Here is a 56,503-nt window from a genome sequence, read left to right on the forward strand (position 1 = left end):
GGGGTATCCCCCGAGCCACCCCCCGGCGATCCGGTCACCCCGCCGCCCCGCGCCCTCCGCATCGGCCGCCCCCGGCCGCGCCGCGGTTCGCTCGTGGGGGGTGCCGTGCCCGGCGCGGCCGGCATCGAGGGTGCGGCGCCCATACCGGTGGAGGCGCCGGACCGGGGGTGCATCACTGCGGGGCCGATTTTCCCCGCACACGCAGCAGCGCCGCCGGGGGAGCGGCGGCGCTGCTGGTCAGCAGATGCGCGTACGGGTTACGGCAGAGCGTGGACGTGCGGCCCCACCGCGTTCGACCAGGCGTTGCCCGACTGGGCGTCCCAGTTGGTCGACCAGGTCATCGCGCCGCGCAGACCCGGGTAGGTCTTCGAGGGCTTGAACGAACCGCAGTTCGTGCCGCGGGCCAGGCAGTCCAGGGCGTTGTTCACGATGGTGGGTGAGACGTAGCCGCTGCCGGCGCCGCTCGTGGAGGCGGGGACGCCGAGTCCGACCTGGGCCGGTGAGAGGCCGCCCTCCAGCTGGATGCAGGCGAGCGCGGTGAGGAAGTCCACCGAACCCTGGGAGTAGACCTTGCCGTCGCAGCCGAGCATCGAACCGCTGTTGTAGTACTGCATGTTGACGACGGTCAGGATGTCCTTGATGTTGAGCGCCGTCTTGAAGTACTCACCCGAGGTCGACTGCATGTCGATGGTCTGCGGGGCCATCGTGATGACGAGGCCGGAGCCCGCCTTCGACGAGAGGGACCTGAGCGCCTGCGTCATGTACGTGGAGTTGAGGCCGTTCTCCAGGTCGATGTCGACGCCGTTGAAGCCGTACGTCTGCATCATCGAGTAGACGGAGTTGGCGAAGTTCGTGGCGGAGGTCGAGTCGTTGATCGAGACGGTGCCGTTCTGGCCGCCGATCGAGATGATCACGGACTTGCCGGCCGCCTGCTTGGCCTTGATGTCGGCCTTGAACTGGTCGACGGTGTAGCCGCCGAGCCCGGCCGAGTCGAGGTTGAAGGTGACACCGCCCGGCGTGCCGGTCGCGTCGGCGAAGGAGACCGCGATGATGTCGTAGTTGGCAGGCACGTCGCTGAGCTTCTGCACGGTCGCGCCGTTGTTGAAGTTCTGCCAGTAGCCGGTCACCGCGTGCTTGGGGACCGAGGTGCCCGGGTTGGGGTTGCCGCCCGTGGCCGCCGTACGCCCGCTGACCGTCGCGGACTTGGCGGACTCACCGGCCGCGTTGGTGGCGGTCACCGCGAACTGGTACGCCGTGTCGGCGGACAGCCCCGTGATCGTCGCCGAGGTCCCGGTGGACGTGGTGATCTTGGTGCCGTCCCGGTAGACGGCATAGCCGGTCGCGCCGGACACCGCGTTCCAGGACAGGGCGATGGAGGAGGAGGTGGTGGCGCCGACGGCGAGACCGGCGGGCGCGGCGGGGATCGTCGGCGCGGGGTCGGTGCCGCCGCCGCCGTCGGGGCCGGTGACGGAGATGTCGTCGGCGAAGTAGGCGGCCTGCCCGTACCAGCCGTGGAGGTAGAGGGTCACCGAGGTGGTGCTCGGGCCGGTGGTGAAGCTGGTGGACAGCTTGGTCCAGCTGCTGGAGTCGGGGGTCCAGGTGGACACGTCGGTCGTCCCGGTGCCGGTCACGCCGATGTACGCGTATCCGCCCTGCACCCAGCCGCTGAGCGCGTACGTGGAGTTCGGTTTCACGGCCACGGTCTGGGTGCACTGGGCGTTGTCCTGGCCGGCAGGGGTCGCCTTCAGGGCGGCGGCGCCGCCGTGCACGGGGGAGGAGACGGTGGCGCCGCTGCCGCCGGAACAGGTCCAGTTGGCGAGCCCGGACTCGAAGCCGGCGTTCTTCGCGACGTTGACGTCGGCCGCCTGGGCCGTGCCGACGAGACCGGTGAGGGTGAGTGCGCCGGCCGCGACGACGGCCATGGCGGTGCCGAGGAGCGGGCGGGTGCGGCCTGTTCTGCGCCGGGCGCCGGGGGAACGTTCCACTTGCTGCCTCCGTGGGGGAGATCGGGAATGCCAGGGGGTGGTGCCGGGGATGCCTGGAGTGGTGCGTGGGATGCCGGGGGTGCGACACGGGCATGGTGCGGGGGTGCAAGGGGGTGCGACGAAGAACGGTGGCCACCGCTGGGCGATAAACTGGTCCAGACCAATCAAGTTGTCAAGACCTCTGGCAGCGACAGCCGGGATCGGCGGGTGCGGCGAGCGCCGCGCGTGCGGGGGAAAAGTGCGGTCAACGGCCCCATTCGCGCCGGACGAAGTGGAGCCGAGGGGTGTGCCGGTGACGCTTTCCGGCGATGTTCCGGGTCCCGGCCCGCAACGGGTGGGCGAGTCGGGCGGGACCGCCGGACGGTGACGGAGCGCTGCCCTCGAAATCCGCCGCCGCACCGCCGGGATCCTTTCTGACGTGCGTGAACGGAATGCCGACGGCGGGAATGGGAACAGGTTTCGGTAACCGTGCGCAGTGGTACAGAAGTTAACCAGTCTCGGTTTCGTCCGATTTAGCACCAGGGTGTCGCCCACAGGTCACAAGCGCGCCGCCCGTACCTCGGAGTACTGGCATCCGAAAGGTGTTCTCTGGCTGGTAAGTCGTGGATAAAGTGCTGAGGCAGAAGCGCGGAGCAGGAGCGATTGCGGCCGGTGTCATGACGACAGCGGCCGGAGCCGAACGGGGAACCAGCGTGCCGACCGCAATAACAGTGACCAGTGCTGATCTGGTGCTGCCGCCGACCGACCAACAGACGCCGACGGCCGCCCTGTTGCAGGCTCCGGAAGACCAGACGCTGGATCAGGCGATCGGTGACATGCATGTGCTGCTGGAGCAGCACGGGTACGTCGTGGCCGTCTACTCGGCCGGCCTGCCGGTCGCCCATGAGCGCCGGATGCACTCCGTCAGATCGGTCCTGGAGAGCGACCGGATCGCCCTGCTCAAGGTGGATCTGCCACCGCTGGGCATCGCCGTACTGGTCCGGCAGCTGCGCCAGTTGTCGATCTGTGACTTCAGCCCGGGGGTGGTGGCGTCCGCCGCCCGGCTGCTTCCCCACTACATCCACGCGGGTGCTTTGCTGAACTCCGTCACCAAACTCGACCGGGTTCCGGTCAGCCTGAAGACGCACGCCAAGTCCTGGGTTCCGGGATCCCAGTTCGCCGTGCTGGCCGCCCCGAATCCGCAGCTCATCAAGGTCGGATCGGCGGTCAAACCTCTGGAAGGTCCCGAATTCGCGACAGATCTGCTCCTCGCCAAAGGGCAGTTGCAGTCGGAATGGGTGCAACAGACCTTGGCTCCCGCATGGAAGGTCCAGGCCATTCATGAGACCGCCCTTCCTTCCGATTCCTCCCTCTGGTGGGGGACCGGGAAACTGGTGGAATTCGCCGCCTACCTTCCTGACATCTCGGTCCTGTACCAACTCGTGTCCTCGGTAAGGCGGGAGATCTGCCACTGGTGCGGAATGGAGCTCATCGGGGACCGTTGCGGATTCTGTACGTCACCACTTCCCGCTCCGGAGAACCGAACGCACTCCAACGGTGTCCTCAGCCAGGGGGCACCCGGGCCACCGGGGTCCTGACGCCCCCGGCTTCCTCCACCGCTCGTGACCGCTCTCCCCGCTCCCCGGAACCCGCTCACCGGTCCCCGCCGTCCGCACCCGATCCGCGTGAAGGGGCCCGGGGGACGGTCTACGCGCAGATACGGACACGGGCCCCGCATCCACCGAGCCACCGCACCGCACATCCTTCTGTCCGCTGCCCCACGCATCCGATACGAACGAGGTTGTCCGGCCCATGAACTCCCGCCAGCGCCGCGGCGTGATACTCCTGCTCCTGTCGGTCCTGTGCGCCTTCGGCGCGTTCGCCGGGGTGCTCTCGGTGATCAGCGACGTCAACTCGAAGGTCGGCCCCGAGGTCGCCGCCTATCAGCTGAAGTCCGACGTGGCCCCTTATACGTCGCTGTCCGCAGGGCAGTTCAAAAAGATCACGATGCCGAAGCGGTGGCTGTCCACCAACGCGGTGACCGACCTCTCCGAGGTCAACGGCAAGATCGCCGTCACCCAGCTGCGCAAGGGCTCGCTGCTCCAGTCCGACATGATGCAGAGGCGCCCGGAACTCCAGCCGGGCGAGCAGGAGATCGCCATCATGATCGACGCCGCGACCGGCGTCGCGGGCAAGATCACCCCCGGCGCGACGGTCAACATCTACGCCACCTTCGCCGGTGAGCAGGACGGCGCGCCGTCCCAGTCGAAGGTCATCGTCTCCAACGCCAAGGTCCTGGACGTCGGCAAGCTGACCGCCCTGGAGCCGGGCCGGGACGCCAAGTCGAACCTGGGCACCGAGGCCGTCCCGATCACGTTCGCGCTGAACACGCTCGACACCCAGCGCATCGCCTACGCCGAGTCGTTCGCGGAGCACGTACGCCTCGCGCTCCTCGCCTCCGGCAGCGACAGCACCATCCGTCCGGGCGACCGCACCTACACGCTCGACAAGGACAAGTGAGGATCGAATGACCACGAGGATCCTCCCGGCCGTCGGTGACCCCGACGCGGCCAGGTCCGTCACCACCCTGCTCAGCCAGCTACCCGACGCGGAGCCCGGCGCCCCCGTCGCCGACTCGACGCAGCTGATCGACACCCTCGCCCGGCTCGCCGGCGAGTCGATCGACGAGCTGCCCGAGGTCGTGGTGGTCCATGAGCGGATCGGCCCGGTGCCGGCTCTGGAACTGATCCGGGAGGTCTCGCTGCGGTTCCCCGCCATCGGGGTCGTGCTGATCACCGCGGATGCCAGCCCCGGACTCTTCGCCGCGGCCATGGAGTCCGGCGCCCGTGGGCTGGTCACCCTGCCGCTGAGCTACGAGGAGCTGGTCAACCGGGTCCAGTCCGCCGCCCAGTGGTCGGTCGGCGTACGCCGGCACCTGGGTTCCGGCGGCGATGTCTTCACCGGCCCCGGCGGCACGGTCGTCACCGTCAGCGGCGCCAAGGGCGGGGTGGGCGTCACCGTCACGGCGGTCCAGCTCGCCCTGGCGGCCCAGGCGTCCGGCCGTACCGTCGCGCTCGTCGACATGGACCTCCAGGCCGGCGACATCGCCTCGTACCTCGATGTGCAGTTCCGGCGCTCCATCGTCGACCTGGCGGCCATCGCCGACATCTCCCCCCGCGTCCTGTCCGACGCCGTGTTCAGCCACAGCACCGGCCTCGCCCTGCTGCTGGCGCCCGGCGACGGCGAGCGCGGCGAGGAGGTCAGCGACCGGTCGGCCCGGCAGATCGTCAGCGCCCTGCGTTCGCGGTACGAGGTCGTGGTCATCGACTGCGGCAGCCAGCTGCAGGGCGCGAACGCGGCGGCCATCGAGATGGCGGACACCGCGCTGCTGGTCACCACCCCGGACGTGATCGCCGTACGCGGCGCGAAGCGCATCGTACGGATGTGGGACCGGCTGCAGATCCGCAAGGCGGAGGAGACGGTCACCCTCGTCAACCGCTTCATCCGGAACACCGAGATCCAGCCGCCGCTGATCGAGAAGATCACCGGCACCCGGATGGCGAGCACGGCGGTCCCCGCCAACTTCAAGGAGCTCCAGGGCGCCGTCGACTCCGGACGGATGCATGAACTCGACCCGAAGAGCACGGTGAAGCAGGCACTTTGGGGCCTGGCGGGGGAACTCGGGATCGTGAAGGTCCCCGAAAGCACGGACAGGCGCGGCAAGTTCAAGAACGACCGCGGCTCGATCGGACGCCCGCGCCGGTGGCGCGACGGCGACACCGGAGGTCGCGGGACGACCGAGGAGGCACGTTGAGCCATGACGATCACCGAGATGAACGGCCCCGTCGTACGGGAGATACCGAAGATCCGGGACGGGTGTTACGGGGAGCCTGCCCGCCGGGGTGAAGGGCGGTGGCGCGACCGCGACCGCGGCCAGACCGCGATCGAGTTCCTGGGCGTCACCCCACTGATCATCCTGCTGATGATCGCGCTCTGGCAGTGCGCGCTGATCGGCTACACGTTCTCCCTGGCGGGGAACGCGGCGGACGAGGGGGCCCACAAGGGCGCCATCACGGAGTTCCGCCGGGACACGGCCTGCCGGAGCGCGGCGCTCGAGGACCTGCCGCGCGCCTGGCGGACGTCGGCCAGGCCGGAGTGCACGGCCGACGACTCGTCCGGCCTGTACCGGGCCGAGGTCAAGCTGAAGGTGCCGATCCTGGTGCCCGGCATTCTCAACTGGCATTTCCCGGTGACCGGCACGGCCGCCTCGCCGCTGGAGGGCTGAGCGATGAACACGTGCACAGACACACCCGCCCGGACGGGGTCCGCCGCCCGCCGCGACCGCGGCCAGGTGGCCATCGAGTACCTGGGCTTCCTTCCGCTGCTCCTTCTGGTGGCTCTCCTCGCCATCCAGCTGGGCCTGGCCGCGTACGCCGCCAACCAGGCCGGTACCGGCGCCCGGGCGGGCGCCCGGATGGCCAGCAAGTCGTCGCCCGGCGACTGCGCGCGGGCGGGCAAGGACGCGATGAGCGGCTGGACAGCCGGCCGTGCGGATCTCACCGAGACCGGCTCCTTCTCCGAGGTGACCTGCACCGCCAGCATCGAGGTGCCCTCCGTCGTCCCGGGCATCGACAACTTCGGACACGCCGTCCGGAGCGCCACGATGCGCCGCGAATGACAATGCGGCGCCCCGCGTCGCGGCACCACCGGCTGCTCAACACGTGAGTCAGAACGAGGAGTTACGGACATGAGTCTGCGGGCACGCATCACCGCCCCCGAGAAGCACAGCGGGGCACGGGAGGACGGCCACATGGTCGCCACGTACCGCGCCAAGCTCCTCGAAGAGATCGACCTCGCGGAGATGTCCTCGCTGGCCGCCGCCGACCGGCGGGCCCGGCTGGAGCGCGTGCTCAGCCACATCATCAGCCGGGAGGGCCCGGTCCTCTCGACCGTCGAACGCACCCAGCTGATCCGCCGGGTCGTCGACGAGGCTCTCGGACTCGGCATCCTGGAACCGCTCCTCGAAGACGCGTCCATCACCGAGATCATGGTCAACGGGCCGGACCAGATCTTCGTGGAGCGCAGCGGCAAGGTCGAGCAGCTGCCGATGCGGTTCGGTTCGCACGAACAGCTGATGCAGACCATCGAGCGCATCGTCTCCACCGTCAACCGCCGGGTCGACGAGTCGAACCCGATGGTCGACGCACGTCTGCCCAGCGGTGAGCGTGTCAACGTGATCATCCCGCCGCTCTCGCTGACCGGCGCGACACTCACCATCCGACGGTTCCCGAGGGCGTTCACACTCCAGGAAATGATCAACATCGGCTCGCTCGACGAGCAGATGCTGATCCTGCTCTCCGGGCTGGTCCAGGCGAAACTCAACGTCATCGTCTCCGGCGCCACCGGCACGGGGAAGACGACGCTGCTCAACGCGCTCTCCGGACTCATCCCGGACAACGAGCGCATCGTCACGATCGAGGACTCCGCGGAACTCCAGCTCCAGCAGAGCCATGTGATCCGGCTGGAGTCCCGCCCCGCGAACGTCGAGGGGAAGGGCCAGATCACCATCCGCGACCTGGTCCGCAACTCCCTGCGTATGCGCCCCGACCGGATCGTCGTCGGTGAGGTCCGTGGCGGCGAGTCGCTCGACATGCTCCAGGCGATGTCCACCGGTCACGACGGCTCGCTCGCCACCGTCCACGCCAACAGCGCCGAGGACGCGCTCATGCGTCTGCAGACCCTCGCCTCGATGTCCGAGATCAAGATCCCGTTCGAGGCGCTGCACGACCAGATCAACAGCGCCGTCGACGTCATCGTCCAGCTCACCCGGCACGCCGACGGATCCCGCAAGGTCACCGAGATCGCCGTCCTCGACTCGCACGGCCGCGATCCCTACCGCATCGTGACCGTCGCCCGGTTCAACGGCCGGCCGATGGCCGCCGACGGACGGATCTACGGCGAGTTCCAGTACCTCCCGATACCGCGCAAGATCGCGGACCGTCTCTACATGGCCAGCCAGCCCATCCCGCAGGCCTTCGGAGTCGCCGCGTCCGCCGAACAGCTCGCCACCCGAGAGGCCAATTAGGTACCTGTGCCATGACAAATCTTCCTCTTCTCACAATCGGTGTCACGCTGCTCTGCGGCGTGACCGGCGTCATGGGTCTGCACGCCTACACGGGTGGGAAGGCAGACCGGGACGCCCTGGTGGACCGGCTGTCGCACACCGGCCAGATCCCCGAGGCCGGGCGTCTGCGCCGCTTCCGTGGCGTCGACCGCAGGCTGCGCAGGACCCGTCTGGGACGGAGGCTCGAACTGAAGCTGGCCGCGACCGGCCTCGACATCACCCCGGGCGAGTTCTTCGTCTACGCACTGGCCGCGATGGCCGCGCTGTGGATGATCGCCTCGTCGATCCTGGCCAGCTTCTTCGGCCCGGTCGCCGCACTCGTCGGGCTCTGGGGCACCAACGCCTTCCTGAACTGGCAGCGGACCAAGCGCACCGAGCGCTTCATCAACCAGCTCCCCGAGCTCGCCCGCATCCTCGCCAACGCCACCCAGGCCGGCCTCGCGCTCCGCACGTCGATCGGCATGGCGGCGGACGAGATGGAGGACCCGGCCGGCGAGGAACTGGCCCGGGTCGCCCGCCGCCTCGCCGTCGGTGAGTCCCTCGACGACGCGCTGAGCGAGCTCACCGACCGGCTGCCCTCGCGCGAGCTCGTCGTCCTCGTGACCACGCTCGTCCTGTCCAACCGGGCCGGCGGTACGGTCGTCAGCTCGTTGCGCAACCTCACCGAGACGCTGGAGGAGCGCAAGGAGACGCGGCGCGAGGTCAAGACCCAGCTGTCCCAGGTGACGGTCACCGCCTACGCCGTCCCCGTCTTCGGCCTGGGCGCCATGCTCCTGATGAACGCGGTGATGCCCGGCGCGCTCGACCGCATGACCGGCGCCCTCATCGGCCAGATCGCGGTGATCGTCGCCATCGTCCTGTACGCGATCGGATTCATCGTGATCCGCCGCCTGTCCAGGATCGACGTCTGATGGGAGGGGCACGCATGGACCTGCTCCTCGCAGGCGTCGTCGGACTCGCGGTGTTCGGAGCCATCGCCGGTATCCGCATGTACCGGGCCGACGCCAAACTCCCCGGCGACCTCGCGATCGCCCTGGAGGTCGGCGCGACCCGCACCAACGCGATGGGTTCCGGCATCGACCGGATGGGCATGCGCTGGGCCCCCATGGTGCTGCGGATGATGGGCCCCAAGGCGGTCAACAAGAAGCGCCGCCAGATCGACATGGCGGGCAACCCCGGCGGTCTGACCATCGACCGCTACGCCGCCCGCCGGTTCGTCTACGGCGCCCTCGGCGCGTTCGGCGCCCTGACCATGCTGATGCGCGGCCAGCTCTTCCTCGCCGTGCTGCTGATCGCCTTCGGCGTCTTCTGGGTGGAGGTCGGCATCTGGGCCGCGGTCCGGGTCCGCAGGGACCACATCGACCGGACCCTCCCCGACTTCCTCGACGTCCTCGCCGTCGTCGTCTCCGCGGGCCTCGGCTTCCGCCAGGCGCTGGGACGCGTCGCGGAGAAGTACGAGGGCCCGTGGGCCGACGAACTCCGCATCACGCTGCGCCAGATGGACATGGGCGTCAGCCGCCGCGAGGCGTTCGACCAGCTGCGCAGGCGCAACGACTCGGAGCAGGTGGCGATGTTCGTCACCACGCTCCAGCAGGGCGAGGAGCTCGGCGCGCCGATCGTCGAGACGCTGATCCAGATCGCCAACGACATGCGGCGTACGGATGCCCAGAACGCCCGCAGGAAGGCGGCCAGGGCCGTCCCCAAGGCGACCTTCGCGGTCACGTCCTTCCTGCTCCCCGGAACGCTCGTGCTGTTGACGGTCGGCTTCGTCTACGGAGCCAACGTCGACTTCAGCTTCCTCTCGGGCGGATGACGTGAACGACGCGAACGGTAGGCACGACGACCAGAGGGAGGTGACAGGCTCATGTCGTTCCAGCTCGGCAGTATCCAGGTCGGACTGAACGCGGAGGTACGTCAGGCGATCGCCGATCCCGGCGCGCGCCCGGCGTTCGCGATCCAGCTCAACGCGCTCCAGGCGATGTGCAGACAGGTCTTCGGCTTCCGGCTCGCGATGATCGCCGTCGCCACACCGTTCGCGATCGGCCACACCGCGGCGGGGCCGGCCACCTGGCTGATCGGCTCGGCGATCCTCGTCACCTTCATGGGCTCCTACGTCCTCTTCCGCGACTGGGAACGCTTCGGCCCCGTCCTGCTCCGCCACCCCTGGCTGCTCGGCATCGACGCGCTGTTCGGCGCCCTGCTGCTGATCACCGCCACCCCCGAGTCCACCCTCGCGTACGTCACCGTCTGCACCCCGCTGCTGGCCGGACTCGTCTACGGCTGGCGGGGCGCGGCGGTCTTCGCGGCGCTCCAGACAGTGATCGTCTTCGCGGTGTACGGAACGGACGCGAAGCTGAACGCCGCCGACGCGACGGTGTTCCTCCTCCCCGGCTTCTGTGTCATCGCCGGCGCGGTCGGCGTCACCCTGCGCAATCTGCTGCTCCGCTTCGGCACGGCCAGCCAGGCGCTGACCGAGACCAGGGCCCGGCTCGCGGTGAACGAGGCGGTGGAGGGCGAGCGCACCCGGCTCGCCCGGGAGATGCACGACTCGGTGGCCAAGACCCTGCACGGTCTGGCACTGGCCGCCGAGGGGCTGGCCGCCTCCTCCGACCGGATGGACCCGCTCACCGTCAAGCACCAGGCCGAACTGGTCGCCCGCTCCGCCCGTCGCGCGGCGGCGGAGTCACGGGAACTCCTCTCCGACCTGCGCCGCGAGTCCGGACTCGACGGCGGAGTGGACGTCGTCGGCGAACTCCGCTCCCGCGCGGACGACTTCACCCGGCGCCACGCACTCACCGCCACCTTCCGGATGCTCAACGAAGCGCCCGTCCCGCATGTGCCGCAGGTGGTCGCCCGCCAGCTGCTCACGGTCGCTTCCGAGGCGATGGAGAACGCCCACCGCCACGCCCACCCCAGCTATCTCATCGTGCTCGCCGGCGTGAAGGGCGACGTCCTGCGCGTCAGCGTGTACGACGACGGGCGCGGCCTGCCCCCGGGCACGACGCTCGACGATCTCAGGCGCGCCGGCCATTTCGGTCTCGTCGGCATGGTCGAGCGCGCCGCGTCCATCGGCGCCCGTATCCGGATCGGCAGGGGCAAGGCGGCCAAGGGCACCGAAGTACGCCTGGAACTCCCGGTGGCGGCGCTCGTCACCGGTCCGGAAACACAGCCAGTGAACTGACCCGCTCCACCCCACCCTCACCCCCACAGATCCTGAGAGGAGGTCGCAGAATGCCGGACGACGTCTCCCGTGCGTCGGGCCAGAACTGGGCGGCCCGGAACCACACCTCCCAGCACACGTCCTCGCACCCCACCCCGCTCAACTCGGAGCTCAGCTCCTCCGGGTTCCCCGTCCCCCAGCAGCCCGCGGCATCCGAGGTCGCTCCTCCCTTCCCAGCGGCCCCGCCCATGGGCGCCCCCGGCCCCCTGCGGGTCGTCGTCGCCGATGACAATCCCGTGGTCCGGGCCGGACTGGACGTCCTGCTCTCCGGCCGCGCGGACATCGAAGTGGTGGCGCAGGCCGCGGACGGCCGCCAGGCCTACGACATGGCCGTACTGCACCGCCCGGACGTCGTCCTGCTCGACGTCCGCATGCCGGGCGTCGACGGCATCTCCGCCCTGCCTCATCTGGTGCGGGTGGCCCCGGTCATGATGCTGACCTACAGCCGCGAGAGCGAGATCGTCCACGAGGCCCTGCGCCTGGGCGCGGGTGGCTATCTGGTGCACGGCGAGTTCACGGCGGACCAACTGGTGCAGGCGGTACGGGACACCAAGAGCGGCCGGGCCCACTTCACCGCGACCGCCGCCAACGCGCTCCTGGCCCATATGCGGCAGGGCCCCGGACCGCAGGGCGGGCAGCTGCCGGAGGGGCTGGGTACCGCGCTGACCACGGGTGTTGCGTACCAGGGCGCCGGACCCGACGGGCATCCGGTGACTCCGCCGCAGCAGGGCGGTGCGCCTGCACATGTCCCGAGGGCCGGAATGGTTCCACCTGCACCGCAACCGGCCGGATCCTCACAGGGTCTTTCGCAACTGCAATCGGCTGTGGGACAGTCTTCACTGACCGGGATGCCGGGAACGGCGCCCAACAGGCAGCAGTACGGGCTGAGTTCGCGGGAGGTGGAGGTCATGGAGCTGATCGCGTCCGGCATGAGCAATCAGCAGATCGCCGCCACCTGCTTCATCAGCGAGAAGACGGTCAAGAACCACATCAACCGCATCTTCACCAAGTTGCACAGCGCCAGCCGCAGCGAGGCGATCGCCCGCTGGCTCGGCACGGCCCCGGCGGGCGGCCCCGGCGGGCGGGGGAGTGGTGGCCGTGGCTGAGACATGGATCCGGACATCGGACAGCGGTACGGAGCGCGGGGCCCAACTCCCCCTTTGGGCCCGGGAATGGGCCCTGGGACCCTCTGGCGGACAGGGTGCGCGGCCGTATGTTTCTCATGTCGCCAGCGGCACCGGCCAGGAGGAAGCCGGTACCACGGGTGGCACCAGAGAAACGTGCGAGTCGGCCGGCTACCGGTCGGCCGAACCCGGAGGGGAACACCATGTCGAACATCACCCTGAAGACCGCCGTCCGCGTCAACGGCTGGGCCAACACCGCGGTCAGCGCGATCCAGAAGCGTTACGAGGCCAAGGACCGCGGACAGACGGCGTTCGAGTACCTGGGCATCATCCTGGTGGTCGTGGCGATCATCGGCGCGATCGTGGCCACGGGTATCGGTGGTGCGATCTCGACGCGCATCACCGGCCTGGTGAACTCCATCACCTCGGGCTGATGATTGGTCGTCGACGCCGCGACTCAGGGCAGGCCTTCCCCATCTACGTAGTGATGGTGGCGGGCCTGCTCTTTCTCGCTGTGGCGTTCTTTGCTGTCGGCAAGGCCTCGGCCTTGCGTAATGGTGCTCAGGGTGCTGCGGATGCCGCCGCGCTGGCTGCCGCCCAGCAAGCTCGTGAGGATTTCGAGGCCCCGTTCCTGGCCTCGCTCCCCGAGAGCATGTTGGACCTGTTCCTTAAGGCTCACGCCGTCAATGGGTGCTCCGCGGCTTACCAACTGGCCGAGGCGAATCAGGCGGACGTCACCTCCTGCCTGCCGATACCCGGCGGTGATCGAGACCGGATCAAGGTTGGGGTGAAGGGCCGCAAAACGGTGGACTCGTCGGTGATCCCCGGATCGAAGAGCAAGATTGCGACAGCTCATGCAACTGCCGTGATCGAGTTCCGTTGTTCCTGGAAGTCCGTGGACCTCAACGACGACAGTGTCCAGGACGTGTACTTCTTCACGTGCAAGAACGGCGGGATGCTCGAAATCAGGCCGAGCAGCCCCCCTCCCTGGTCCCAGGTGAGCAAGATTCTCTTCGACGTGCACCTGATCGACGACTGACTGACAGCGAACGACGAGTAAAGGAATCAGAACCCATGAGCATTCGGCGCACCACCAAACCCCGAAGGGTTGTGGCAGCTGTCTCGCTGGCAGCGGCACTGGCCCTGGCCGTCACCGGGTGCGGTGCTGACGACGGCGGTGGAGAGACGAAGGACCCGGGTTCTGAGTCGTCCTCAACGCCTTCCAAGTCCTCCGACGGAGACAAGGGGGCAAAACAGGAAGACACCGCCGCTGGGGACAATGTGGACCCGAATGTGAAGCTGGCCGAGGCGAGGGGACAGAACGGCGTCACGCTCATCATCAATCAGGTGAAGCGTGACTCGGGTGGCTTTGTCACCGTGCAAGGTGAGATCAAGAATGGGAGCGATACGAACCAGCCCAGCGGGGGCTGGGCCGGTTCGGAGGCAGGAATTGTCCCGCAGAACCCCAACTCGGTTGCTGGGGCAGCGCTGATCGACAAGGTCGGTAAAAAGCGCTACTACGTTCTCAGGGATACCGAGAACCGCTGCCTGTGCACGACAGGAATTCTGCCGCTTCAGCCCGGCAAGTCGACAGCTGTGTTCATGCAGTTCCCCGCGCCGCCCAGCACGACGACCGAGGTCGACTTCATGCTGCCGACCTTCGCCACCACCTCGCTGAAGATCTCCGGGTGATGGCAGACATGACCCACACCCGAATCCGCCGCAGGCCACCGCGCCTCGCGGGCCACGTCATCGCGGCCACTTTGCTGATGGCAAGCGTCACGGTCCTGGGGGCATCGCAGGCTGTCGCCGACGACGGTCCCAGCGTGCCGCCCGGCACCGAGGCGTCGTCGGTGCCGCCCGTCAAGGTGGACCCCAACGACCCCGACCTCAAGATGGCCGAGGGTGCCACGCTCGCGCCGGCCAAAGTCCTCGACATCATCCAGGTCGTCGAGGACCAGGGCGGCGAGGAGCGCCGCGAGGACAGCAACGCCAGCATCAAGTTCGCCCTCCAGGCCGAGGTCCTCTTCGGCAAGGACAGCGCGAAGCTGAGCTCGGCGGCCAAGTCCCGTATCGCGGCGGTCGCAGCCGAGATCAAGAAGCAGAACGCCACGAAGGTGCGCGTATTCGGCTTCACCGACAACCTCGGGTCGTCCGCACACGGCGACGTCCTGTCCAAGCAGCGCGCGGATGCGGTGCATGGAGTCCTGGTCGAATCGCTCGGATCGACGATCACCTTCGAGATCCGTGGTTACGGCGAGCAGTACCCGATCGCCGACAACGGCACGGAAGAGGGCCGGAAGAAGAACCGGCGCGTGGAGGTCTCCTTCCCGCGCGGCAACGCTTCCTGACCGGACTCGCGGACACAGGTGTCCGTTGACAGCGAAGTTAGTCCGGCAGGAGGCTCTGACCTGCACGGACCAACTTCGCTGTCAACGTCAACGCGGGGCGCGCGGTGCCTATGCACCAGTCAGGTGTCTCACGGTCGTATCCGAGTCCTGGCGTGGGGTTCATGCCGCGCGTGTAGATCCGTTCGAACTTGATGCTGTTCTACTTGTTCTCGCCGGGCTTTCCGACGTGTTCGCCGTCGCCTGGGGTGTCGTCGCCGGGCTTGGCCTGGTCTTGGCCGGGGCTGGCAGGGGCTGTGGCGCCAGGTTCGGTGTGGTTGCCGTCGTCTCCGGATTTGCCGGTGGTGCCGGACTGGTTGAGCTGGAAGGCGAAGAGTAGGGCTGCCACGGCGAGGGTGGCGGTGATCCATATGGTGATGCGTCGCATGTCGGTCTCCTACTGGTCGGATGGGTCGCTGGTGGAGTGCGTGGCTACCAGGCGAACTCTTCGGTGTGGACGTTGTCGCGATGGGCGCCTGCGCCGCGGGCGGCTTTGCGTACGGCGGTGATCCAGGCGGGCGGGCCGCAGACGTAGATGTCGCAGTGCGCGATATCGGGGACGAGGTTCTTGAGGACTTGGGCGTCGTCACCGAGGTGGGCCGGTCCTGCGGCCTGCCAGGAGGTGTCGGCGCGGCGCGGTCCCGGCAGGAAGATCAGCTCGACGCCGCGGTCGGCGGCAATCGCCCGCAGCTCGTCGGCGAACACGGCGTGCTGATCCTCGGTGTAGCGGTAGATGAGGGTGGCCTCGCCGGGCGCGTAGCCGGCGTCTTCGAGCAGGGCACGCATGGGGGTAATACCGATGCCGGCGGCGATGAGGATCATGCGGGGCTGGGTGCGCTGTCGGGCGGTGAGGGTGCCATAGGGACCTTCGATCAGGGCGCGGGTGCCGGGGGTGAGCCGGGCAGCGCGTGCGCTGCCGTCGCCGGCGGCCTTGATGGTGATGCGCAGCTGGTCAGCCGTCGGGGCAGCAGAAAGGGTGTAGGGGTTGCCGCGGGACCAGCCGGGGCCGTCCAGGAAGCGCCAGATGAAGAACTGGCCGGAGGCGGTCTTCATCTTGTCCAGACGATGGCCCTTGAGCGTGATCGACACCGTCCCGGGTGCCTCAGTGATCACGGAGTCCACACGCAGGCGGTGGCGGAGGGAGCGCCAGGCGGGCAGGGCGATGCGGTACAGCAGGGTGACGGCGAACGCGAAGCCGTACAGGCACCACCAGTAAATGCGGGTCCAGGTCTCGTGGAAGTCGGCGCCGTCGGCGAACGTGTGCGGGAACGTCGCGGCGATCCCGGCGTAGGAGTACAGGTGCAGCAGGTGCCAGGACTCGTAGCGCAGCTTGCGGCGGGCAGCGCGGATCGAAGTGACCACCACCATGATCAGCAGGATGGTGCCGACGGTGGCGAACAGCATCCACGAGTCGGTGATGAACACCCGGATCAGTGCATCCAGCATCGCGTCGGGTTCGCGCACCGCCCGTTCGACGGCGAACAGGACGACGTGAGCGATCATCAGCCAGAACGAAGCGAAGCCGATCCAGCGATGGCGACGGGTGAGCAGGTCGTGACCCCAGGAGCGCTCAACCCAGGGGATCCGCGCCAGGAGAACGACCTGGAGGATCATCAGATCGGAGGCCAGCAGGCCGGTGAGCAGGCCGAGTGAGCCCATGGCCCGGTCTGGGGTGGTGAGGCTGAGCGGGCCGCCCTGGTTCATCACCCACAGGGCGACGACGGCCACCACGGACAGGATTGCCAGGGCGCCCAGCGGATCGCCCAGGGTGAAGCCCCGTCGGCGACGTGTCGCGGGCGGCTTGCGATGCCCGCGAGGTGGAGCGGTGGAGAGCGTCATCACAGAAGTCCTTCGGCGTGGAGCACTGTCAGCCGCGGTGCGGCGGGTGTGGTGTTCACCCTGACCGCGCTCTTTGTGGCAGCTCTAAGAAGGCCGCCCCTGCCAGGTGACTCCTGTGCCGGAAGATAGGGGGTGACCTGCGGCGATGGCGGATAGGAGCAGGGATTTCCGCGAACCCGGGCCGCGTGGTTCTTAGGCTTCTTTGTGCTTTGCAGCCGATCCTTGACCTTGGCAGGCCCTGGTGACCGGGGCAGTGGCGAAGGACCGAGGTACAGCAGATGGCAGGAGCAGGCCGCAACCCCGAGGTGCTGGTCGTGGACGACGACCCGGGCGTACGCCAGGCCCTCGATCTGGGGTTGGGCCTGGAGGGCTTCACCGTCCGTCTCGCCGAGGACGGCGAGAGCGCACTGGACCAGGTCGAGTTGCGACCGCCGTCAGTGGTCGTGCTGGACGTCACCATGCCGGGCCTGTCCGGAGTCGACGTGGTGCGCCGGCTACGGGCCGATGGCCGGACGCTGCCGGTGTGCATGCTCTCCGCGCGCGACGAGGTCGACGACCGGGTCGCCGGGCTCGCGGCGGGCGCGGACGACTACGTCGTCAAGCCGTTCTCCATCGCCGAGCTCGCCGCCCGCCTGCACGCCATGGTCCGTCTGCACGCATCGACCGCTGAGCGGCCACTGGTCATCGGCGACGTCACCATCGAACCCGCCCGCCGTACCGCCTCCCGCACCGGGCGGGACCTCCAGCTGACCGCCCGCGAGTTCGACCTGCTGCTCGCGCTCGCGCACCGGCCCGGACAGGTCCTCTCCCGCGCCCAGCTGCTGGAGCAGGTGTGGGGCTACACCTGGGACGTCGACACCAACGTGGTCGACGTCTTCATCGGCTACCTGCGCAAGAAACTCGAGGCCGACGGCAGCCCCCGCATCCTGCAGACGGTGCGCGGAATCGGCTTCACGCTGCGGGCCGGATCGTGAAGCTCGCCCCGCGCAGCCTGCGCTCCCGGATCACCGCGGCGCTCGCGCTCCTGGTCACCGTGGTGGTCGCGCTCGCCGGCCTGGTCATCGTCGCCCGGATCGACCACCGCGAACGCAGCGACGTCGACCGGCAGCTCGCCGCACGGGCCGAGAAGGTCCAGCAGGACGCCGACAAGCTCCTCGACCAAGGCGACCACCAAGAAGGTGACCACGGCCAGGACGACTACGGGGGACTGCTGACCGGCAGCCAGAGCCTGGTGCGCCTGATCTCGAACGGACAGGTCGTTGCTGAGCGCGGAGAGAGCCCACCCTTCCCGCTGCCCGTGCCTGAGCGGGACGGCTACGCCACGATCCAGGGCGACGGACAAACCTGGCGCTCCCTGACCCAGCCCCTGAACAACACCGGGGACAGGGTCGAAGTCCTCCAAGACATCGACGACCTCCAACGCCGCCGCGGTGACAACATCGCCATCGTCGCCGCAATCACCCTCATCGCCGCCGTCGTCACCGCCGTCGGCACCTGGCTGATCACCCGGTTCCTGTTCCACCCTCTGCAACGGCTGCGCACCGGAGCCCTGGCCGTCAGCGCCGACGTCACCGGGCCCGCCCTTCCCGCCGTCGACCGGCCCCAGGAAGTAGCCGACCTCTCCCACGCCCTGAACACCATGCTCGACCAACTCCGCACCAGCATGGAAGCCACCCGCCGCTTCACCGCCGACGCCGGACACGAACTACGCACCCCCCTCACCACGCTCGGCATGACCCTGGAGACCCTCCAACGCAACCCAGACCTCCCCGAACCGCAACGCACCCGGGCCCTGGAAGCGATGCAGGCCGAGCACCAGCGCCTCACCAGGCTCCTCACCGGCCTCCAGGCCCTCGCCCGCGGCGACGCCCACGCCCTGCCGGAGCGCACCGCCGTCGACCTGTCCGCCCTGGTGACCGAAGCCGCCCACCACGCCACCCGCCGACACACCAGCGTCACCTACCGCATGGCGCCCGCTTCCCCGGTGACGATTCAGGGCTGGCCAACCGGACTACGACTCGCCATCGACAACCTCCTCGACAACGCCGCTCTTCACGGCCGGCCTGACGGTGTCGTCGACATTCAGCTTTCCCGCCACAGTGGCCTGGCCCGGATCACCGTCAGCGACGACGGCCCCGGCATCCCACCCGACCAGCGCCACACCATGAAAGAGCGCTTCGCCCGCGGCTCACGTACCCACGCACCGGGCTCCGGGCTCGGCCTAGCCCTCGTCGAGCAACAGGCCCGCCTCCATTACGGCTCCCTCCACCTGGGGCAGAGCCGCAGCGGCGGACTCCAGGCGGTCATCAGCATCCCCGCCGGACCAGGCCCTGGAACCGGCCAGCACGACTAGGTTCCCTGTCACACAAGCCGAAACGGCTGAGTTCGCTGTCAAACGCCTCGATTGGATGGCAAAGGACAACAGGGCCTGTAGGGTCTCAAAATTCGCTGCATAATCTCAGCGAATTCTGCACGGCGGCGGCATTTGTGCCGCCGCCGTGAGACTCGCAGGTCGGAGCGTCATCTATCCGGGTGGCCAGACCCGTGATCGATCCCGCCTGCGTTCGCTGCGCTGGCACCTTGGCTGCACAGGAAGTGGAGTGCGTCGCCGACGTGGACGGCCGACTGCGGATGGTTCGGGTGCCCGTCGCTCAGTTCGGTGTTGTGCACCAGCCCCTCGAAGCCGTTCTCCTTCTCTTCGATGCGTACGAACACGCCGAACGGTACGAGCTTGGTGACGCGGCCGATGACGGTCTGGCCGATCTGCCCGGCGAGCAGTGGCATCGGGTCTTCGTGCAGGGCCTTGAGTGACAGTGACACCCGTTCGCGGATCGGGTCGACGTCGAGAATTTCGGCGCTGATCTCCTGGCCGACGGCAACGACCTCGGAGGGATGGTTGAAGGGGCGCCATGACAGCTCGGGGATATTGATCACCGCTTCGAAGCCGCCGATGTCCACGAAAGTGACCAAGAAATCGGCGATCAGGGTCACCCGGCCGGTGATGCAGCCAGCCGGGCTCGGGGAGCGAGCCCGGCGCGGATCGTGTCGATGTTGTCGGGGGTGAGGCGGTGCCATCGCCCGGAGTTGTAGGCGGACTGCTCTTCCAGGACCCTGGCGTTGGTCCCCGCCATCGACCAGCGCAACTGACCCCAGAATTCGTCGTCGGCCGGCCTCTGGGGACCTTCGCCCTCGGCTTCGAAGTCGTACGGCGAGGCGTCGATCCGCTCTGGGAACAACCCGAGCGCGCGGGTCCGGGCCACTGCGGTTTCGCAGGGCCGACTGCTGCCGATGTACATGTACTGGTCCCAGCCCACGTGCACGGCGAAGGTGTCCTCCACTTCCAGCCGACACCAGGCGCCACCGTCGCGCAGCATGACCCGTACAAGATCCATCGCGGTGCCGACCGACACCTCCGCACCATCGTGGAAACCGTCCGGCCCGGTCGGGAAGACACCGTCCAGCCCGAAGCCGTCCATCGGTGGCTCCAGCCCGAAGTTCACGAATGGCACCGGGAGATGCGGCTCGCGCACCGCCAGGCGCTCGATGCCGGTGTCCGCGGCGAACGCCTCGATTGCTTGAAGGTAGGCACCCTCGACCTGGCCGTGGTCGCTGACCGTGTTCTCGGCGCCGGTGTAGTGGCCGTGTTCATCACGGTCGGCGGGGTCGTACTTGGTGACGCGATAGACGTAGGGCAGCACACCCCCATCTTCGAGCATGGTTCGGACGCGGCAACGCGCAGTGCCACTACGCATCGAGGGGGCAAGCCCTCAGTCCGCGCATTCCGAGCCGATGTTGTTCCACATGAAGTCGCTTCTCCAGTCCGTCCTGCCGGCAGCCCAGCCGAGCAAGGCGGTCAGGATCTTCTCCTGGGAGATGGTCCGCGTCTGATAGTGCTCGGCCGCTACGCCGTCCCGGAACTCGAGTTGGTACGTGTTGTCGTCGCACAGCAGCACCTGGATGTACCAGCTGTCCTCGATGTCCTTCCCCATGTTCTCCAGGATCAGATGCGCGTTCCCACGATGGAGGTTCGCCAGCATCCTGCCTATTGCTGGCTTCGAGGGCGTCTTCGTCACTCGCCCAGCCGCATTGGTTGCAATCAGCATGGCGTGATCCTCCACCACGGCTCTGACAGCGCCTCGGTGAGCGGACAGAGCACCGCCTGGGACCATTGGCTGGTGACCACATGGATGCGCTGCTACTGGGACGAGGAAGACACCTGGTTCTACTTCGAGGTCGATGCCGAAGGCTGGGTGATCCGCCAGGTCGAGCTCGAAGGACCTGACCTGACGCCGATTGCGGCTGCCTCCCTCGAAGAATGGCAGCGAGCCCATGACGCAGGCCGCCTCGACGAGTACGACAGCAGATTCGGGATCACTGCCGAACTGCCCGTCTCCGAGTGGGAGGGTCACGATCCGCTGCCGCTCACCTCCAAGGAATTCGAAGAGGTCTGGAGGACCGCCCGCCAGCACGTCGCCGCCCGTCCGTCATGAGCGCCAAGGCGGTCGTGAGGAAATGCCACCCGCCCTGGGACGAGAGCCCCTGGCCACTGCGACAACTCGAGAAACAGCTGGTCAGCGCGACGCGCTATGACGTGCGCCGCGAGACCCTACAGATGTAGGGTCCGCTGCTAGATTCGTCCGCCATGCGATCACGTGAGTACGACCTCGACTTCCGCGACAGGGCCGGGCGAATACGTGCCTGGGGTATCGGTCTGTTGGCTGTGGCGACGCTCCAGTGGACATGGTGTGCCCTGTTGCTGCTCACGCCGTACAAGGTCGATGAGGAGCCCGACGACCGTTACCCCGCGGAGTGCGAGTCACGGTTGTTGACCGAACGTGGTACGGCCAACGACGGTCTACAGAGGGGGGATTGGTGTCAGAATGAACGCGACTGGCCTGAAGTCCTGGCTGTGCTCGGGTTGTCCGTGCCGGTGTCGGTCGTTGGCGTGGCGCTCTTCACGAGCGGCAGTATGAGTATCCGGATGAGCGCCCACGCCGAGGCGATGCGCGAACTGGACAAGTACGCCGACGCACGGAACACGTAGCCTCCACGGATTGGCCGGCTGCCGGCAGCGGCTCGGTTCGCATTCGAGTCGGTGCCCCCGGTCCGGCGTTTCGCGTCGTACCGCGGGCGGCGGCACTTCCCCGGCTTCCTACGGCGTGAGAGCGATCGTGCTCCTTCGTCACCACCACTTCGGTGCTCGACCCCATGCTTGCCCGGTCGGAGGGCGCGGGCCCTGGTCAAGGCCGGCGGCCGGCAGCGCACCGACTCCAGCCCGGTGATCCCCTGCGTGCGCGGGCTGCACTGGGGTCGGCACCGAATACCGCCTTCGCGAGAGCTGCGACCCCGACCGGAAGCTCCTTTACCTCGCTTGCTCGGGGGAGTTGCCGACACCGCCGACCACGACCGGGGGGGCTGCGTCGGACGGCTCCGGAGGGAGCTGAGCAGGCGCGTCCAGGGTGGCTTCGAGTACGTCGCCCTTGCTCAGCCGCACCTCGAAGTTTCGGCCGACCTTCCTGACGTCGGCGGTGGCCCATCTCGGTGCACGCCCGTCGAAGTTGTCGCGGATGCGTACGAGGCCGTCCTTGCCGGCCACCACCTTGAACCACACGGTGGAGTTGTTCGCGCGCTCGGCCGACACCCGATGGCCACCCTCTGCCCGCAGGTCCCTGAAGCTCGCGTCGTGCCAGCGCCACGGGACGGCGGGGAACAGACGGATGACCTCCGTGTCGCGCACTCCGGGAGTCGGACTCCAGCTCTGCAGAAGAAGTTCCTGGACGGCCTGCATAGCGGCGAAGTTGCCTTCGAGGGTGAAGGGTTGGTAGGTGAGGTTCGAGAATCCTTCGCCGGACTGGTCGCCATTGAGATGGAAGCCATTCCGTGAGACGAAGGCGCGGGTGAACACATCGAGATGGCGCACGGCCTGCTCGGCGTCCCCGGTGCGCGCGCGCAGGCAGCTCATCCAGGCCCAGGTGTAGCCGCACCATTCGCCGGTTCCCAGCTCGTCCCATGCGGCGAGCGAGGCGCGGATGCGCTCTTGGTCCTGGGCGTCGCCGTCGACGGTGATCAGATTGAAGGGATAGATACCGATCAGGTGCGAGAGGTGCCGGTGGCTCTCGCGAAGCGGCGTGCAGGCATCCAGGAGAAGTTCGCCGTCGGCGGCGGTATGGAAATCACCCAGCTCCGCGGCTGCACGCGCCCAACTGCTCGCTTCGGATGTCAGGTTCTGCGCTTCGGCCATTTCGGTCAGCGACAGGAACAGCGTCCTCAGGCACATGAGGTCGTAGTTGCTGTTGGGCCTGAGCCAGGCGAGCGGGCCGTTGTCGAAGATCTCCGGCGAGGAGGATCTGGGGAGGACGAGAACACCCTCGGCATCAGGCTTGAGCAACTCTCGCAGACACCGGCCTACTTCGCTGCACCACGGATAGGCACGGTCCGTCAGGAAGCTGTCGTCGTCGGTATAGCGCCAGTGGAGATAGAACAGGTGGGCGTTCCATGCACTCATCGTCGGGGACATCGTGTACTGGCCCCATCCGCCCAGCGGTTGTCCGGAGAGCGACATCACGCCGGGGGTCGCCAGACCGTCGGTACCATAGAAGTCCCTGGCGAACCGGCGGAACGTGGGCGCCAGCTTCCAGAGGAATTCGAGGTAGCTGAGCCCCGACTCGAAGTTCCCGGCCTCCTGGTAGGCCAAGTACGTCAACTGGGTGTTGAGGTCGTTGTGGTAGTCGCCCTTCCACGGCGGGAGGCCGCCGTTGTCGGCGGTCCAGACGCCTTGCAGAGGCATCGGCGGTGCGTCGGGGCGCGAGCCCGCTCCGTAGAGGTAGCGGGCGAATCGGTGGGCGCGCCGGATGTGCGGATCAGGGACCTCGATGGACGATCGGTCCCAGAACTCACGCCACCAGGCAACATGCTCGGCAAATATCTCGGCGTAGCCCCGCTTCAGGGCATCGTGGCAGCGCGACTTGGCCAATGCCAGGAGGTCTTCGCCCGGCGCGCAGTCATGGGTGGAGGTGACGGCCACTGCCAGCAAGGTCTCTCCGGCTGCCCGCTGGGTGGCGACGCACGCGCAGTAGCGGAAACCGTCCGCGGCCTCCTGCACGTACCACTGCATGTCATCCGTCTGCCCGAGGTCGGCCGGCGGGTAGCCGAGAGCGGCCACCGCACCTCCGCTCTGCGGACCGGTTTCGCCGCATTCCTCGGTTGTGCCGGCCGGGCGAAGCCGCATTGCCTGCGGCGGATCACCGGGAATTCGAAGCATGGCCACGGGTTCGTTCGCGCTGAAGAAGGCACGCGCTGCCGTGCCGTCGCTGAGCGTTGCCGTGCCCTCGGCCGCAGCCAGGCTCAGTTCGAAGGACCGGACCGTCGCGGCCTGGTCGAGTGTCAACTCCAGGAAACCGGCCGGAAGTTTCGTCGGCGTGACGCCTTCGTAGTACTGGCTCCACGGATCCCCGTCGTCCTCCAGGCTCCGCCACGGGTGCTTCTGCCACCATGCGCTCTCGCCCGTGGTGCGTTCGTCCCAGAGGTCACCGCGGTCCAGGGAGAGACGCAGGGAGTTGTGTCCGCCCCACAACAGGCCGCCCATCAGACCGTTGCCGAGCGGAATCGCGTCGTGCCACAAGTCGATGGGGGCGGTGAGGCACAGGTCGTCCTCGGTTGCCGGAGTGCGCGGAACCTCATGCCCGATCGGATCGGTCTGCGCTCGCTTCATGGAGAACTTCGCTTTCGCTCGTGTTCGACGGAAATCGGGTCTTGCGGATCGGTGTCGGACTGACAGGTCTCGGATCTCGCTCCCGCGGAGCCTGCGATCCGGGCCATGGCAAGGAGCCGGCTCGGGTGCGGACCGTGCGCCGATGTGGCGCAAGTGATCGCCAGGCCGCCGCAGATCAAGCCGACCCGTGCCGAGGCCCGGGCGGCCGGGCGGCATCCCGTCGGGGTCTGTCCCGCCGGGCGGGCCCGAGCTCCACCGGTTCTCAGCGCCCGGGCACGCCGACGGGGCCGTGGTGGACGGCCTTGAGTGGGCCAGTGCTGTGACCGGAAGGGTTCACCGGCTCGCGCCGCCCGGCACGGCACCTCGCCGCGTTGTCGCATCACCCGAGTACATCCAGTACGCGGGCGATGCTCCGCCTTGCGATGCACCGCACCGGACGCCGCGAGCTTCCCGGCAAACCTTTCCGGTCACAGCACCAGCTGTCCCGGCCCCGAACGGCGGAGTGAAGGTGCGCGCGGTGCGTGCGGCGGTGGCACGGCCCCACGGCTGAGCCAGGGATCGGCGAGTCGAGCGCTCTGCACATCCTCCAGCGGAGGTGCCCTTTCAGGAGGGCGGGTACGCGCGTCGCTGTCGCGAGTCAGGCATCGGTCGCGAGTCCGGCATCGGCGGCCGGCGTGCCGGTGGCCGGGCCGGTGCTTTCCCGCACGATCAGCGTCGGCCTGAGCATCTGGAGCGAGTTGGTGGGTGCCGCTCGCTCGGTGATCGAGCGCAACAGCAGTTCGGTCGCCTGCCGGGCCATCTCCTGCTTGGGGAAGACGACTTCGGTGAGCGCCTTGCGCGCACGCCAACTCCCCTGCAGGTCGTCGTGCCCGATCACCGACAAGTCGTCTGGGACCGAGAGTCCGGCCTGCGTCGCGGCCTCCAGTACGCCGTGGCTGAGGTGAGTGGCGAAGATCGCGGTCAGCGCGGGGTCAGCGGCGAGTGCCGCGCGCGCGGCGGCGGCGCTACCGGCGAGCGTCGGCTCCGACGGGACGAACACCGAGGAGTCCGGAACGGTCAGTCCGTCGCGGGCGAAGGCGCGCCGGAAGCCTTCCACCCGGGATGCGTGGGCGGGCAGGCTGGCCAGGACGGCCACCCGCTCGTGTCCGAGCTGGCGCAGATGGCGTCCGGCCAGGTAGCCGGCTTGCTCGTAGTCGATGGTGACCACCGGGAAGTCGCCAGGCGCCTCGCTCTCCCAGGCGCACAGCGCCACCGGGAAACGAGCGTCCGCCAGCAGTGGCAGGTGGTCGATCAGGTCGCGATCGCCGGCGATCAGCAGCGCGTCGACGGAGCGGCTGGACAGACCCGCCAGGTGTCGCCGGGCGCGCTCGCCGTCGAGCCGGGTGGTGCACAGCAGCAGGTGATAACCGTGCTGCTCCAGGACATCCTCGACCTCCTCCACGATCTCCGAGTAGAAGGGCTTGACCACGGTCGGGACGAACAGGCCGACCGTCTTCGTGGTGCCGGTCGCCAGCGAACGGGCCACCAGGTTCGGGGTGTACCCGAGTTCCTCGATGGCCGAGCGCACCCGCGCCGCCGTCTCCGGCCGCACCGGGACGCGACCGGTGACCACGTTCGAGACGGTCTGCTTGGTGACCCCGGCGAGCTCCGCCACCTCCCGCATCGTCGCCATTCGAATTCCTCGCCTTTTACCGATCAAATGAATTGAGCTGGAGACTAGCTCTGCGCTCGGACTCCGTCAAGGCGGCTCCATGTCAGCCGGATCGTCCAGTCGCATGGAAGCGGCGATGGGTTCAGATATCTGAAACACGGTCATACGTCGCACAAAACCTACGATCTGGAGCCGGCCGGCTACGAGCAAGCGCCCGGTGGGCCGGAGAGCGGCCCGTCGCCGCCCGACGTGATCGTCGATCCCAGTGGATGACTGCCAGTCAGAAACTGAACTTCGATGCATCCTCTTGTTTTAGCGGTCAAATGCGCCGTACTGTTCCGACCCGACGAGCGCCCCCGAGCCCGAGGGTCCGCCGTCCACTTCGGCGTGTTGACGCCCCCCTTGGAAGGAAACACCCATGCGCACCAGGAGTAAGAGAGCCACCCGGGTCGTCGAGGTGGCGACGGCAGCGGCACTTGTGCTGGGAGTGAGCGCCTGTGCCGGGAGCTCGGACGACAGTGCTGGGGCGAAGAGTGCGGGCAGCTTCACCTACTGGTCGATGTGGCAGTCCAGCGAGCCGCAGGCGCGGGTGCTCAAGGCCGCGATCGCGCGGTTCACCGCGCAGACCGGTATCAAGGTGAACGTCGACTGGGTGGGCCGGGGCATCTCGACGAAGATCGGCCCCTCGATCGCGGCCAACCAGGCCCCGGATCTGTGGGACGGGGCCGACTCCACGATTTACGGCACGGAGGCCTCGGCGGGCCAGGCCCTGGATCTGTCCCCGGTGCTGAAGATGAAGGTCCCCGGAGAGGACACGACGGTCGGCAGCGTCATCCCGGCGAAGTACTTCGCCATGGAGCCGAAGGACCCGGCCGGCTCGGACACTTATCTGATCCCCTACGAGGTCGCCTCCACCGGCATGTTCTACAACGCGGCCGACCCGGTCATCAAGGCCGCCATGCCGACCGTGCCGACCACCTGGGCGGGTCTGCTCAGCGTGTGCGCCGAGCTCAAGGCCAAGGGGATGGCGTGTATCGCCTCCGAGGGCGCTGACTCCTGGACCAATGAGCTCTACTTCGACTATCTGCTGAACGCTCAGCGGGTCAACTTCAACACCCTGGCCTCGGACAAGACCGGTGCGTCGTGGGACAACCCGGCTGTGCTCAAGGCGGCCCAGGAGGTCGACCAGCTGGTCACCGGCGGCTACGTGATCCCGGGCTACACCGCGACCAAGTACCCGGCGCAGGAGACCAACTGGGCAAACGGCAAGGCCGCGTTCTACATGGACGGCGACTATGTGACCTCCGAGGTGGCCAAGGAGGTCCCGGCGAGCTGGAAGATGGCCTCGATGCTGCCGCCGGGCGCGCAGGTGCCCGACGCCACGCTGTTCGGCTTCTCGATCCCGAAGCGAGCCAAGAACGTCTCCGCGGCGGAGAGGTTCATCGCCTTCTTCATGCAGAAGCAGGAGATGTCGGGCATAACGACGACCGCGCTCAATATCACTCCGCGTGCCGACATCCCGGCCCCGCCGCAGTTGGCGACCTCGCAGCAGCAGCTGACCTCCCCGACCGTGCGGCAGCCCTTCGACAGCCTCGCCGGGAACTGGTCGCCGGAGGTCCTGGACCAGAACTACCTGAACATGTGGCATGGGCGGCTGACCCCGGCGCAGTTCGTGGCGAAGTGCAAGGCTGCGCAGATCTCCTACTGGAAGTCGCAGGGCTGAGCCGTGGCGACCGTGATCGACTCCCCTTCCCGGACCCCTGGCGTCCGGGAAGCGGTCCCCCGTACCGGCAGGTCCCGCCCGGGGGCCTACGAGCGCCAGCGTCGGCGGATGTTCTGGCCGTTCACCCTGCCCGCGCTGATCGCCTACGCCGTCCTGTTCCTCGCCCCGGTCGGCTTCGCGTTCTGGACCAGCTTGTACAAGTGGGACGGGATGAGCCCGATGCAGTGGCGCGGCTTGCGCAACTACCAGCAGTTGTTCGAGGACCCGGTCTTCCGCACGTCGCTGACGAACACCCTCGAGCTGATGTTCATCGGGGGCTCGATCACCTTCGTGATCAGCTTCGCGCTGACCCTGGTGCTGCGCGAGATGCGGGCCAAGCTCTTCGCCCGCTCCGTGCTCTTCTTCCCCTCCCTGATCAACGGCATGGTCTTCGGCATCGCCGCCGGATTCCTGTTCTCCCCCTCCGGTCCGGTCAACCAGGCACTGCGTTTCGTCGGAGTGACCACCCCGCCGCAGTGGCTCTCGTCCGACAACCTGATACCGATGATCATCGGCACCCTGGTGTGGACCGCCACCGGCTACTACACCTCGATCATCATGGCCGCGGTCGACCAGATCCCGCCCTACCTGTACGAGGCCGCCGAACTCGACGGCGCCAACGCCTTCCAGCGCTTCCGCCACATCACGCTGCCCTGCGCCTGGGACGTCATCTCGGTATGCGCGGTGCTGTGGACGGTCAGCTCGGTGAAGATCTTCGAACTCATCCTGCTGTTCGGTGGCAGCAGCGGCGGCGGGTACCCGCCGGCCCAGAGCTGGAACACCGCCCTGTACGTGTACGCCGAGGCATTCCCTCAGGCAACCATTCCCAGGCTGGGGACCGCCACCGCCGCCGCGATCGTCAGCCTGCTGATGGTCACCGTAGTCACCCTCGTCCTACGACGGCTGATGCGCCGCGACCCGATCGAGTACTGACCCCGATCGAGCACAAGCACCGAGAAAGGCACGACACGTGCAAAGCAGACAACGATCACCGGGTCCGGCGATGCGGATCGGCACAGCCCTGGTCTGGGTCGTCGTGGCAGCCGACCTGCTCCTGGTCCTCTGGATCTTCCTGACCTCCCTGCGTCCCGGCCCGGACGTGCTGAACCACCCCTTCGGACTGCCCACCCACCCCCACTTCGGGCAGTACGGCGTCGCCCTGGAGCAGGGGGGGTTCGGGCAGGCCGCGATCAACAGCGTGGTCGTCGCTCTCTGCTCCTCGGCCGTCGCAGTCGCCCTCGCCGCCCCGTGCGCCTACGCACTGGCCCGCCGCCGCTCGAAGACCTCCTCCGCACTGACCATGACCTTCGCCATGGGCCTCGGCGTCCCCGGCCAGGTGCTGGTGGTGCCGCTCTTCGTCGGTCTGGCCCACGTGAACCTGACCAACAGCGACTTCGGCCTGGCCATGGTCTACGTCGGTCTGGCCATGCCCTTCACGGTGTTCCTGCTGACCGGCTTCTTCGCCGGCATCCCCGCAATCCTCGAAGAAGCCGCCGTCATCGACGGCGCGGGCCCCCTGCGCTCCTTCGTCTCGGTGGTGCTCCCGGTCGCCCGGGGCGGGCTGATCACGGCGTTCCTGCTCCAGTTCATCAGCTCCTGGAACGAGACGCTGTTCGCCCTGGTCCTGACCAACAGTCACGACAAGATCACGCTCTCGGTGGCGCTCCAGGAGTTCGCCGCCACCCAGCAGTTCAACGGCCTGGACTACGGCACCATGTTCGCCGGCGTCTGCATCATCCTCGCCCCGATGCTCGCCCTGTTTTCCTGGCTGGGGACGCGCATCATCCAGGGCATGACCGTAGGGATCGGTAAATGAGCTCGACGCTGCGCAACGAGAACCTTCGGATCGAAGGAGCTCCGGACCCGGTCGGCGGCGTGCTGCCGATCCTGCGCGGACTGTCCCCGCAGACCGTCCAGGGCGTCGGCTTCGACGAGGAGATGCGGCGCAACCTGGCCTACGGCACCCCGTACACACTGCTTCCCTACACCCCGCAAGGCGAGTACGACCGGGTGCGCTCCGAGCGCGACCTGCCCGCCGTCGTCCTGGAGAACGAGACCCTCACCGCGACCTTCCTGCCCTCGCTCGGGGGACGGCTGTGGTCACTGGTCCACCGGCCCACCGGCCGCGAACTGCTGCACCGCAACCCGATCCTCCAGCCGGCCAACCTCGCCCTGCGCGACGCCTGGCTGGCGGGAGGGGTGGAATGGAACCTGGGCACCACCGGGCACTGGCCGCTGACCTGCGAGCCACTGCACGCGGCGCGGGTGACCGCGCCGGACGGCACGCCGGTGCTGCGGATGTACGCGTTCGAGCGACTGCGCCGACTCACACTGCGCCTGGACGCCTGGCTGCCGTCCGGCTCCCCGATGCTGTACGTCACCGTCACCGTGGACAACCCGGCGGAGCAGGAGACTCCGGTCTACTGGTGGTCGAACATCGCCGTGCCCCAGGACACGGACGTGCGTGTGATCGCCCCGGCCGACCACGCCTTCCACTGCGACTACACCAGTGACCTCACGCGTGTCGGGTTCCCACAGGTCGACGGGGCGGACCGGAGCTACCCGGGCCGGGTCGCGCACGCGGCGGATTACTTCCTGGACCTGCCGGAGGGCGAACGCCGCTGGATCGCCGCCCTGGACGGCAGCGGCACCGGCCTCGTCCAGACCTCCACCGACCGGCTGCGCGGCAGGAAGCTGTTCTGCTGGGGCAACTCGACCGGCGGCCGGCACTGGCAGGAGTGGCTCTCAGGCCCTGGTCACGCCTATCTGGAGATCCAGGCCGGGCTGGCCCGGACCCAGCTCGAACACGTGCCGATGCCAGGCCGCGCCAGCTGGTCCTGGACCGAGGGCTATGGCCTGCTGACGGTTGATCCGCAGGCGGTGCACGGAAGTTGGGAACAGGCCAGGGCCGGCGCGGCCGATGCGCTGGACCGGTTGCTGCCCGCCTCGGCGCTGGCCCGGGCCCAGGCCCTGGCTGCCGAGTTCGGCGCCCCTGAGGAGGCACTCGCCACCGGCTCCGGCTGGGCTGCTCTGGAGATCGAGGCCGGCTCACTGCCCGACTCACCGCTGCTGCCCTTCGGCACTCCCGACGCCGAGCAGCAGCCCTGGCGGGACCTGCTCACCACCGGCACCCTGCCGGCTTCCGATCCTCCGGCCGCCCCGGTCACCGGTGGGCGCTGGCGCGACCTGCTGGAGGCCGGTGCCCGTGACTGGCACGCCTTCTACCACCTCGGCCTGGTCCGGCTGGCCGACGGGGAGAAGGAAGCCGCCCGCGACGCGTGGAAATGCTCGCTCGAACTGCTGGCCACGCCCTGGGCCCTGCGTGCTCTGGCCTTCCTCACCGAGTCGCCGGGCGACGCCGCCGACCTGCTGGTCCAGGCGCACCTGCTCCGCCCCGATCTTCGGGAACTGACGATCGAGGTACTGGACGCGCTGCTGCGTGCCCACCGACCCGCCGAGGCCCTGCGGACCATCAGCGCCCTTCCCGCGGCCGACCGCGAGCACGGGCGAATCAGGCTGGCCGAGGCGAGAGCAGCACACGCGACCGGCGCCGACGACCGGGTGAGAGAGCTGCTGGCGGAGGGGATCCACGTGGACAACATGCGCGAGGGAGAGGTGTCCCTCGACGCCCTGTGGCTCGCCGTCCACCCCGAGCAACCGGTCCCGCGAGCCTACGATTTCCGGATGTCGGAAGGCTGACACGCACGTCCACGCAGGAGCGCCACACCAGGCGAGTTACCGACGCCGACAGCCCAGCAGCGACAGACCTCACCGGCCAGCCGGTCGTCACCGACCGGCCGCTGCCCGCACCGCCGGAACACCACGCCCGACAGAAGGGACCCCCGTGCCAAACTTCCGAAAGGCGCTCGCGGCCATAACCGCGACCGTCCCACTTCTCCTGGTCGGCGCGGTCGCGCCGACCACAGCGTCAGCGGCCCCCTCAGGCGCCGGCTACACCGTGTCCATCGGCTCGGCCGGCACCTACGCCTACCCCGACGACACCCCGGCCAGCGGCTACATCGACAAGGACGGCACGTTCCACCTCCAGTCCGCTCACTCGCTGTACGGCGCGACCGACCCCCGGCAGTGGACCTTCTACACCGGGACCGACTCCGACACCGCCACCGCGGACGACACACTCAACAACGCGGTCAACCCCGCCAACGCCGAAGACACCAACAACGACACGACCTGGCGCTGCAACAACAGCCCCACCGGCCTGGAGGCCACCGCGGCGGCCGGCTCGGGCTACTCGCAGGCCAACTACTGCGACCTGACCGGCATATGGGTGGACCCGGACACCGGAGACTGGTACGGCCTGGTCCACAACGAATTCACCCCGAAACCCTTCGGCGACGGCCTGCACTACGACGCCATCGACTACGCCGTCTCCACCGACCAGGGCAAGGTGTGGACCATCGAGGGCCACGCGATCACCTCGCCCTACAGCACCACCCGCGACGACACCACGGCCTTCCCGAACCAGACCTACGACTACGGTGACGGCGACCCGCGGCTGTATGCCGACACCGCCTCGGGCTACTTCTACCTCTACTACGGTTCGCGGATCGTGCCCAAGGGCGGCGTCGGCGGCAGCACCGACGGCCTGGCCCATGTCGCCCGCGCACCCATCTCCGGCAAGATGGCGACCGGCACTTGGGAGAAGTGGTACGACGGCTCCTGGTCGCAGTCCGGCGTGGGCGGCAAGGAAAGCAACATGGAGCCGGTCACCGCGGCCGACCCGACCGGCTACACCCCGGTGGCGCACGACTACGACCCGAAGAACACCGGGACCGTCGACCAGCAGGTGGCGGCCGGCGAACTGCCGTCCAAGTCACCGCTGTTCATCATGAACATCACCTATGACGCCTACCTCGGCCTGTACATCGGCGAGCCCGAGGTGGTGAACGCCAGCACGCCGCAGCCGCAGCAGTTCTACGCCACCTCGAACCTGGCCACCCAGAAGTGGAGCCTGATCGGCACCTCGGGCAGCCAGAAGTCCGACTCCTGGTACCGCTGGTTCATCGACAGCGCCAACAAGACCAGCTCCACCATCGTCGGCAAGTCCTTCCGCTCATACTGCTCCATCGCCTGCGCGACCTCCGACGGCGAGTACTCCAACGTCACCATCAGCTCCTCCCGGCCCGCCGCCTCCCCGGTCGACCCGGCGAAGACCTACCGCATCAGCAGCGGCACCGGACGGGTGCTCGCCCAGGTCTCCGGAAGTTCGACCACCACCTCTCAGACCGCCGGACGCCGGTCCGAGTTGCAGGACTGGTCGTTCGTCAGCAACGGCGACGGCTCGTACCAGATCGTCAACGCCGCCACCCGCCAGGCTCTGGGCGTCGGCACCAGTTCGACCTCCACCCGGGCCTGGGGCACCGAGCCCACCGCCACGACGATCGGCAAGAGCGGTCCCACCGTCGGCCAGGAGTGGTTCGTCATCGCCGACACCAATGCTCGCACCGGCACGCGGACCGGCAGCTACCGGCTGGTCAACCGCTACAGCCAACTGGTGCTGGGCATGTCCTCGCAGCCCGGTCGGCATGCCGAGACCACCCCGACCCGCAGTTGGACCGACCACACCGGCGCCACTGTCGGCGGCACGGGTTCCGCCGCCGAGCAGACCCTGACGCTGACCGAGGCCGGCCCGGTCCCGGGCCCGGAGAGGGTCAGCGCCTACACCCCCGGCGCGCAGACCACCACGGTCGGTACCGCCGTATCGGTCCAGGTCAACGCGACCGACTCGATGGGTCGGAAGCTCCGCTACTCAGCGACCGGTCTCCCGGCCGGACTGGTGATCAGCTCCACCGGACTGATCACCGGCACACCGACCACCGCTGGATCCTCGAACGTCGCAATCACAGCCACCTCGGGCAGGGCGAGCGGCTCGGCCACCTTCAGCTGGGCCGTCGCCCCCAACCTCAACGGCACCACCCACACTCTGACCGCGAGTGGCATGGCGCTCAACAACCCTGACGGCAGCACGTCACCCGGGGTCCAGCTCAACACCTGGACGCCTTCGAGCAGCTCGAACGAGAAGTGGACGTTCGCGCAGCAGCCCGACGGCTCCTACGAGATCGTCAACGTCCTGTCCGGACTCTGTGTCGACGTCGAGGGCGGCGGATCGAACGCGGGCGCCGCGATCGATCAGTGGACCTGCGTCGGCAGCAGCAACCAGTTGTGGAACGTGACGCAGTTGGCGAGCGGTGCCTACTCGATCACGAACGAGCGCAGCGGGCTGGTGCTCACGACCGCCTCGACGTCCGCCGGGGCGCTGGTGACGCAGCAAGCGAACGCCGGTTCCGCGCTTCAGCAGTGGACGATCAACTGAGCGCATCCGCGTGAGGGCGCGGATCTGAGAACGGGACCCGTCCCGACGGTTCTGAGGGAGCCGGCCGGGACGGATCCGACCAGATGATGCCGTTGGCGTGGTCCGCCTTCGGAATGCCGGGCCGATGACCTGGATGGCGAGCGGCAGGCCGCCCTTGGGGCGCCGGGCGGGTATCACGAGCGCGGGCAGGCCGACGGACGAGGCCAAGAGCCCGTCTACGCGATCACGTCGCGAAGACGGGCCCTGTGGCATCACAGCAGGTGGTCCGCCTTGCCGGCCTTGATGTCGCGGATCATTTGCTGGAGCGCCTCGCGGCTGTCGGTGAGGAAGTGGGTTTCCGCGCCGGTGACAGAGATGTAGCTGTTGCCCTGATCGTCCGTCCCGAGCCGGTAGCAACTGGCTCCCTCACCACAGAACGGTTCTTCCCATGTGATGCCGTGCACGGAGACTCCCTTCAAAGGTGGCATGCGATGCCGTGGATGAAATCCCGTGACTGCTCGGCGGGCAGAGCGATCCGTTCCATCCAGTCGAAATGTGAACGGTACTTGGCCAGTTGTGCTTCCCCGCAGAGGAATTCGGGTCCATGGGTGCTGTCAACCTGCACCGTGTCCAGCTGGGGGACGGGGCCTTCGGTGTAGTTCACGGTCTGTCCAGCGCCGGGGAAGGCACCCGCCTCGAACGGGGTGACGCGCAGGGTGATGTTACGGCGTTCCGACATGACGAGGAGATGTTCAAGTTGGGCGCGCGCCACCTTTCGTCCGCCGAACTGCATGCGAAGCGCCGCCTCATGGATGACGCCGAGGTACTCCGGCGCTGACACGCCCTCCAAGACCTGCTGCCGCTCCATGCGGTGGGCCAGGCGCAGGGCGACCTCGTGATCCTGAAGCGTGGGAACAACGACGCGGAAGACAGCGAGGGCGTGGTCACTGGTCTGGAGGATCCCGGGGATGTGGACCGAGTGGGTTGTCCGCATGCGCAGCGCGTGGGCTTCCAACTCGGCGATGTCCAGAAGCCCGCTGGGGAGCGTCGGCCGGTATTGATCCCACCAACCGCGCTGTGCGGGACGTGCCATGTCGGCCAGGGCATTCACATATGCGGTATCCGGGCAGCCACAGGCTTCCGCGAGCGTGCGCAGCCGGTCCTCGCTGATCGCCCGGAGGCCTTGTTCGATGTTGGAGAGCCTGGAGCGGTCGACACCGAGCAGTCGGGCCGCTGTCTCGGCAGAGACGTCGGCGGTGACGCGCATCTTTCGGAGCTCGCTCCCCAGACGTCGCTGGCGTTCGGTCGGTGACGTTCGCGCTGCCATGTCAGTCCTTCCGTGAACTTCGGTTCGAAGTCTGCCGTGCAAAAGGCGCCGTGGGCCACGTTAGGAGTCAAATTTACGGAATTGGGTGGCCAATATGACCCCTCACTCTCTACAGTCAGTAACGCACTGCTCACGCTGCGGCGAGCTGGAAGTGCATCGCGCGGTCCTGCCCGCAACCTCCTGCCCTGGGAGGGGCGGCCCGCGCCAGGGAGACAAGCCACTGCTCATCCCGCAGCGCAGGAGCCATCTGTGCGCATCGACGCGAAAGAGACCGCCAACTCGTCACCCGTACAAGGGGAGTCAGTCATGCAATCTCCGCGCGCCGCGCTCTGCCCGGTAGCGATCGAGGAACCTTCGCCCGACCCGTACCCGCACTCGCCCCCGTATCCGAAGCGTCGCTCCGAGCGCGGGCTCGCGCTCAGCTTCACTCTTCCCGGTGATCCGCGGAGCGCGGCGATCGGGCGCAACGCGGTCACCGCATCGCTGCGGGCCTACGGGCTCACTGCGTACATCTGGCCGGCCGCGCTCGTGCTCGCCGAACTCGTCGGTGTCACCGCGGCCATGACCCCTGGCCGGGAGCTCTACGTCTCCGTGCGGCACCGGGACAACGCGCTTCGCGTGGTCGTCTGGGACCAGCACCCGCACCATCTCGACCCTGGCTCCGTGACGCTCTGCGAGGCGCGGCGCAGACGGGCGCTGTGGCTGCTGGCGGCGGTGGTGGACGACTGGGGCGGGGAGTGGGATGTCAGCGACGCACTCCCACCGCACGCAGGCACCAAGTCCTGGGCGATGCTGCCGCGCTGACGGGTGCCGGGGGCGGGTCGCTCGGGGTCGGTCCACGGTGATGAAACCGTACGGCGGGAACCTCGGCGGGAACCGGAAACGGAACCGGGTCAGCGGGCTCCGGACCGCTATCGGCTCGCGCACCGAGGCGTCGGCCTGGTGGGTGCAGTTGCCCCGCCCCGGCACGGACAGGCACCCGGCCCCTGCGGACGGCCTCAGTGGTCGTCGGGGCCGTCGTCGCGCAGCTTGCGCCAGACGCGGGTGCGGTGGAGCACGTAGAGGGCCATGAACAGGACGATCGCCTGCACCCCCACAGCGAGGATCCAGAACACGGCCCTGCTCTCCAACTCGTCGGTCATGTACGTGAAGTTCATGCCGAAGAACCCGGTCAGGAAGGTCAGCGGCAGGAAGATCGTCGACACGATGGCCAGCCGGTTGATCACGCCGTTCTGCTCGCCGGACACCAGGGAGGAGTAACTGACGAAGGCTCGCCGGGAGGCGTCCTGGAGGGACGCGATGTCCGTGAGCGCCAACTTCGCCGCGCGTTGGTAGGAGCGAGCGAGCTTCTGTCGTTCCTCCGGGAAGTCGCGGCTCATCATCCTCCGCGTGATGGCCTCGTCCGTCGCCTCCAGGTACGGCAGCAGCGAGTGGTGCAGGGTGGCCGCGCGCCGTCGTAGCCGTGCCAGACGGTAGATCTGCCGGGGTTGCCGGCGCTGGAACATCTCGTCCTCCAGGTCCTCCACCTCCAGCAGAGCCTGCACGGCAGACCGGCGGAAGGTCTCCAGGGCCTCGTCCAACAGCAGGAACAGTGTGGCCACGGCGTCGGTGGGCCTTTCGTGCGGCAACCGGGCGATGAGGCTCCTGATAGGTCCGAGCGGACCTCGATGGACGGTGACCACGTACCGGTCGGTCACGAAGGCATGGACATGGGTGATCCGGTCCGCTTCGACGACGGGTACGACGAACGCGGCGCTGTCCCCGAGGAACTCGGCCCGCACGGATTCGCCCGCCCTGCCGAGCCACGCCAGGTCCTCGTCCTCCAGGCCGAGCTCGTGGGCGACCGGCTGTTCGTCGGGCGATGCCTCCTCGGGCAGTTCGATGTCCACGAACAGGAAGTGGTCTGCTGCGAGACGCTCACGTGCCTCCGACACGTGCGTACGAGCAACGACCCCTTCCGGCATCGACACCACCGATACGATCATCGTCCCTCACCGTGGATCACCGGCTGCAGCACTCTCCAGCCTGCGCAACCCCGGAGGCCGTGCACACGGAGGGACCCATTCGCACCGCCGTGTCTACCGAACGAGTGAGTCTCGTCAGGAACTGCCGACGCCGCTGAGGAACGTGTCGACGACCAGGTCGGCTGCGCGCGGGGGCTCCACCTCGGGGAACTGATGACCGGCGCTGTCCACCAGCTGATCGAGGACCGCCCGCACCCAGGCCAGAGAGACACCGGGGCGTAGAAAACCCTCGTCGGCCGCGCGCCGGAGGAAGTCGTCGAGTCGCTGACTCTGCTTCTGGCGCCGGGAGTTGGCCTCGGGGTCCCCCTGCATCATGCGCCGCGTGTCGACCGGCCACTCGCGGCTGACGGGGATGATCCCTTCCACATAGCGGTGCAGTGCGACCGCCACTGGTGCCTCCATGAGCCGCGCCTCGTCGAGGACCCGTTCGGCGGAGTCGAGTTTCGCCTGGAAGACGGCACTGAGCAGCGCTTCGCGGGTGGCGAAGCGGCGGTGGACGGTGGTGCGGTCCACCCCCGCCGCGCCGGCGATGGCCGACATCGACGTACTCGGATCTTCGGCCAGCAGTCGGGCGCCGGTGCGCAGGACCACGGCGAGGTTGCGTGCGGCATCAGCTCTCATGGTGCGCCTCACTGTACCAGCTGAGCAGCACTTATGAGGTCATTGTCATCGCGAGCGACGCAGTCAGGAGTAGTAGTGCTACAGTCATGTTGCAGTTAAGCGGAAACCTTCCACACTGACCTCGCGGTCTCGGATGGCGAGTGCGACGGGACGGTCGGCGTCTCCCCCCGCTGACGTGCGGCGAAAGCCCGGACGTGCGTGGGGTGATCCCGGCAGGGACGGTGCGCGTGGTTTCTCTCCTTCACAAGAAAGAAGCGACTGATGATCGTTCGCGACAAGCTCTACCTGGGCGGTTCCTGGGTGGCACCCGGCAACGCGGAGCTGCTGGAAATCCGCTCCCCTCACGACCGGCGCATACTCGGCCGGGTGGCCCAGGCGGTCGACACGGACGTGGATGCGGCTGTGGCGGCGGCACGTGAGGCGTTCGACAACGGACCGTGGCCGCGCACCGACCCCAAGGAGCGCCAGGAGGTGATCCGGCGGCTCAACGCGCTGCGTGAGGCCCGCGCCGACGAGATCGCCGAGGCCATCTCCGCCGAGAACGGTTCGGCGGGCTGGTTCACCAGGCTCGGCCAGCCGTTCCTGAGCCGTCAGGTCAACGCCTATCTCCAGGCGGCCGAGGAATTCGGCTGGGAGGAGATCGTCGAGCCCTCCGATCCCTCGGTGGCCTTCGACACCATCGTCAGGCGTGAGCCGATCGGCGTGGTCGCCGCGGTCATCCCGTGGAATTCGCCCTTCTCCGCGGCGACGGCGAAGCTGACGCCGGCCCTGCTGGCCGGAAACACCGTGGTGCTGAAGGTCTCCCCGGAGAACTCGCTGAGCATGATGCTGCTGGCGGATCTCTTCCACGAGGCCGGACTCCCCGAAGGGGTGCTCAGCATCCTGCCGGCGGACCGGGAGACCAGTGAACACCTCGTCTCGCATCCGGACGTCGACAAGATCGCTTTCACCGGGTCCACCCGGGCGGGCCGCCGCATCGCCTCGATCGCGGGCGAGCAGCTCAAGCGGGTCAGTCTCGAACTGGGCGGCAAGTCCGCCGCGATCATCCTGGAGGACGCGGACCTCCCCGCCGTGATGCAGGGGCTGCGCTTCGGCTCCCTGGGGAACAACGGCGAGGCCTGCATCCTGCAGACCCGGATCCTGGCCCCGCGCAGCCGATACGAGGAGACGGTCACGGCGCTCAAGGAGATGGTGGAGTCGCTGAAGGTCGGCGATCCGTCCGAGCCGGACACCTTCATCGGGCCCATGATCCGGCCGGACCAGCAGCAGCGCGTGATCGACTACATCAAGCTGGGCGTGGCGGAAGGCGCCCGTCTGGTGACCGGCGGCCCTGAGGTCCCCGAGGGCCTGGAGGAGGGCAACTACGTCACTCCGACGCTCTTCGCGGACGTCGACAACAGCATGCGTATCGCCCAGGAGGAGATCTTCGGTCCGGTCCTGGTCGTCATCGCCTACGACGACGAGGACGACGCGGTGCGGATCGCCAACGACTCCGACTACGGCCTGTCGGGAGGCGTCTGGACCTCCAGCGCCGAGCGGGCCCTGGACGTCGCCCGAAGGCTGCGCACCGGAACCGTCACCCTGAACGGCTCGCCGATGAGCTTCGACGGCCCGTTCGGTGGCTACAAGGCGAGCGGGACCGGCCGTGAATACGGCGTGGTGGGCCTGACCGGGTACGTCGAGCACAAGACGATCACCCGCCACCGGTAGCGCCGGGTGGGGCGGTCCTCACCGGGTTCCCGTCGGCCGGGCGCCGAGATTCCTGAGGGCCTGGTCCGGTGTCCCACTCGCTGGACTGATCGCCACTGAATCGGAAGTTGTGCGGAAACTGAAAGAATCTTGCCGACACCCGCCCCCTTCTCCGGAGGTTTTTGCGTGAACCCGTCCAGATCGCTCGGCCGTGCGAAGTCCACGGCACTGGCCCGGTCCATGTTCAGCCGGCGCAGCCTGGTGCGCGCAGCAGGTGGGAACGGCGCCGGCCTCGGCCTCGGCGCGGCGCTACCCGCAGGCAGCGCTTTCGCGGCGCGGACCGCGTCCGGCAAGCAGCATTACGACGTGCTGCTCAAGACGAGCAAGGAGACCGCGCTGTGGGGCTGGTTCCCCACCAGCCGCCCATCGGTCCTGACCGTGAAGTCCGGGACGGTGGTGAAGATCGACGCAGTCAATCAGGCCGGCGTCTCCGACGCACGGGGCCCCGTGGCGTACTTCGAGGCGCTCGGCGTCCCGGGCGACCGGGTGCTGCCCGAGCTGGAGGAGATCCACGCGATTCCCCGTACCCCCGGGTCCAGCGGCCACGTGCTCACCGGCCCGCTCTACATCGAGGAGGCCGAACCGGGGGACGTCCTCGAGATCCGCATCCTGGATGTCTCACCGCGTGTGCCGTACGGAGTCAACAGCACCGGCCCCTGCAGCGGTGTCCTGCCGAACCTGCTCAGCGAACGGTCGACGCGGCTGCTCACCCTCGACAAGCGCAACAGGTACTACCAGTTCGCGCCCGGTATACGGGTGCCGTTCAGACCGTTCATGGGGATCACCGGCGTTGCGCCGCCCACCGAGGCGGGCTTCGTCTCGGCCAACCCGCCCGACCGGTGGGGTGGCAACATCGACGTGCGTGACCTCACCGCCGGTTCGACACTGTTCCTGCCGGTGTTCCAGCCCGGAGCGCAGTTCTACACCGGTGACAGCCACGGCGCGCAGGGCCACGGTGAGATCGACCAGACCGCGATCGAGCACTCCATGTCGCTGACCGCCCAGTTCATCGTGCGCAAGGGCGCCGGCCTGGAGTACCCGCGGGCCGAACTGCCCGACCACATCGTGGCGATGGGGATCGACGCGGACCTCGAAACCGCACTCCGGACAGCCGCCACCCAGGCCATCGGCTTCCTCCGCGACGCCACCGAGGGCGCGCTCAGCGCCGCCGACGCGTACGCGCTCTGCAGCGTCGCCGTGGACTTCGTCATCGCCGAGGCGGTGAACGGCAACAAGGTCGTCGCCGCGTACATCCCCAAGTCGCTGCTGCCCAGGCGATAGGGGGACCCCACCAGGGCTCGGTCCGAGGCCCTCAGGCCTGGCCGACCTTCCGAGCGTGGGCCTTACCGCAGGTGGTCGGCGTCTCCGCTCACCGGGGGCACTCCCGCGCCGGTCCGCACGACCGTTGAGTCCTGGCACCCGGCCGGGCGTACCGTCCGTGCCCGTCCGTCCGGACGCACGTAACGTGACGGAGGACCGCACAGGGTCGTCGGTGATGTTCCGGTACGGAGGAGTGGACGTGAAGCTCGGCCTGCACTACTGGAACTACTCGCAACCCGCCGATCCCGCGCTCATCGCGCCGACCCTCGCGGAGTCGGCGCGGATCGCAGACCAGGGTGGGGTCGCGTCCTTCACCGTGATGGACCACTACTTCCAGATGGAGACACCGCAGAGCGCGGCCGACGAGCCGATGCTGGAGGGCTACACAGCACTCGGGTATGTGGCCGCGCTGACCGAGCGGATGACGCTCGGACTGATGGTCACGGGCGTGATGTACCGCCATCCGGGTCTGCTGGCGAAGATCGTCACCAGCCTCGACGTGCTCTCCGGCGGCCGGGCGGTGCTGGGGCTCGGGGCGTCCTGGTACGAGCGGGAGCAGCGTGGGCTCGGAGTGCCGGTCGTGCCGGTGGCGGAGCGGTTCGAGCGGCTGGAGGAGACGCTCCAGATCTGCCAGCAGATGTGGAGCGAGGACGACGGCCCGTACGAGGGGCGGCACTACCGGCTGGCCGAGACGATCTGCGTGCCGGAGCCGATCGGGGAGCGGCCGCCGATCATGATCGGCGGCGGGGGAGAGAAGAAGACGCTGCGGCTGGTCGCGCAGTACGCGGACGCGTGCAATCTGTTCGCCACCGATGTGGACGAGGTGGCCCACAAGCTCGACGTCCTGCGGGAGCACTGTGCGGCGGCGGGGCGCGACTACGACACCATCGAGAAGACGCTGATGTTCAACAGGCCGGTCCTGGACGAGACCGAGGCGTTCCTCGTCGACGTCGAGGCGTACGCGGAGCTCGGCATCGACGCGGTGCAGGTGCTGCCGGACCGGCACCCGGTCAGCTTCACCGAGCAGGTCGTCGCGCGCATCGTGCCCAGGCTTGCCATGATCGGCCGGTAGGGCTGCGCTGGGCGGCAGCCCCGGGAATCACCCGGGTCGGCGTTCGCCGACCGGTGGAACCCTGCCTTGTTGCGACCGCAGCCACGATGCGTCTGTCCGACGCTGCCTCGGGTCGTCCCGTCGGTGGCTGCGGATACTCCGTCATGCGCCTGATCAGTAGGCGGAGTTGACGTTGTCGATCGAGCCGTAGCGGTGGGCTGCGTAGTTGGCCGCGGCGGTGATGTTGGCGACCGGGTCGTAGATGTCCTGCGAGGTGCCGTTCACGTGGTACGTCTTGAACGTGGGGTCGATCACCTGCAGCAGGCCCTTGGACGGGATGCCCTTCGCGGCGTTGGTGTCCCAGTTGTTGATGGCGTGGGTGTTGCCGGAGGACTCGCGCATCAGGTTGCGGTAGATGCCGTCGTAGGTACCCGGGATGCCCTTCGCGTGCATGACCTTCAGCGACTGGTTGATCCAGGCGCTGACGTCGCCGCCGCCGGACTGGGTGGGGGTGGCGGGGGTGGCGGCCGACGCGGACGAGGCGCCGGTGAAGGTTCCGGCCACGATCGCGGCACCGGCCGCGGTCATGCCCAGCGACATCTTCTTGACCTTGGTCATGCGGGCGAACTTCTTGGGCATAGCGGTGAGCTGCATGTGGTAATTCCTTTTCCGTCGGGGGGTGATGTCTAAAACTATTGGGCATGAGGCAAACCTGGGTCAATGCCCCCCATTTACTATGCGCATTAGTATCAGGACTCGGAAATTACCGGGAAAGCGCCGGGATGGCTGCGTGCGGGCCTCGATGCCGCCCTACTATGCACCTTCATAGTGGCGCCCGCCGTGTGAGCCACTCCACGCGGCAAAAGCCTCAAATCGGCACAAGGGTGACGCAGGTCATGTGGCCTGTGCCATATTCGGGACGCTTAATTCACCCGCCGTAATTACCTCGATACGAAGGAAAGGTCGTGAAGGGAACCGCGAGGGGCCGACGCGGTCCGTCGGCCGGGGCGGAATGCGGTTCCTGCCGACGGGGTGAGGTCCGGGTATTTGCTCGGAGCTTGTGACGCAATCCTTCGGGGACCCGGCCGGAAGGGCCTGTCCGGTGCTTTTCCGTCTCCCGGCGCGGTCCCCGACCGCGGTCCGGGCCGGGGAAGGGCGGAGCCGGGAAGGGAGGTCCCCCGGCGCCCGGACGACCTCCGGTCGAGCCGGGGGCCTGAGTAGGCGTACTCAGGCCCCCGTTGCTGGGAGCGGCCACAATCCATGTGTCAGGTCACGGACACGGAGGAACGGGTATGGCGCTCTCTCGGACGTCTCGCGCAACACGGAGGATCGCTGCTGTCGTATGGGCCGCCGGCCTGTTCGGCGTCGTCTCGTGTTCCGCCGGAGGCGGCACCATGAGCCAGGGGGAGATGCGGAGACTCGCGGACGGCCCACAGGCCGCGCGGGCGAGGCAGGACGCCGAGAAGCACCTGAGGGACGTCGTCCACACGTACGACAAGGACACCGGCCTCACCCTCGCCATGGTCACCGTGGACGACTCCTGCGGGACAGGGGCGGAGAGCGTGTGGCCGTCGGAGGACGACCGCTACAGGATCCGCTGCACCCTTGCCGTCGCCGGCTACTACGGCGCCGACCCGGACCGGATCGGTGACGAACTGAACGGGATCTTCTCCGCCGGCGACCGGCACACCTCCGGCACGGCCCCGGACGGCAGCATCCCCTTCGGTCACGACGACTACCGCACCAAGCTGGTCGCCTACTACCGGGGGAAGGGGCCGAACCCGGTGGGGCCGGCGACGCAGGAGCCCCGGCTGGTCTCCGACCCTTCCCAGACGCTGGAATGGGACGCCGTCCGCAGCCGGGGACACCGGAGTCTCATCGAGGAACCTCCGGCGTGTGCGAAATCGGATCCGCCGGTGAGGCGGTGCTTTCACGAGCCGGAGCCGAGGGCCGTTGCCGACATCCGCCGCCGGTACGGGATGGTGTTCCGTCTGACGGAGAGCCATGTGCAGTACTACGAGGTGTACAAGGACGGCAGGACCTATACGCACGGATGAGCCGTCCGCCGGTCACCGGCGAAGCCAGGAACCGACGCGGCTGCCCGCGGAGCGGCCGCAAGGCCGGCGTTGCCCGTCGCCACCGCACGCGGACCCGTCGGCCTTTTGGGGCCGGGGGTGGGTCCGTGGGCCCAGGAAACCCCCGGCCCGGGTCATTACGCTCGTACGCGACCAACTGTGAGCCATGTGACGACGCCGCCCGAAGCGGCACTCCGGCATGCCCACGCGCACGGAGATCCGTCACGCCCCATTCGTACCGGCGAGGTGCCCCCCACACCGATGAGGTGAAGTGTCGATGAGTGACGGATTCTTCTACTCGTACCACCTTGGCTGGAACCGCCCCGATGCCGAGTCACTGCTCGGGGATCTCGGTGCGGCCGGACTGAGGACCACCCACCCCACCACCCGGCGCATCACCCTCATCACCCCGGGCCCCGAGCCGGCGATGACGCACTCATGGGTGACCAGGGAACAGCTCGTACTCCTGGCAGGCCTTGAGCGGCTCCACGAGATCGGATTCCTGCTCTGGGTGAAGCGCGGCGCGGAGATCCAGGTGTGCGTCCGGCGCACCTGGGACGGCATCGTCTCCCTCGAATTCGGGCTGGCCCGGCTCTCCCGGGACGAGCAGGAGCTGGCCGTCCGCGCGATCAGGGAGGCGATCGGCAGGGCCTCCCTGCTCTGCATCGGTTTCGTGGTCGACCGGGAAGGGGCGTCGGCGGCCACCGACTGGCGCGGGGTCGTCGTCAACGGCGGGACGCCCATCGACCGTTGGCCGGACACGCTCGCCGTGCGGCACGAGATCGCGGACGCGCAGCCGCAGCTGTGCGGTGTGAGGTCCTTCGAGCAGTCGCCGTGGATGCTGTTCGGGAGCGAGGTCCCCAGCAGGTAGACGGGCCGCCCGGGCAGGTTTGGGCCCTGGGGCCCATGCCCCGGACGGGGTGATGTGGTCGGATAAGTGAAGTGGCCCAATTGCGGTCATGCGCCGACCAGTTGGGGGAGTCGTCGTGTCTGGCATAGGCGGAATTGCCGTTCCGGGCGGCGCCGACGGAGGTGCTTTCCTGGCCCGATCGGGCAGGCAGTCACTGCCGCGCCCGCTGCAGGCGGTGCTGATCCTCGTCAGGGTGCTGTTCGCGTTCGCGGTCCTGGGCGGCGCCGGCGTGCTGACGCTGGCCTCGTCGCTCAACGCGGTCGACGGGCAGCTGTTCGGACTGCTGCTGTACGCGGCGCTGCCGAGCGTCACCGCATTCGTGCTCGCGCTGTACGTGCGGACCGGCGGCATCTGGATCCGGCGCGGGCTCCTCGCCGTACACGTCTGGCTCACCCTCGGCGCGCTGGCGACCCTCGGCTCGGGCGACGGGCGCGGTGCGGCGCAGCTGGTGATTCCGGTCGTGATCGTCGTCCTGCTGTTCCGTCCGTCGGCGCGCGAGTGGTTCGAACTCCCCCCGGAGCAGCGGCAGCCGCACCGGCCGTTCAGCATCGCCCGCATGATCAAGTGGCGCCGGGACGGCGGCCAGACCGCCATGGAGTACCTGGGTCTGATCCTGGTGGTCGTGGCGCTCGTCGGCGCGCTCGTCGCGACGGGTATCGGTGCGCAGCTGACCGGGGAGATGCGCAGTGCGATCTGCCAGCTGACCGGCAGCGCCTGCCCGGCTCCTGGCGGTGGCGACGTGGTCGCCGGGAACGGGGCCGACGGCGGGACGACGGCATCCGGCGGGGGTACGGACTCGGGCGGTGCGGTCGCGGGCGGGGGCACGGACTCCGGCGGTGCGGTCGCGGGCGGAGGCACGGACTCCGGAGGCTCGGACACGGGAGGTGCCGACGCCTCGGGCGGGACGGGCGGGACGGGCGGGGCCAACGGATCCGGCGGCACCGGGGGCACCGACACGGCCACGCAGGACGGCGATGGTGACGTCGACGAGGGCGGCGACGACATGGACCCCACCCAGGGGCCGGACGCCGACTACGGCAACTACGACGGGACCCAGAAGGACGAGAGCTGCACCTCCGGCATCGGCGCGTTCTTCTCCTGTGCCGGCCACCAGACCGGCGGCTTCTTCAAGGGGCTCGTCGGCGACGGCCTCTGGGGCGACGTCACCGGCACCTTCGACACGGTCATCCACCCCGTCAAGGCGTGGAACGGCCTGATGGACTACGGCAAGAGCCTCGGCGACAAATGGGTCCAGGACTCCAAGGGCGCGGGCGACAAGTGGTCCAAGGGCGACTACTTCGGCGCCGCCTGGGACTGGACCAAGGCGTCCGGCGGCACGGGGCTGAAGGTCCTCGACGACATGTTCATCGGCGACGACGTCCGTGACATGTGGAAGAAGGGCGACGAGGGCCAGGCGATCGGCACCGGGCTCTGGAACATCGGCTCGCTCTTCATCCCCGGATACGGCGAAGCCAAGCTGGTCGGCAAGTTCGGGAAGCTGGGCAAGCTCGGGAAGCTCGGCAAGGTGGGCGAGCTGGCCGAGAAGGCGTCCGAGGCGGCCTCCAAGGCCAAGAAGCTCGCCAAGGCCGGCGACGTCGGCGGTGCGGAGAAGGCCGCCGAGGAGGCCCGCCGGCACGCCGACGACCTGGAGAAGAAGGTCGAGAGCAAGGGCTGCCCGATCGGTGCGGGGCCGCTCGGCCGCCCCGCTGCCACCACGGTCGTCACTGCCTCCGTACGCACCGCCGCGCCGGGCGTCGCCCACGCCACGTACGCCGGCCGCACCACCACGGCCACAGCCACGGGCACGGCCACCGTCACCTTCCCCGTGGTCCGCGCCGGCTTCCGTACCGAGGGCTGCGAGGCCACGCCCGAAGAGGTCGAGGCCGCCAAACAGGCCAAGAAGGACGCGGACCAGGCAGACGAGGCGGCGAAGGCCGCCAAGCGCGAGGCCGAGCGCAAGCGGCTCGCGAAGATGGAGAAGCCGTCCTGGTACGACACGCTCAAGAACCCGCGCGCGGGCACCAAGGACCTCGGCGACGGAAAGTGGAAGTCCAAGGGTGCCGACACGTACGCCTACCCGCAGGAGATGGGCGCCCGCTACCAGGAGCAGATCTCGGGTGTGAAGCGCGGCAAGGAGTACGAGGTGCCGCTCGACACGCTGGACGGCAAGCCCGTCGAGTTCGACGGCTGGGACTCCGCGAACCAGACCTACCTCGAGACGAAGTGGGGCTACCGGGGACCCCGGTTCTACGACGAGGCGACGGGTCAGCTCACGAATCTGGCCACCAACCGCTGGGTGCAGCAGGCGACACGGCAGCTCGACGCGGCGCGCGGGAAACCCGTGGTCTGGCACATGTCGGACCCCGACGTGGCCCGCGCCGCGCAGGACATGTTCGACGACAGGGGCCTCGACATTACTGTGGTGCACACCCCGGTGAAGCCCTGACCGGGCACGGTGGGAGGAGACCCCGTTGCTGAATGTCACGGTCCACGGGCTGTGGGGCGTCCGCAAGGAGGACCCGCAGGAACTCGCCGGCCGCTGGGGGCGCCTGCTGCGCGCCCTCGGCGCGATCGACGCCGACGCCTGCGGAAGCTGGCGGGCGGCGGAGGCGGAGGACGACCCCTCGGCGCCCCCCGTGGAGGTCGACGTACCCGCTCTGACCGACCACCTGCTGCGCACCAACCCGGAGCCGGACGCCCCGTACATCGGCTACACCGCGTCCCTGTCGTCGGGACGGCCGGAGACGGTACGGGTGACCGTCTCCCTCAACGCGGGCGGATCGGCGAACCGGGTGCCCGACTCGTGCGTCGTGGGGCTCACTTCGGCCGCCGACGACGACGCCGAGCTGGTGCGCCGCTCCACGGACGTCCTGGAGGCGCTCGTCGCGTGCTGGGGCCCCGACTGGGGAGAGGCCTACAGCAGGGAGGAGTTCCGCGCGGTGAAGTCGGAGTTCGGGCTCCGGGCCGGCGCCCCGCGCGGCGGCCGGTCGGTGTATCTGTCGCCGGGCCGCGCAGCCCGGGTGCCGGAGGGCCTGCCGGGGACGTACATCCGTACCGCGGAAGGGGGTCTGGTCGTCGACCTCACGCGTGGCGGCACCGAGCTTCCGGGCATCGAGACGATCACCGAGGTGAACAGGGAGCTGCTGGCCGCCGGGGCACTGGAACCGCTGCCGGCGCCGTTCGACCGGGTCATGTACTGACGCCCCGACGGCACGGACGCGCTGACCTTCCGGGACACCTGCGGCGAGAGGGGGCGCGCGGGCCGTCAGACCCAGCCCCGCACCGCCGCGAACCCGTACAGCAACGCCAGTGCGAACACCCCCAGGACGGCTGTGAACGCCGCGGGCATCAGCACCGGCCCCCAGGCCCGCGGCCCGGCCACCGTCGCACGCCGCTCCGGGGCCGCCGGATCGTACGAGACCCGGACCGGCGCCCCGACCTCGAAACCGAACGGGCCCGGCGCGTGGTCGACGAACTCGACGTCGCGGCCGTCGGGGGTGCGGAACGCGAACACGTACTCCGTCGCGTAACTCCGCTCCCGGTCCGCACCCCGGTCCACGACCCGGCGCTCCGTGCACCGCCCCTCCGCCCGCTCCCCGCGCCGGACCAGGCTCAGCACCCGGCCCAGCCGCAGTGCCGACCGCACGGCGAACGCCCCGAGGAACAAGCCGAACAGAAGCAGGAAGGTGGCAGTGCCGCCGGGCAGGACATCCATGAACGCCGTTGCTCCATCCGCTACTTGACGGTTATCGAATCGACGAACGCGTCGAGTTCCTGCGCGCTCAGCGACCCCTTCACCGCATTGATCCGGATGGCGAACGGTACGTCCTTCGAGTCGACCCCCGCCACCACGACCCCGGTCATCCGGGTGCCGCCCGCCGGTGTGCGCTCCTTGCCGGACGAGGTGAACTCGTAGTCGATCCGGCGGGCCTCCCGGGCGCTCTCCTCGCCCGCGAGCCGCACGTCGGAGGTGCCCTTGCGGGTCGCGCCGAGGCCGATTCCCGCTCCCGCGGCGGAGGCCGCCTCGGCCGCGTCGTCGATACCCGTGGCGAAATCGAGCTGGACCGACACCATGCCGGTGCGCAGCCCGCCCTCCTCCTTGAGTGCGACGGCCGCGTTGCTCTTGCCCCGGTCGGCGGCGGACTGCTCCCGGTAGCCCTTGCTCTCGGGGTATCCGACGGACACGCTCTTGGTGTCGAGCGTGCCCCAGCCGTCCGGAACGGCCGCCGTGTCCGAGGAACAGCCGGTGAGCAGGGTGAGACCGAGGGCGGCGGCAACGGCCGCGCCGAGCGTCCGGGACTTCTTCACTGCCGTCATCGCCGCCGCTGTCGCTGTCGCCGCTGCCATCGTCTCGTCATCGCCTTTCGTCGTGCGGGGTGCCGCCGAGTGCCGCGAAGAACTACTTCGCGCAGTAGCTGTACGGGAGGAAGCTCCGCTTGTCGCCCTGCGGGGCCCCGAGGAACTGCGCGTCCGTCAGTGTCTCCTTCTTGTGCTCGTCCGAGATGGAGAACCCGAGACTCATGCCGAGCGAGACCTCGAAGCCGAACTCCTGGGCGTCGGTCTCGCCGTGGTACTGCATGGTGCTCGACAGACCGTCCTGGAACATCATCTGGTCGAACGGGTCGCTGCCGTCGGGCTTCTGCTGCATCGACTTGTCGCCGAACATGTACTCGAACGGGGCGGTGTTGTTGCCGTTGCCGTCCAGCCACTGCTCGGCGACGGCCCGCTTGGCCTCGGTGGCCTGGTCGGTGTCCTTGCCGAAGACGATCGAGTTCGTCTGGACCTCGATGCCCGTCTCCCCGGAGGAGTCGGTGGCGCCCGCCTTGCCGCCACGCTTGTCACCGTCCGTCTTGCCGTTGTCGCCCTTGACCTCGCCCTTGTCGGACGTGGAGCCCGACTCGACCGTCTTCGTCATGTCGATACGGACGATCTTGCCGGTCTTCTGGTCGCGGGTGACGGTGATGGCACCGGTACGGGTGTCCTTCGCGCCGGCCGTCCCGGACAGCGGACCGGCCGAACCGCCGACCTTGCCCTCCAGTTCGAGCTTGGCGGTGTACGTGTACGACTCGTTGCCGTTGACGTCGTCCTTGGAAATGGTCACGTCCGGCGAGAACTTGGCCTTGCCGCCGAGCTTGGCGCCGAGCGCGGACTCGTCCCCCGCGCTGATGTTGAGACCGCCGTCCGCGTACACGTTGAGACCGATGGTCGAGTAGGAGATCTTCTTGTTGCCGATCTGCTTCTCGACGTCCTCCTTCTTGTCGGCCCACTTCATCCCCGAGTACCAGCCGCCGCCGTAGGCGCCGCTGTACTTCGTCGAGGTCTCCCACATCTTCATTTCCTCGATGTCGTCCCGCATCTTCTTGGCGTCCTCCTCGCTCTTGAAGACCCAGGTGTCACCGTTGGTGATCTTGATGCCGCCGCCGACGTCGACGTCCGCCTTGCCGAGCTTGCCGAGCTTGACGCCGGGGGTGCTCGCGTTGACCCCCGCGGACGCGGCGTCCGTGAACGTCATGTAGACCAGCTTGTCGTTCTCGTCGACCTTGCCGTCGCCGTTCACGTCCGTGTTGGCCTGACTGACCTTCTGCTGGAAGCCGTACTCGTTGCCCCACTCGAACCAGCCGATCTTGACCTTGTCGCCGACGGTGTCGGAAACGCTGGAGACCTGGCAGAGCTTGGGTTCGTAGTCGGCATCCGTCTTCGGCTTCGCGGTCGGGTTGCCGCCACTCGTGGCGCACCCGCCACCGCTGCCGCCGAGGGAGCTGATCGCACACCGGATCCGCTCGCCGATCTGGCCGCCGACGCCGGCCATGGCCATCGCGCCGATCATGGTGACGACGAGGACGATCACCCCGAGGTACTCCATGGCGGTCGCGCCGCCGTCCCGCCAGGAGTACGAGTGGGGCGTGACGGACTCCGCACCGTCCTCGTCCTCCAGCAGGCGGTCGACCGCCAGCCCCACGGCCGAGCCGGTGAGCAGCACCACGACCGGCATCAGGACACCCTCGACGCCCACGAGATGCCACGAGACGAAGAGGCCGTACACGAGTCCGGCGACCGGCACACCCAGGGCCGCGGCCAGATACACCGGGCGGGATCCGCGCCACTCCTCCGGCAGGACACGGGCGGCGGCCAGGACGGTGAGCAGCGAGGTGATGACGCCCGGCACATGCAGCAGGGCCAGCCGCCAGGTGAACTGCTGGAGCCGCTCGTCGGTGGCGAGGGTCTCCACCAGTCCGCGGCTCATCAGGAACCCGGTGATGATGTAGGCGAGCGCGCCGACGGACCAGCTGCGCGTCAGCGGGAAGAACGGGCCACCGCTGCCCCGGCCCCCGCCGCTCGGGCCGAGGCCGCCACGCCCCGGCGGTATCTGGCCCGCGCTTCCGCTTCTCCAACCGCCGCCACTGCTCACGGTTCTCCCTCTCCGACGCTCACTCGCCCTGCCCGTGCCCCCCTCGGCCGAACCTCGGGTTGACGTGAGCGTACGGGTGAACTCGCGTGGTGACCTGGGTCCTTGGCCCCAAAGTAGGGCCCAACCGTGAGTCGTCGGGAGGTGGGTCCGGTGGATGCGGGGGGCGACGCGGCCGCCGGCCCGGAGGGGGCGGCGGGCAGCCGGCCGGACGGCGCCGGGGCCGTTCCGGTCCGCCCCCGAACGGCCCCGCGTTCCCGGTGATCGCCCACTCGGCGATCCGCCCACGGCCGCCCGGCCGCGGACGGATCACCGGCTCAGTCGGTCAGGGACTCGCTGAACCGGGACGGGCCGGTCGGGGCCTTGAGGGTGGCCGCGCCGAACGAGACCGCACCGGTCGCGACGATCCCGGTGGCGTCCGACCCGAAGATCCACAGAGCGCCGCGGCTGCCGTTCTCCGACGGGTCGCCGACCACCAGTCCGGCGCGCCCGTCGCCGTCGTAGTCACCGAGGGCGGTGGCGCCCTCCCCGAACTGGTCGCCCTGCTCGACGGTGCCCGTCAACCCGGCCGTGTACTGGCCGAACTCCTTGGAGCCCGCGCCGCTGAGCCCGGCCGGACCGCCCTTGAGGACGAGCACCCGGCCGGCGTCCGCGGTGCCGGTGACCTTCTCGCCCGGCAGCCCGGTGGCCACGTCCGGGTAGCCGTCGCCGTTCGTGTCGCCGAACGACAGGTTGTCGCCCATCCGGTCGTGGAACTCGGCCGTCCCCGACACCCCCGCGGTGTCCTGATTGATCCAGACCGGCTTGCGGCCGGTCGACTGCCCCTGCGGGCCGCCGTACGAGACGAAGAGCGCGCCGCCCTTCTTCACCGGGGTGTCCGCCTGCGACCACTCGTCCGCGCGGCCGATGACGATGTCGCCGTGACCGTCCTTGTCCAGATCGGCGACGCCCACGGCGGTACCGCCGACGCCCGCCCCGTCCGCGTCCTTGATCTCCACCGGGGCGCCGAGCCCGGAGGCGCCACCGGCCAGCAGATACGTGTGCTGCTGCCACGGGTCGCTGGGCCCGAAACCGAGCACCACCAGGTCGCCGGTCCCGTCGCCGGTGACGTCACCGACGGCCAGGCGCGACGTGTCGAGCACGGCCGGGTCGCTGCCGACCGAGAACGCGCTGAGCCGGCTGTAGCCGCCCGACCGGCTGAGCGGGCCGTGCAGCACGTGGCCGCCGCGCCGCACATCACCCACGGCGATGTCGGGGATCCTGTCCCCGTCCACATCGCCGACGGCCAGATCGCCGGTCGCGTCCTGCTGGTCGCCCGGCACGGACTTCAGAACGGTCGCGTTCTTCGAAAGCCCCGACGAGCTGCCCCAGTTGACGGCGAGGGTGATGCCGATGTCACCGTCGGACGTGGCGACCCAGAGACGCCCGACCAGATCCGCGTACCCGTCGCCGTCCAGGTCGGCGCTGCGCAGACCGGTCCCGTACCGGGAGTCCGACGCGCTCACGAGACCCGGCCGGTCCGGCCAGGTGACGACCTGCTTGCGGGTGGCCGACAGGCCGCCGGGCCCGCCGTAGAGAACGCTGACGGCGCCTGCCTGGTACGCGCTGCCCACGGTGGCCAGGGGTGCGCCGACGGCGACATCCGGGTATCCGTCACCGTTGAAGTCGTCCTGCAGCCGCTTGGTGCTCGGCGTGCTCGCCGCGGGCGCGGATCCTGCCGGCGCGGCGTAACCGCTGGGGACCGCGACGGCTCCGGCCACCAGTGCGACACCCGTCGCCACCGCCAGTCGACGGCACTGAGAGAGTACGGACACGTGCATCAACTCCGTCGCGAAAAAGGAAAGTTCGGGAAGGGGGCGCAAGATCCTTCCCGCCTCCTGTACGACCCCCGGGCGCGCCGGATGGTTGTACCGCGCCGTTCACCACCCGCCGGCCGGCCGTTCACCCGCCCACTGCCGGGGCTGGGCCCGGCCATGAGCCCTGGGGCCCAAGACGGCGGCGGCGGGACATCGTTAGCGTCACAGCCCGAAGCGATGACAGCCGCCCGCACCCGCATACGCACAACTGCCGTGGGGTCGGGCGGGCTCCCGGAAGGGCGGAAAAGGTGGCGACTGGCGTGCAGACGGCTGAACAGCTGACGCTGACCGATGAGGAGTCCCGGCTCCTGCAACAGGGCTTGATCGAGTGGAGCGGCCCTGCACGGTGCACCGAGGAGTTCGCCGTGGCCATGGGCTTCGACGATGCGGCGGACCTGAACCGGCGCGGTGCCAGGATCCGTACGGCACTCGCGGCCAGGGAAGCCCTGGAGCCGATGGACTGGGCGCGGGCCCTCCTCGCGACGGAGCTGGCGTTCGCGAGTGAGGTGGTCGGCTCGGGCTACGAGTGGTCCACGACCACCGGCTGGGCCGACGACACGACGGTGAAGGTGCTGCGCTCCACCCAGCTGAAGCTGATCCGCACGGTGACGCCGCTCGTCGGCCGGGGCCTGGGCACCCGCCCGGCACCCTGAGCCGCGTGACGCGGCGACGCCCGTGCCGAGGGCGCCGCCCGTGTCAGGGCGTCCGGTCGTCGGCCTGGGTGATCCGCACCCGTACCCCCGGCCGCAGTCCCCACCGTTCCATCGCCCCTGCCTCCGACTCGAGCACATGGCGCGAGCGCAGCCGTACCATCCCCAGCCGTCCCGGCTTCATCGTGTGGACCGCCACGACGTCGAACTTCCGGTCCAGATACGCGACATCGATCGCGAACCGCATCCGGAACGTGTGCACACTCCCGCACGGGGTGATCATCAGCGCCCCGTCGATCCCGTCCTGCCCGAGCAGCCCTCTGGACCGCGCCCGGTACGAGGCGGCGATCCGGAGCGGCACCTCCCGCTCGGGTTCCCCCTCCGGGCCGCCCGTGACCGTCAACGTCCCTTTTCCATTGCGCCATTGACCCATGGCCACGACCGTAGCGTCCGGTGACGGTCACTGGGCCCGGAAACGCGTGCGGTGGGCCCGTGGACCCATGGTCGGCGGCTGCCCGTCCGCCTAGGGTCGGTTCCGTGTACGCCTTGCTGCTGGGGATCGCCGCGCTCTGGGGCGCCGCGACCGGACTCCTCGTCCCTCGCGCCGCCTACCGGTTCTCGGTCGAACCCGAGGAGGCATGGCGGGACACCTGCCCCGCCGGCCACCCCTTCAGCGGGGTGGCCCGCGGCTGGCTCGGCCCGGCCCGATGCGCCGCGTGTGCCGCGCCGCGTACGGCCCCCGGGCAGGCGCCGGTCACCGCCCCCGGGACGGACGGCGTCACCGCCGACGGACCGGACGCGGTCACCGCCGACGAGGTGAGTGCTGCCGGGCGTTACGCGTCCTCCCTCCTCGCCCCCGTCGTCACCGCTCTGGGCTGCACCGCCCTCGCCGCGGCCGCCGGGCTCCGCCCGGAGCTCGCCGTCTGGCTGCTCCTCGCCCCCGTCGCCGTGCTCCTGGCCACCATCGACCGGCGGGTCCACCGGCTGCCCGACCGGCTGACACTGCCGCTCGCCGGCGTCGCGGTCCTGCTCCTGGGCGGCGCGGCGCTGCTGCCCGAGCACGCCGGATCATGGACCTCCGCGGTGCTGGGCGGGCTGGCGCTCGGCGGCTTCTACCTCGTGCTCTTCCTGATCAACCCGAACGGCATGGGATTCGGTGACGTCAAGCTCGCCCTGTCACTGGGGGTGGCACTCGGCTGGTACGGCTGGGCGGTGCTCTTCATGGGGGGCTTCGCCGGGTTCGTGTTCGGCGCGGTGTACGGGTTCGCGCTGATGATCCTGCGGCGGGCCGGGCGCAGAACCGGCATCCCGTTCGGGCCCTTCATGATCGCGGGCGCGCTGGTCGGACTGCTGCTGGGCGCACTCGCCGCCTGAGCAAGCCGTGAGCCCGAAACCCCTTCGCGTCCGCGGGACACGGGTGACACCATCGCCGTATGCCTGGAAACCCCGACGAAGACGAACACGCCCGCTTCGAGAGGCTCGTCGCCGAGGCCGCGGCCGTCCCGGTCGACGGCTGGGACTTCTCCTGGCTCGACGGCCGCGCCACCGAGGAGCGTCCCTCCTGGGGCTACGCGCGCGCCATGGGGGACCGGCTGGGCCGGGCCCGCGCGGCACTCGACATCCAGACCGGGGGCGGCGAGGTCCTCGCCTCCGCCCCGAAGCTGCCACCGCTCACCGTCGCCACCGAGTCGTGGCCCCCGAACATCGCCCGCGCCACCGCCCGGCTGCACCCGCTCGGCGCCGTCGTGGTGGCCGACGCGGACGAGCCGCCGCTGCCGTTCGGGGACGCCGCCTTCGACCTGGTGACCAGCCGGCATCCGGTGACCACCTGGTGGACGGAGATCGCGCGCGTCCTGCAGCCCGGCGGCACGTACTTCTCGCAACAGGTGGGTCCGGCCAGCGTCTTCGAGCTCGTCGAGTACTTCCTGGGTCCGCAGCCGTCCTCGGCGCGCGGTGTCCGCGACCCGCAGCGGGCCCGCGAGGAGGCGGAGGCGGCCGGGCTCGACGTCGTCGATCTGCGACCGGAGACGCTGCGTACCGAGTTCTTCGACATCGGCGCCGTCGTCTACTTCCTGCGGAAGGTGATCTGGATGGTGCCCGGCTTCACGGTCGAGCAGTACCGGCCGCAACTCGCCTCCCTGCACCACCTCATCGAGACCGAGGGGCCGTTCGTCGCCCACACCACCCGCTTCCTGATCGAGGCCCGCAAGCCGCTGTAGCGGCCTGCGGACGACCCGCTCGCCCCGGCCTGCCGCGGAGGCCGGCCGGTCGCCGCCCGGCGGGAATCGCGGCGCCGAACGGAGCCGCGGTACGCGACGGCACGAGCTCCTCCACCGTCCTGGGCGCAAATGATGCGACCCTGGGCGGTGAGCGCACGGGGAAGGAGCAGGCCATGAGGGCGGAGCACGAGGAGGAAGCC

The 56,503-nt window shown here is 69.0% G+C and carries 53 protein-coding genes (1 of these 53 cut by a window edge); 35 read left to right on the forward strand and 18 right to left on the reverse strand.

Annotated elements, in window-relative coordinates; genetic code table 11:
* Nucleotides 1-257 precede the first annotated feature (257 nt).
* A complete protein-coding gene (locus ACFVXE_RS17695) occupies nucleotides 258-1,985 on the reverse strand; it encodes a chitinase (RefSeq protein WP_389672053.1) in 1,728 nt (575 codons plus the stop codon).
* A gap of 710 nt (nucleotides 1,986-2,695) precedes the next feature.
* On the opposite strand from ACFVXE_RS17695, the gene ACFVXE_RS17700 reads away from it, so the two are divergent.
* From ACFVXE_RS17700 to ACFVXE_RS17765, 14 genes are all read left to right on the forward strand, one after another.
* On the forward strand, nucleotides 2,696-3,562 hold the full coding sequence (locus tag ACFVXE_RS17700; protein ID WP_389672054.1) for a hypothetical protein: 867 nt from the start codon (nucleotides 2,696-2,698) through the stop codon (nucleotides 3,560-3,562).
* A gap of 214 nt (nucleotides 3,563-3,776) precedes the next feature.
* Entirely contained in the window at nucleotides 3,777-4,484 is a 708-nt protein-coding gene (gene cpaB, locus ACFVXE_RS17705) for a Flp pilus assembly protein CpaB (RefSeq protein ID WP_389672055.1), read from the forward strand.
* Nucleotides 4,485-4,491: 7 nt separating this feature from the next.
* Complete coding sequence (locus ACFVXE_RS17710; protein ID WP_389672056.1) at nucleotides 4,492-5,778, forward strand: CpaE family protein; 1,287 nt, start codon at nucleotides 4,492-4,494, stop codon at nucleotides 5,776-5,778.
* Between the two features lie 3 nt (nucleotides 5,779-5,781).
* On the forward strand, nucleotides 5,782-6,249 hold the full coding sequence (locus tag ACFVXE_RS17715; RefSeq protein WP_389672057.1) for a TadE family protein: 468 nt from the start codon (nucleotides 5,782-5,784) through the stop codon (nucleotides 6,247-6,249).
* 3 nt (nucleotides 6,250-6,252) lie between these two features.
* The gene (locus ACFVXE_RS17720; RefSeq protein ID WP_389672058.1) at nucleotides 6,253-6,642 is read left to right on the forward strand and encodes a TadE/TadG family type IV pilus assembly protein; all 390 of its coding nucleotides are present in this window, start codon (nucleotides 6,253-6,255) and stop codon (nucleotides 6,640-6,642) included.
* A 69-nt stretch (nucleotides 6,643-6,711) separates the two neighbouring features.
* Nucleotides 6,712-8,049 (forward strand): CpaF family protein, encoded by a 1,338-nt coding sequence (locus tag ACFVXE_RS17725; RefSeq protein WP_389672059.1) that lies wholly within the window; start codon nucleotides 6,712-6,714, stop codon nucleotides 8,047-8,049.
* 11 nt (nucleotides 8,050-8,060) lie between these two features.
* Complete coding sequence (locus ACFVXE_RS17730; RefSeq protein ID WP_389672060.1) at nucleotides 8,061-8,999, forward strand: type II secretion system F family protein; 939 nt, start codon at nucleotides 8,061-8,063, stop codon at nucleotides 8,997-8,999.
* 14 nt (nucleotides 9,000-9,013) lie between these two features.
* Nucleotides 9,014-9,901, forward strand: coding sequence for a DUF5936 domain-containing protein (locus ACFVXE_RS17735; protein ID WP_389672128.1), 888 nt, complete (start codon nucleotides 9,014-9,016; stop codon nucleotides 9,899-9,901).
* A 51-nt stretch (nucleotides 9,902-9,952) separates the two neighbouring features.
* Nucleotides 9,953-11,269 carry a sensor histidine kinase gene (locus tag ACFVXE_RS17740; protein WP_389672061.1) on the forward strand — a complete coding sequence of 439 codons (1,317 nt, stop codon included), beginning with the start codon at nucleotides 9,953-9,955 and terminating at the stop codon, nucleotides 11,267-11,269.
* A 50-nt stretch (nucleotides 11,270-11,319) separates the two neighbouring features.
* Nucleotides 11,320-12,414, forward strand: coding sequence for a response regulator (locus tag ACFVXE_RS17745; protein ID WP_389672062.1), 1,095 nt, complete (start codon nucleotides 11,320-11,322; stop codon nucleotides 12,412-12,414).
* 221 nt (nucleotides 12,415-12,635) lie between these two features.
* Complete coding sequence (locus ACFVXE_RS17750) at nucleotides 12,636-12,866, forward strand: hypothetical protein (RefSeq protein WP_389672063.1); 231 nt, start codon at nucleotides 12,636-12,638, stop codon at nucleotides 12,864-12,866.
* A complete protein-coding gene (locus ACFVXE_RS17755; protein ID WP_389672064.1) occupies nucleotides 12,866-13,471 on the forward strand; it encodes a pilus assembly protein TadG-related protein in 606 nt (201 codons plus the stop codon). Before ACFVXE_RS17750 ends, ACFVXE_RS17755 begins: the two co-directional genes overlap by 1 nt.
* 35 nt (nucleotides 13,472-13,506) lie before the next feature.
* Nucleotides 13,507-14,124, forward strand: a complete 618-nt coding sequence (locus ACFVXE_RS17760; protein ID WP_389672065.1) for a hypothetical protein — start codon at nucleotides 13,507-13,509, stop codon at nucleotides 14,122-14,124.
* Nucleotides 14,124-14,783, forward strand: coding sequence for an OmpA family protein (locus ACFVXE_RS17765; protein ID WP_389672066.1), 660 nt, complete (start codon nucleotides 14,124-14,126; stop codon nucleotides 14,781-14,783). Before ACFVXE_RS17760 ends, ACFVXE_RS17765 begins: the two co-directional genes overlap by 1 nt.
* A gap of 199 nt (nucleotides 14,784-14,982) precedes the next feature.
* Here the strand turns inward: ACFVXE_RS17765 and ACFVXE_RS17770 are convergent, their stop codons facing one another.
* Entirely contained in the window at nucleotides 14,983-15,207 is a 225-nt protein-coding gene (locus ACFVXE_RS17770; RefSeq protein WP_383934052.1) for a hypothetical protein, read from the reverse strand.
* A gap of 44 nt (nucleotides 15,208-15,251) precedes the next feature.
* A complete protein-coding gene (locus ACFVXE_RS17775; RefSeq protein ID WP_389672067.1) occupies nucleotides 15,252-16,658 on the reverse strand; it encodes a ferric reductase-like transmembrane domain-containing protein in 1,407 nt (468 codons plus the stop codon).
* 278 nt (nucleotides 16,659-16,936) lie between these two features.
* On the opposite strand from ACFVXE_RS17775, the gene ACFVXE_RS17780 reads away from it, so the two are divergent.
* Both ACFVXE_RS17780 and ACFVXE_RS17785 read left to right on the forward strand, forming a co-directional pair.
* Nucleotides 16,937-17,632, forward strand: a complete 696-nt coding sequence (locus ACFVXE_RS17780) for a response regulator transcription factor (protein ID WP_389672068.1) — start codon at nucleotides 16,937-16,939, stop codon at nucleotides 17,630-17,632.
* Nucleotides 17,629-19,011, forward strand: coding sequence for an ATP-binding protein (locus ACFVXE_RS17785; protein WP_389672069.1), 1,383 nt, complete (start codon nucleotides 17,629-17,631; stop codon nucleotides 19,009-19,011). The genes ACFVXE_RS17780 and ACFVXE_RS17785 overlap by 4 nt, the downstream gene beginning before the upstream one ends.
* A gap of 167 nt (nucleotides 19,012-19,178) precedes the next feature.
* On the opposite strand, the gene ACFVXE_RS17790 is transcribed toward ACFVXE_RS17785, so the two are convergent.
* The 3 genes from ACFVXE_RS17790 to ACFVXE_RS17800 are packed head-to-tail and all read right to left on the reverse strand — an operon-like array spanning nucleotide 19,179 to nucleotide 20,695.
* Complete coding sequence (locus tag ACFVXE_RS17790) at nucleotides 19,179-19,649, reverse strand: S1 RNA-binding domain-containing protein (RefSeq protein WP_389672070.1); 471 nt, start codon at nucleotides 19,647-19,649, stop codon at nucleotides 19,179-19,181.
* On the reverse strand, nucleotides 19,646-20,374 hold the full coding sequence (locus ACFVXE_RS17795) for an RNA-binding protein (RefSeq protein ID WP_389672071.1): 729 nt from the start codon (nucleotides 20,372-20,374) through the stop codon (nucleotides 19,646-19,648). Before ACFVXE_RS17795 ends, ACFVXE_RS17790 begins: the two co-directional genes overlap by 4 nt.
* A gap of 51 nt (nucleotides 20,375-20,425) precedes the next feature.
* Nucleotides 20,426-20,695, reverse strand: coding sequence for a hypothetical protein (locus tag ACFVXE_RS17800; RefSeq protein WP_389672072.1), 270 nt, complete (start codon nucleotides 20,693-20,695; stop codon nucleotides 20,426-20,428).
* Between the two features lie 150 nt (nucleotides 20,696-20,845).
* Between ACFVXE_RS17800 and ACFVXE_RS17805 the strand changes: the two genes are divergently transcribed.
* Nucleotides 20,846-21,148, forward strand: coding sequence for a hypothetical protein (locus ACFVXE_RS17805; protein WP_389672129.1), 303 nt, complete (start codon nucleotides 20,846-20,848; stop codon nucleotides 21,146-21,148).
* Nucleotides 21,149-21,300: 152 nt separating this feature from the next.
* A complete protein-coding gene (locus ACFVXE_RS17810) occupies nucleotides 21,301-21,702 on the forward strand; it encodes a hypothetical protein (RefSeq protein WP_389672073.1) in 402 nt (133 codons plus the stop codon).
* Between the two features lie 318 nt (nucleotides 21,703-22,020).
* Here ACFVXE_RS17810 and ACFVXE_RS17815 read toward each other — a convergent pair whose 3' ends face one another.
* Nucleotides 22,021-24,369 (reverse strand): hypothetical protein, encoded by a 2,349-nt coding sequence (locus ACFVXE_RS17815; protein WP_389672074.1) that lies wholly within the window; start codon nucleotides 24,367-24,369, stop codon nucleotides 22,021-22,023.
* A gap of 637 nt (nucleotides 24,370-25,006) precedes the next feature.
* Nucleotides 25,007-26,041 (reverse strand): LacI family DNA-binding transcriptional regulator, encoded by a 1,035-nt coding sequence (locus ACFVXE_RS17820; protein ID WP_389672075.1) that lies wholly within the window; start codon nucleotides 26,039-26,041, stop codon nucleotides 25,007-25,009.
* 397 nt (nucleotides 26,042-26,438) lie between these two features.
* Between ACFVXE_RS17820 and ACFVXE_RS17825 the strand changes: the two genes are divergently transcribed.
* The 5 genes from ACFVXE_RS17825 to ACFVXE_RS17845 all read left to right on the forward strand — a co-directional run bounded on the left by ACFVXE_RS17825 (nucleotide 26,439) and on the right by ACFVXE_RS17845 (nucleotide 34,116).
* Nucleotides 26,439-27,743, forward strand: coding sequence for an ABC transporter substrate-binding protein (locus tag ACFVXE_RS17825; RefSeq protein ID WP_389672076.1), 1,305 nt, complete (start codon nucleotides 26,439-26,441; stop codon nucleotides 27,741-27,743).
* Between the two features lie 108 nt (nucleotides 27,744-27,851).
* Nucleotides 27,852-28,715: a carbohydrate ABC transporter permease gene (locus ACFVXE_RS17830; RefSeq protein WP_389672077.1), complete on the forward strand. Its 864-nt coding sequence runs from the start codon at nucleotides 27,852-27,854 to the stop codon at nucleotides 28,713-28,715.
* Nucleotides 28,716-28,785: 70 nt separating this feature from the next.
* The gene (locus ACFVXE_RS17835; protein WP_389672078.1) at nucleotides 28,786-29,598 is read left to right on the forward strand and encodes a carbohydrate ABC transporter permease; all 813 of its coding nucleotides are present in this window, start codon (nucleotides 28,786-28,788) and stop codon (nucleotides 29,596-29,598) included.
* The gene (locus tag ACFVXE_RS17840; protein WP_389672079.1) at nucleotides 29,595-31,481 is read left to right on the forward strand and encodes a DUF5107 domain-containing protein; all 1,887 of its coding nucleotides are present in this window, start codon (nucleotides 29,595-29,597) and stop codon (nucleotides 31,479-31,481) included. Before ACFVXE_RS17835 ends, ACFVXE_RS17840 begins: the two co-directional genes overlap by 4 nt.
* 145 nt (nucleotides 31,482-31,626) lie before the next feature.
* Nucleotides 31,627-34,116: an RICIN domain-containing protein gene (locus ACFVXE_RS17845; protein ID WP_389672080.1), complete on the forward strand. Its 2,490-nt coding sequence runs from the start codon at nucleotides 31,627-31,629 to the stop codon at nucleotides 34,114-34,116.
* Between the two features lie 251 nt (nucleotides 34,117-34,367).
* On the opposite strand, the gene ACFVXE_RS17850 is transcribed toward ACFVXE_RS17845, so the two are convergent.
* A complete protein-coding gene (locus ACFVXE_RS17850; protein ID WP_389672081.1) occupies nucleotides 34,368-34,559 on the reverse strand; it encodes a hypothetical protein in 192 nt (63 codons plus the stop codon).
* An 11-nt stretch (nucleotides 34,560-34,570) separates the two neighbouring features.
* Nucleotides 34,571-35,422, reverse strand: a complete 852-nt coding sequence (locus ACFVXE_RS17855; protein ID WP_389672082.1) for a helix-turn-helix domain-containing protein — start codon at nucleotides 35,420-35,422, stop codon at nucleotides 34,571-34,573.
* Nucleotides 35,423-35,728: 306 nt separating this feature from the next.
* On the opposite strand from ACFVXE_RS17855, the gene ACFVXE_RS17860 reads away from it, so the two are divergent.
* Nucleotides 35,729-36,226 carry an ATP-binding protein gene (locus ACFVXE_RS17860; RefSeq protein ID WP_389672083.1) on the forward strand — a complete coding sequence of 166 codons (498 nt, stop codon included), beginning with the start codon at nucleotides 35,729-35,731 and terminating at the stop codon, nucleotides 36,224-36,226.
* 194 nt (nucleotides 36,227-36,420) lie between these two features.
* Here ACFVXE_RS17860 and ACFVXE_RS17865 read toward each other — a convergent pair whose 3' ends face one another.
* The gene (locus ACFVXE_RS17865; RefSeq protein ID WP_389672084.1) at nucleotides 36,421-37,407 is read right to left on the reverse strand and encodes a CorA family divalent cation transporter; all 987 of its coding nucleotides are present in this window, start codon (nucleotides 37,405-37,407) and stop codon (nucleotides 36,421-36,423) included.
* Nucleotides 37,408-37,521: 114 nt separating this feature from the next.
* Nucleotides 37,522-38,067 carry a TetR/AcrR family transcriptional regulator gene (locus tag ACFVXE_RS17870; protein WP_389672085.1) on the reverse strand — a complete coding sequence of 182 codons (546 nt, stop codon included), beginning with the start codon at nucleotides 38,065-38,067 and terminating at the stop codon, nucleotides 37,522-37,524.
* A gap of 261 nt (nucleotides 38,068-38,328) precedes the next feature.
* Here ACFVXE_RS17870 and ACFVXE_RS17875 point away from each other — a divergent pair, with 261 nt between their 5' ends.
* The 3 genes from ACFVXE_RS17875 (at nucleotide 38,329) to ACFVXE_RS17885 (ending at nucleotide 42,208) form a co-directional block, all read left to right on the forward strand.
* Nucleotides 38,329-39,777, forward strand: coding sequence for an aldehyde dehydrogenase (locus ACFVXE_RS17875; protein WP_389672086.1), 1,449 nt, complete (start codon nucleotides 38,329-38,331; stop codon nucleotides 39,775-39,777).
* A gap of 165 nt (nucleotides 39,778-39,942) precedes the next feature.
* The gene (locus tag ACFVXE_RS17880) at nucleotides 39,943-41,097 is read left to right on the forward strand and encodes an acetamidase/formamidase family protein (RefSeq protein WP_389672087.1); all 1,155 of its coding nucleotides are present in this window, start codon (nucleotides 39,943-39,945) and stop codon (nucleotides 41,095-41,097) included.
* Between the two features lie 238 nt (nucleotides 41,098-41,335).
* Nucleotides 41,336-42,208 (forward strand): LLM class F420-dependent oxidoreductase, encoded by an 873-nt coding sequence (locus tag ACFVXE_RS17885; protein ID WP_389672088.1) that lies wholly within the window; start codon nucleotides 41,336-41,338, stop codon nucleotides 42,206-42,208.
* A 153-nt stretch (nucleotides 42,209-42,361) separates the two neighbouring features.
* Here the strand turns inward: ACFVXE_RS17885 and ACFVXE_RS17890 are convergent, their stop codons facing one another.
* Entirely contained in the window at nucleotides 42,362-42,841 is a 480-nt protein-coding gene (locus ACFVXE_RS17890) for a transglycosylase SLT domain-containing protein (protein WP_389672089.1), read from the reverse strand.
* Between the two features lie 740 nt (nucleotides 42,842-43,581).
* On the opposite strand from ACFVXE_RS17890, the gene ACFVXE_RS17895 reads away from it, so the two are divergent.
* The 4 genes from ACFVXE_RS17895 to ACFVXE_RS17910 all read left to right on the forward strand — a co-directional run bounded on the left by ACFVXE_RS17895 (nucleotide 43,582) and on the right by ACFVXE_RS17910 (nucleotide 48,372).
* Entirely contained in the window at nucleotides 43,582-44,244 is a 663-nt protein-coding gene (locus ACFVXE_RS17895) for a hypothetical protein (RefSeq protein WP_389672090.1), read from the forward strand.
* A gap of 295 nt (nucleotides 44,245-44,539) precedes the next feature.
* Entirely contained in the window at nucleotides 44,540-45,133 is a 594-nt protein-coding gene (locus ACFVXE_RS17900) for a hypothetical protein (protein ID WP_389672091.1), read from the forward strand.
* Between the two features lie 115 nt (nucleotides 45,134-45,248).
* A complete protein-coding gene (locus tag ACFVXE_RS17905; RefSeq protein WP_389672092.1) occupies nucleotides 45,249-47,618 on the forward strand; it encodes a Tox-REase-5 domain-containing protein in 2,370 nt (789 codons plus the stop codon).
* A 25-nt stretch (nucleotides 47,619-47,643) separates the two neighbouring features.
* Complete coding sequence (locus ACFVXE_RS17910) at nucleotides 47,644-48,372, forward strand: Imm52 family immunity protein (protein ID WP_389672093.1); 729 nt, start codon at nucleotides 47,644-47,646, stop codon at nucleotides 48,370-48,372.
* Nucleotides 48,373-48,437: 65 nt separating this feature from the next.
* Here the strand turns inward: ACFVXE_RS17910 and ACFVXE_RS17915 are convergent, their stop codons facing one another.
* The 4 genes from ACFVXE_RS17915 to ACFVXE_RS17930 all read right to left on the reverse strand — a co-directional run bounded on the left by ACFVXE_RS17915 (nucleotide 48,438) and on the right by ACFVXE_RS17930 (nucleotide 53,392).
* Nucleotides 48,438-48,887: a DUF3592 domain-containing protein gene (locus tag ACFVXE_RS17915; protein WP_389672094.1), complete on the reverse strand. Its 450-nt coding sequence runs from the start codon at nucleotides 48,885-48,887 to the stop codon at nucleotides 48,438-48,440.
* 20 nt (nucleotides 48,888-48,907) lie between these two features.
* On the reverse strand, nucleotides 48,908-49,519 hold the full coding sequence (locus ACFVXE_RS17920) for a hypothetical protein (protein WP_389672095.1): 612 nt from the start codon (nucleotides 49,517-49,519) through the stop codon (nucleotides 48,908-48,910).
* A gap of 52 nt (nucleotides 49,520-49,571) precedes the next feature.
* On the reverse strand, nucleotides 49,572-51,581 hold the full coding sequence (locus tag ACFVXE_RS17925; RefSeq protein WP_389672096.1) for a hypothetical protein: 2,010 nt from the start codon (nucleotides 51,579-51,581) through the stop codon (nucleotides 49,572-49,574).
* Between the two features lie 314 nt (nucleotides 51,582-51,895).
* The gene (locus tag ACFVXE_RS17930; RefSeq protein ID WP_389672097.1) at nucleotides 51,896-53,392 is read right to left on the reverse strand and encodes an integrin alpha; all 1,497 of its coding nucleotides are present in this window, start codon (nucleotides 53,390-53,392) and stop codon (nucleotides 51,896-51,898) included.
* Between the two features lie 302 nt (nucleotides 53,393-53,694).
* Between ACFVXE_RS17930 and ACFVXE_RS17935 the strand changes: the two genes are divergently transcribed.
* Nucleotides 53,695-54,087 (forward strand): hypothetical protein, encoded by a 393-nt coding sequence (locus tag ACFVXE_RS17935; protein WP_389672098.1) that lies wholly within the window; start codon nucleotides 53,695-53,697, stop codon nucleotides 54,085-54,087.
* 43 nt (nucleotides 54,088-54,130) lie between these two features.
* Here ACFVXE_RS17935 and ACFVXE_RS17940 read toward each other — a convergent pair whose 3' ends face one another.
* Nucleotides 54,131-54,517 (reverse strand): DUF192 domain-containing protein, encoded by a 387-nt coding sequence (locus ACFVXE_RS17940; RefSeq protein ID WP_389672099.1) that lies wholly within the window; start codon nucleotides 54,515-54,517, stop codon nucleotides 54,131-54,133.
* 104 nt (nucleotides 54,518-54,621) lie between these two features.
* Between ACFVXE_RS17940 and ACFVXE_RS17945 the strand changes: the two genes are divergently transcribed.
* From ACFVXE_RS17945 to ACFVXE_RS17955, 3 genes are all read left to right on the forward strand, one after another.
* Entirely contained in the window at nucleotides 54,622-55,458 is an 837-nt protein-coding gene (locus ACFVXE_RS17945) for a prepilin peptidase (RefSeq protein ID WP_389672100.1), read from the forward strand.
* 59 nt (nucleotides 55,459-55,517) lie between these two features.
* Nucleotides 55,518-56,303, forward strand: coding sequence for a class I SAM-dependent methyltransferase (locus ACFVXE_RS17950; RefSeq protein WP_389672101.1), 786 nt, complete (start codon nucleotides 55,518-55,520; stop codon nucleotides 56,301-56,303).
* A 173-nt stretch (nucleotides 56,304-56,476) separates the two neighbouring features.
* Nucleotides 56,477-56,503 carry the 5' portion of a hypothetical protein gene (locus tag ACFVXE_RS17955; protein WP_389672102.1) on the forward strand. It continues 432 nt past the right edge of the window, so 27 of the gene's 459 nt are visible here — the first part of the coding sequence; the start codon lies at nucleotides 56,477-56,479; its stop codon lies beyond the right edge, outside the window.

The organism is Streptomyces sp. NPDC058231 (assembly GCF_042882275.1).
Taxonomy (GTDB): domain Bacteria; phylum Actinomycetota; class Actinomycetes; order Streptomycetales; family Streptomycetaceae; genus Streptomyces.

Bases quoted from the DNA above. Each gene is read 5' to 3' on its own strand.
- cpaB (WP_389672055.1), top strand. From the start codon at position 3,777: ATGAACTCCCGCCAGCGCCGCGGCGTGATACTCCTGCTCCTGTCGGTC.
- ACFVXE_RS17710 (WP_389672056.1), top strand. From the start codon at position 4,492: ATGACCACGAGGATCCTCCCGGCCGTCGGTGACCCCGACGCGGCCAGG.
- ACFVXE_RS17715 (WP_389672057.1), top strand. From the start codon at position 5,782: ATGACGATCACCGAGATGAACGGCCCCGTCGTACGGGAGATACCGAAG.
- ACFVXE_RS17720 (WP_389672058.1), top strand. From the start codon at position 6,253: ATGAACACGTGCACAGACACACCCGCCCGGACGGGGTCCGCCGCCCGC.
- ACFVXE_RS17725 (WP_389672059.1), top strand. From the start codon at position 6,712: ATGAGTCTGCGGGCACGCATCACCGCCCCCGAGAAGCACAGCGGGGCA.
- ACFVXE_RS17730 (WP_389672060.1), top strand. From the start codon at position 8,061: ATGACAAATCTTCCTCTTCTCACAATCGGTGTCACGCTGCTCTGCGGC.
- ACFVXE_RS17735 (WP_389672128.1), top strand. From the start codon at position 9,014: ATGGACCTGCTCCTCGCAGGCGTCGTCGGACTCGCGGTGTTCGGAGCC.
- ACFVXE_RS17740 (WP_389672061.1), top strand. From the start codon at position 9,953: ATGTCGTTCCAGCTCGGCAGTATCCAGGTCGGACTGAACGCGGAGGTA.
- ACFVXE_RS17745 (WP_389672062.1), top strand. From the start codon at position 11,320: ATGCCGGACGACGTCTCCCGTGCGTCGGGCCAGAACTGGGCGGCCCGG.
- ACFVXE_RS17750 (WP_389672063.1), top strand. From the start codon at position 12,636: ATGTCGAACATCACCCTGAAGACCGCCGTCCGCGTCAACGGCTGGGCC.
- ACFVXE_RS17755 (WP_389672064.1), top strand. From the start codon at position 12,866: ATGATTGGTCGTCGACGCCGCGACTCAGGGCAGGCCTTCCCCATCTAC.
- ACFVXE_RS17760 (WP_389672065.1), top strand. From the start codon at position 13,507: ATGAGCATTCGGCGCACCACCAAACCCCGAAGGGTTGTGGCAGCTGTC.
- ACFVXE_RS17765 (WP_389672066.1), top strand. From the start codon at position 14,124: ATGGCAGACATGACCCACACCCGAATCCGCCGCAGGCCACCGCGCCTC.
- ACFVXE_RS17770 (WP_383934052.1), bottom strand. From the start codon at position 15,207: ATGCGACGCATCACCATATGGATCACCGCCACCCTCGCCGTGGCAGCC.
- ACFVXE_RS17775 (WP_389672067.1), bottom strand. From the start codon at position 16,658: ATGACGCTCTCCACCGCTCCACCTCGCGGGCATCGCAAGCCGCCCGCG.
- ACFVXE_RS17780 (WP_389672068.1), top strand. From the start codon at position 16,937: ATGGCAGGAGCAGGCCGCAACCCCGAGGTGCTGGTCGTGGACGACGAC.
- ACFVXE_RS17795 (WP_389672071.1), bottom strand. From the start codon at position 20,374: ATGCTCGAAGATGGGGGTGTGCTGCCCTACGTCTATCGCGTCACCAAG.
- ACFVXE_RS17800 (WP_389672072.1), bottom strand. From the start codon at position 20,695: ATGCTGGCGAACCTCCATCGTGGGAACGCGCATCTGATCCTGGAGAAC.
- ACFVXE_RS17805 (WP_389672129.1), top strand. From the start codon at position 20,846: ATGCGCTGCTACTGGGACGAGGAAGACACCTGGTTCTACTTCGAGGTC.
- ACFVXE_RS17810 (WP_389672073.1), top strand. From the start codon at position 21,301: ATGCGATCACGTGAGTACGACCTCGACTTCCGCGACAGGGCCGGGCGA.
- ACFVXE_RS17815 (WP_389672074.1), bottom strand. From the start codon at position 24,369: ATGAAGCGAGCGCAGACCGATCCGATCGGGCATGAGGTTCCGCGCACT.
- ACFVXE_RS17820 (WP_389672075.1), bottom strand. From the start codon at position 26,041: ATGGCGACGATGCGGGAGGTGGCGGAGCTCGCCGGGGTCACCAAGCAG.
- ACFVXE_RS17825 (WP_389672076.1), top strand. From the start codon at position 26,439: ATGCGCACCAGGAGTAAGAGAGCCACCCGGGTCGTCGAGGTGGCGACG.
- ACFVXE_RS17830 (WP_389672077.1), top strand. From the start codon at position 27,852: ATGTTCTGGCCGTTCACCCTGCCCGCGCTGATCGCCTACGCCGTCCTG.
- ACFVXE_RS17835 (WP_389672078.1), top strand. From the start codon at position 28,786: ATGCGGATCGGCACAGCCCTGGTCTGGGTCGTCGTGGCAGCCGACCTG.
- ACFVXE_RS17840 (WP_389672079.1), top strand. From the start codon at position 29,595: ATGAGCTCGACGCTGCGCAACGAGAACCTTCGGATCGAAGGAGCTCCG.
- ACFVXE_RS17855 (WP_389672082.1), bottom strand. From the start codon at position 35,422: ATGGCAGCGCGAACGTCACCGACCGAACGCCAGCGACGTCTGGGGAGC.
- ACFVXE_RS17860 (WP_389672083.1), top strand. From the start codon at position 35,729: ATGCAATCTCCGCGCGCCGCGCTCTGCCCGGTAGCGATCGAGGAACCT.
- ACFVXE_RS17865 (WP_389672084.1), bottom strand. From the start codon at position 37,407: ATGATCGTATCGGTGGTGTCGATGCCGGAAGGGGTCGTTGCTCGTACG.
- ACFVXE_RS17870 (WP_389672085.1), bottom strand. From the start codon at position 38,067: ATGAGAGCTGATGCCGCACGCAACCTCGCCGTGGTCCTGCGCACCGGC.
- ACFVXE_RS17875 (WP_389672086.1), top strand. From the start codon at position 38,329: ATGATCGTTCGCGACAAGCTCTACCTGGGCGGTTCCTGGGTGGCACCC.
- ACFVXE_RS17890 (WP_389672089.1), bottom strand. From the start codon at position 42,841: ATGCAGCTCACCGCTATGCCCAAGAAGTTCGCCCGCATGACCAAGGTC.
- ACFVXE_RS17895 (WP_389672090.1), top strand. From the start codon at position 43,582: ATGAGCCAGGGGGAGATGCGGAGACTCGCGGACGGCCCACAGGCCGCG.
- ACFVXE_RS17900 (WP_389672091.1), top strand. From the start codon at position 44,540: ATGAGTGACGGATTCTTCTACTCGTACCACCTTGGCTGGAACCGCCCC.
- ACFVXE_RS17915 (WP_389672094.1), bottom strand. From the start codon at position 48,887: ATGGATGTCCTGCCCGGCGGCACTGCCACCTTCCTGCTTCTGTTCGGC.
- ACFVXE_RS17920 (WP_389672095.1), bottom strand. From the start codon at position 49,519: ATGGCAGCGGCGACAGCGACAGCGGCGGCGATGACGGCAGTGAAGAAG.
- ACFVXE_RS17940 (WP_389672099.1), bottom strand. From the start codon at position 54,517: ATGGGTCAATGGCGCAATGGAAAAGGGACGTTGACGGTCACGGGCGGC.
- ACFVXE_RS17950 (WP_389672101.1), top strand. From the start codon at position 55,518: ATGCCTGGAAACCCCGACGAAGACGAACACGCCCGCTTCGAGAGGCTC.